49 protein-coding genes and 1 pseudogene (2 of these 50 only partly in view) are annotated in these 56,825 nt (G+C 72.6%); 36 read left to right on the top strand and 14 right to left on the bottom strand.

Annotation, left to right across the window (positions count from 1 at the left end):
• The 3 genes in view from EDD32_RS04200 to EDD32_RS04190 are tightly spaced (at most 7 nt apart) and all read left to right on the top strand, a layout consistent with a single transcriptional unit that may run on beyond the window.
• Positions 1 to 170 carry the 3' portion of an alternate-type signal peptide domain-containing protein gene (locus EDD32_RS04200; protein ID WP_123914937.1) on the top strand. Its footprint begins 391 nt before the window's first position, so the window shows 170 of its 561 coding nt (coding positions 392-561); its start codon lies beyond the left edge, outside the window; it ends in the stop codon at positions 168 to 170.
• Positions 171 to 177: 7 nt separating this feature from the next.
• Positions 178 to 1,560 (top strand): alternate-type signal peptide domain-containing protein, encoded by a 1,383-nt coding sequence (locus tag EDD32_RS04195; protein ID WP_123914934.1) that lies wholly within the window; start codon positions 178 to 180, stop codon positions 1,558 to 1,560.
• The gene (locus EDD32_RS04190; protein WP_123914931.1) at positions 1,560 to 2,663 is read left to right on the top strand and encodes a signal peptidase I; all 1,104 of its coding nucleotides are present in this window, start codon (positions 1,560 to 1,562) and stop codon (positions 2,661 to 2,663) included. Before EDD32_RS04195 ends, EDD32_RS04190 begins: the two co-directional genes overlap by 1 nt.
• Before the next feature lie 12 nt (positions 2,664 to 2,675).
• On the opposite strand, the gene EDD32_RS04185 is transcribed toward EDD32_RS04190, so the two are convergent.
• Positions 2,676 to 3,521, bottom strand: coding sequence for a response regulator transcription factor (locus EDD32_RS04185; RefSeq protein WP_123914928.1), 846 nt, complete (start codon positions 3,519 to 3,521; stop codon positions 2,676 to 2,678).
• A gap of 258 nt (positions 3,522 to 3,779) precedes the next feature.
• On the opposite strand from EDD32_RS04185, the gene EDD32_RS04180 reads away from it, so the two are divergent.
• Genes EDD32_RS04180 through EDD32_RS04160 form a run of 5 tightly spaced genes read left to right on the top strand, consistent with a single transcriptional unit; the run spans position 3,780 to position 7,792 of the window.
• A complete protein-coding gene (locus EDD32_RS04180) occupies positions 3,780 to 4,460 on the top strand; it encodes a hypothetical protein (RefSeq protein WP_123914925.1) in 681 nt (226 codons plus the stop codon).
• Between the two features lie 8 nt (positions 4,461 to 4,468).
• Complete coding sequence (locus EDD32_RS04175; RefSeq protein WP_123914922.1) at positions 4,469 to 5,650, top strand: hypothetical protein; 1,182 nt, start codon at positions 4,469 to 4,471, stop codon at positions 5,648 to 5,650.
• 5 nt (positions 5,651 to 5,655) lie between these two features.
• Positions 5,656 to 6,531 (top strand): nucleotidyltransferase family protein, encoded by an 876-nt coding sequence (locus EDD32_RS04170; RefSeq protein ID WP_123914919.1) that lies wholly within the window; start codon positions 5,656 to 5,658, stop codon positions 6,529 to 6,531.
• The gene (locus EDD32_RS04165; protein ID WP_123914917.1) at positions 6,528 to 6,845 is read left to right on the top strand and encodes a PqqD family peptide modification chaperone; all 318 of its coding nucleotides are present in this window, start codon (positions 6,528 to 6,530) and stop codon (positions 6,843 to 6,845) included. The genes EDD32_RS04170 and EDD32_RS04165 overlap by 4 nt, the downstream gene beginning before the upstream one ends.
• Positions 6,842 to 7,792 carry a beta propeller repeat protein gene (locus EDD32_RS04160; RefSeq protein ID WP_123914914.1) on the top strand — a complete coding sequence of 317 codons (951 nt, stop codon included), beginning with the start codon at positions 6,842 to 6,844 and terminating at the stop codon, positions 7,790 to 7,792. The genes EDD32_RS04165 and EDD32_RS04160 overlap by 4 nt, the downstream gene beginning before the upstream one ends.
• Positions 7,793 to 7,802: 10 nt before the next feature.
• Here EDD32_RS04160 and EDD32_RS04155 read toward each other — a convergent pair whose 3' ends face one another.
• Entirely contained in the window at positions 7,803 to 9,314 is a 1,512-nt protein-coding gene (locus EDD32_RS04155; protein ID WP_123914911.1) for a tyrosine-protein kinase domain-containing protein, read from the bottom strand.
• 188 nt (positions 9,315 to 9,502) lie between these two features.
• Here EDD32_RS04155 and EDD32_RS04150 point away from each other — a divergent pair, with 188 nt between their 5' ends.
• The 5 genes from EDD32_RS04150 to EDD32_RS04130 all read left to right on the top strand — a co-directional run bounded on the left by EDD32_RS04150 (position 9,503) and on the right by EDD32_RS04130 (position 18,249).
• The gene (locus tag EDD32_RS04150) at positions 9,503 to 11,482 is read left to right on the top strand and encodes a glycosyltransferase (RefSeq protein WP_246005967.1); all 1,980 of its coding nucleotides are present in this window, start codon (positions 9,503 to 9,505) and stop codon (positions 11,480 to 11,482) included.
• A complete protein-coding gene (locus EDD32_RS04145; RefSeq protein WP_123914908.1) occupies positions 11,482 to 12,816 on the top strand; it encodes an O-antigen ligase family protein in 1,335 nt (444 codons plus the stop codon). Before EDD32_RS04150 ends, EDD32_RS04145 begins: the two co-directional genes overlap by 1 nt.
• Positions 12,817 to 12,842: 26 nt before the next feature.
• A complete protein-coding gene (locus tag EDD32_RS04140) occupies positions 12,843 to 13,844 on the top strand; it encodes a glycosyltransferase family 4 protein (protein WP_170175208.1) in 1,002 nt (333 codons plus the stop codon).
• Entirely contained in the window at positions 13,841 to 16,129 is a 2,289-nt protein-coding gene (locus tag EDD32_RS04135) for a glycosyltransferase (RefSeq protein ID WP_123914902.1), read from the top strand. Before EDD32_RS04140 ends, EDD32_RS04135 begins: the two co-directional genes overlap by 4 nt.
• Before the next feature lie 263 nt (positions 16,130 to 16,392).
• Positions 16,393 to 18,249, top strand: a complete 1,857-nt coding sequence (locus EDD32_RS04130) for an ABC transporter ATP-binding protein (protein ID WP_123914899.1) — start codon at positions 16,393 to 16,395, stop codon at positions 18,247 to 18,249.
• Here EDD32_RS04130 and EDD32_RS04125 read toward each other — a convergent pair.
• The gene (locus tag EDD32_RS04125; protein WP_170175207.1) at positions 18,214 to 19,089 is read right to left on the bottom strand and encodes a polysaccharide pyruvyl transferase family protein; all 876 of its coding nucleotides are present in this window, start codon (positions 19,087 to 19,089) and stop codon (positions 18,214 to 18,216) included. The genes EDD32_RS04130 and EDD32_RS04125 overlap by 36 nt on opposite strands.
• A gap of 35 nt (positions 19,090 to 19,124) precedes the next feature.
• Positions 19,125 to 19,958, bottom strand: coding sequence for a hypothetical protein (locus EDD32_RS18730; protein WP_170175206.1), 834 nt, complete (start codon positions 19,956 to 19,958; stop codon positions 19,125 to 19,127).
• Between the two features lie 99 nt (positions 19,959 to 20,057).
• On the opposite strand from EDD32_RS18730, the gene EDD32_RS04115 reads away from it, so the two are divergent.
• The 3 genes from EDD32_RS04115 to EDD32_RS04105 are packed head-to-tail and all read left to right on the top strand — an operon-like array spanning position 20,058 to position 22,877.
• Positions 20,058 to 20,996, top strand: coding sequence for a glycosyltransferase (locus EDD32_RS04115; RefSeq protein WP_170175205.1), 939 nt, complete (start codon positions 20,058 to 20,060; stop codon positions 20,994 to 20,996).
• Positions 20,983 to 21,969, top strand: coding sequence for a glycosyltransferase family 2 protein (locus tag EDD32_RS04110; RefSeq protein WP_170175204.1), 987 nt, complete (start codon positions 20,983 to 20,985; stop codon positions 21,967 to 21,969). The genes EDD32_RS04115 and EDD32_RS04110 overlap by 14 nt, the downstream gene beginning before the upstream one ends.
• 35 nt (positions 21,970 to 22,004) lie before the next feature.
• On the top strand, positions 22,005 to 22,877 hold the full coding sequence (locus tag EDD32_RS04105) for an alpha-1,2-fucosyltransferase (protein WP_170175203.1): 873 nt from the start codon (positions 22,005 to 22,007) through the stop codon (positions 22,875 to 22,877).
• Here EDD32_RS04105 and EDD32_RS04100 read toward each other — a convergent pair whose 3' ends face one another.
• Entirely contained in the window at positions 22,878 to 23,627 is a 750-nt protein-coding gene (locus tag EDD32_RS04100; protein ID WP_211338719.1) for an alpha-1,2-fucosyltransferase, read from the bottom strand.
• A gap of 183 nt (positions 23,628 to 23,810) precedes the next feature.
• On the opposite strand from EDD32_RS04100, the gene EDD32_RS04095 reads away from it, so the two are divergent.
• Entirely contained in the window at positions 23,811 to 24,665 is an 855-nt protein-coding gene (locus EDD32_RS04095) for a glycosyltransferase family 2 protein (protein WP_123914878.1), read from the top strand.
• Positions 24,666 to 24,677: 12 nt separating this feature from the next.
• Here the strand turns inward: EDD32_RS04095 and EDD32_RS04090 are convergent, their stop codons facing one another.
• Both EDD32_RS04090 and EDD32_RS04085 read right to left on the bottom strand, forming a co-directional pair.
• Positions 24,678 to 25,487 (bottom strand): polysaccharide pyruvyl transferase family protein, encoded by an 810-nt coding sequence (locus EDD32_RS04090; protein ID WP_170175201.1) that lies wholly within the window; start codon positions 25,485 to 25,487, stop codon positions 24,678 to 24,680.
• Positions 25,488 to 25,624: 137 nt separating this feature from the next.
• On the bottom strand, positions 25,625 to 26,839 hold the full coding sequence (locus EDD32_RS04085; protein WP_211338718.1) for a glycosyltransferase family 4 protein: 1,215 nt from the start codon (positions 26,837 to 26,839) through the stop codon (positions 25,625 to 25,627).
• A 115-nt stretch (positions 26,840 to 26,954) separates the two neighbouring features.
• On the opposite strand from EDD32_RS04085, the gene EDD32_RS04080 reads away from it, so the two are divergent.
• The 3 genes from EDD32_RS04080 to EDD32_RS04070 are packed head-to-tail and all read left to right on the top strand — an operon-like array spanning position 26,955 to position 30,622.
• Positions 26,955 to 28,016 (top strand): acyltransferase family protein, encoded by a 1,062-nt coding sequence (locus EDD32_RS04080; protein ID WP_123914869.1) that lies wholly within the window; start codon positions 26,955 to 26,957, stop codon positions 28,014 to 28,016.
• Between the two features lie 9 nt (positions 28,017 to 28,025).
• Positions 28,026 to 29,126: a glycosyltransferase family 4 protein gene (locus EDD32_RS04075; RefSeq protein WP_123914866.1), complete on the top strand. Its 1,101-nt coding sequence runs from the start codon at positions 28,026 to 28,028 to the stop codon at positions 29,124 to 29,126.
• Positions 29,123 to 30,622, top strand: coding sequence for a hypothetical protein (locus EDD32_RS04070; RefSeq protein ID WP_123914863.1), 1,500 nt, complete (start codon positions 29,123 to 29,125; stop codon positions 30,620 to 30,622). The genes EDD32_RS04075 and EDD32_RS04070 overlap by 4 nt, the downstream gene beginning before the upstream one ends.
• Here EDD32_RS04070 and EDD32_RS04065 read toward each other — a convergent pair.
• From EDD32_RS04065 to EDD32_RS04050, 4 genes are all read right to left on the bottom strand, one after another.
• Positions 30,619 to 31,932, bottom strand: a complete 1,314-nt coding sequence (locus EDD32_RS04065; protein WP_170175199.1) for a glycosyltransferase — start codon at positions 31,930 to 31,932, stop codon at positions 30,619 to 30,621. The genes EDD32_RS04070 and EDD32_RS04065 overlap by 4 nt on opposite strands.
• A 95-nt stretch (positions 31,933 to 32,027) precedes the next feature.
• Positions 32,028 to 33,863, bottom strand: coding sequence for a sugar transferase (locus EDD32_RS04060; RefSeq protein WP_123914857.1), 1,836 nt, complete (start codon positions 33,861 to 33,863; stop codon positions 32,028 to 32,030).
• On the bottom strand, positions 33,860 to 35,041 hold the full coding sequence (locus tag EDD32_RS04055; RefSeq protein ID WP_123914854.1) for an LCP family protein: 1,182 nt from the start codon (positions 35,039 to 35,041) through the stop codon (positions 33,860 to 33,862). Before EDD32_RS04055 ends, EDD32_RS04060 begins: the two co-directional genes overlap by 4 nt.
• Complete coding sequence (locus tag EDD32_RS04050) at positions 35,041 to 36,213, bottom strand: glycosyltransferase (RefSeq protein WP_246006244.1); 1,173 nt, start codon at positions 36,211 to 36,213, stop codon at positions 35,041 to 35,043. The genes EDD32_RS04055 and EDD32_RS04050 overlap by 1 nt, the downstream gene beginning before the upstream one ends.
• A 280-nt stretch (positions 36,214 to 36,493) precedes the next feature.
• Between EDD32_RS04050 and EDD32_RS04045 the strand changes: the two genes are divergently transcribed.
• The 8 genes from EDD32_RS04045 to EDD32_RS04005 all read left to right on the top strand — a co-directional run bounded on the left by EDD32_RS04045 (position 36,494) and on the right by EDD32_RS04005 (position 44,921).
• Entirely contained in the window at positions 36,494 to 38,317 is a 1,824-nt protein-coding gene (locus EDD32_RS04045) for a DUF4012 domain-containing protein (protein ID WP_123914848.1), read from the top strand.
• A gap of 51 nt (positions 38,318 to 38,368) precedes the next feature.
• A complete protein-coding gene (locus EDD32_RS04040; protein WP_123914845.1) occupies positions 38,369 to 38,590 on the top strand; it encodes a hypothetical protein in 222 nt (73 codons plus the stop codon).
• A gap of 233 nt (positions 38,591 to 38,823) precedes the next feature.
• Positions 38,824 to 39,690, top strand: a complete 867-nt coding sequence (locus EDD32_RS04035; protein ID WP_123914843.1) for a hypothetical protein — start codon at positions 38,824 to 38,826, stop codon at positions 39,688 to 39,690.
• Positions 39,691 to 39,772: 82 nt separating this feature from the next.
• Positions 39,773 to 40,093 carry a hypothetical protein gene (locus EDD32_RS04030; RefSeq protein ID WP_211338717.1) on the top strand — a complete coding sequence of 107 codons (321 nt, stop codon included), beginning with the start codon at positions 39,773 to 39,775 and terminating at the stop codon, positions 40,091 to 40,093.
• 389 nt (positions 40,094 to 40,482) lie between these two features.
• Positions 40,483 to 41,637 (top strand): AI-2E family transporter, encoded by a 1,155-nt coding sequence (locus EDD32_RS04025; protein ID WP_123920150.1) that lies wholly within the window; start codon positions 40,483 to 40,485, stop codon positions 41,635 to 41,637.
• Positions 41,638 to 41,769: 132 nt separating this feature from the next.
• Positions 41,770 to 43,134, top strand: coding sequence for a hemolysin family protein (locus tag EDD32_RS04020; RefSeq protein WP_123914837.1), 1,365 nt, complete (start codon positions 41,770 to 41,772; stop codon positions 43,132 to 43,134).
• Positions 43,131 to 44,168: a hemolysin family protein gene (locus EDD32_RS04015; protein ID WP_123914834.1), complete on the top strand. Its 1,038-nt coding sequence runs from the start codon at positions 43,131 to 43,133 to the stop codon at positions 44,166 to 44,168. Before EDD32_RS04020 ends, EDD32_RS04015 begins: the two co-directional genes overlap by 4 nt.
• A 243-nt stretch (positions 44,169 to 44,411) precedes the next feature.
• Positions 44,412 to 44,921, top strand: a complete 510-nt coding sequence (locus EDD32_RS04005) for a DUF4190 domain-containing protein (protein ID WP_123914831.1) — start codon at positions 44,412 to 44,414, stop codon at positions 44,919 to 44,921.
• A gap of 126 nt (positions 44,922 to 45,047) precedes the next feature.
• Here the strand turns inward: EDD32_RS04005 and EDD32_RS04000 are convergent, their stop codons facing one another.
• Together EDD32_RS04000 and EDD32_RS03995 are read right to left on the bottom strand one after the other, a co-directional pair.
• The gene (locus EDD32_RS04000) at positions 45,048 to 46,541 is read right to left on the bottom strand and encodes a multicopper oxidase family protein (protein ID WP_123914828.1); all 1,494 of its coding nucleotides are present in this window, start codon (positions 46,539 to 46,541) and stop codon (positions 45,048 to 45,050) included.
• Positions 46,541 to 46,885, bottom strand: coding sequence for an SHOCT domain-containing protein (locus EDD32_RS03995; protein ID WP_123914825.1), 345 nt, complete (start codon positions 46,883 to 46,885; stop codon positions 46,541 to 46,543). Before EDD32_RS03995 ends, EDD32_RS04000 begins: the two co-directional genes overlap by 1 nt.
• Before the next feature lie 273 nt (positions 46,886 to 47,158).
• On the opposite strand from EDD32_RS03995, the gene EDD32_RS03990 reads away from it, so the two are divergent.
• The 4 genes from EDD32_RS03990 (at position 47,159) to EDD32_RS03975 (ending at position 51,386) form a co-directional block, all read left to right on the top strand.
• A complete protein-coding gene (locus EDD32_RS03990; RefSeq protein WP_123914823.1) occupies positions 47,159 to 48,172 on the top strand; it encodes a F510_1955 family glycosylhydrolase in 1,014 nt (337 codons plus the stop codon).
• A gap of 235 nt (positions 48,173 to 48,407) precedes the next feature.
• Positions 48,408 to 49,112 (top strand): response regulator transcription factor, encoded by a 705-nt coding sequence (locus EDD32_RS03985; protein WP_211338716.1) that lies wholly within the window; start codon positions 48,408 to 48,410, stop codon positions 49,110 to 49,112.
• Positions 49,109 to 50,269, top strand: coding sequence for a sensor histidine kinase (locus EDD32_RS03980; RefSeq protein ID WP_123914817.1), 1,161 nt, complete (start codon positions 49,109 to 49,111; stop codon positions 50,267 to 50,269). Before EDD32_RS03985 ends, EDD32_RS03980 begins: the two co-directional genes overlap by 4 nt.
• Positions 50,250 to 51,386 carry a YibE/F family protein gene (locus EDD32_RS03975; RefSeq protein ID WP_123914814.1) on the top strand — a complete coding sequence of 379 codons (1,137 nt, stop codon included), beginning with the start codon at positions 50,250 to 50,252 and terminating at the stop codon, positions 51,384 to 51,386. Before EDD32_RS03980 ends, EDD32_RS03975 begins: the two co-directional genes overlap by 20 nt.
• Before the next feature lie 54 nt (positions 51,387 to 51,440).
• Here EDD32_RS03975 and EDD32_RS19385 read toward each other — a convergent pair.
• Positions 51,441 to 52,100: pseudogene (locus EDD32_RS19385) on the bottom strand (DUF6270 domain-containing protein); the annotation flags it as partial.
• Between the two features lie 228 nt (positions 52,101 to 52,328).
• Here EDD32_RS19385 and EDD32_RS03970 point away from each other — a divergent pair.
• The 4 genes in view from EDD32_RS03970 to EDD32_RS03955 are tightly spaced (at most 8 nt apart) and all read left to right on the top strand, a layout consistent with a single transcriptional unit that may run on beyond the window.
• Positions 52,329 to 53,468 carry an LCP family protein gene (locus EDD32_RS03970; RefSeq protein WP_123914811.1) on the top strand — a complete coding sequence of 380 codons (1,140 nt, stop codon included), beginning with the start codon at positions 52,329 to 52,331 and terminating at the stop codon, positions 53,466 to 53,468.
• Complete coding sequence (locus EDD32_RS03965; RefSeq protein ID WP_123914808.1) at positions 53,468 to 55,348, top strand: glycosyltransferase family protein; 1,881 nt, start codon at positions 53,468 to 53,470, stop codon at positions 55,346 to 55,348. The genes EDD32_RS03970 and EDD32_RS03965 overlap by 1 nt, the downstream gene beginning before the upstream one ends.
• Positions 55,349 to 55,356: 8 nt before the next feature.
• Positions 55,357 to 56,607, top strand: coding sequence for a UDP-N-acetyl-D-mannosamine dehydrogenase (gene wecC, locus EDD32_RS03960; RefSeq protein WP_123914805.1), 1,251 nt, complete (start codon positions 55,357 to 55,359; stop codon positions 56,605 to 56,607).
• Positions 56,604 to 56,825: the start of a hypothetical protein gene (locus EDD32_RS03955; RefSeq protein WP_123914803.1), read on the top strand. It continues 279 nt past the right edge of the window; only the first 222 of its 501 coding nucleotides appear in the window; it begins with the start codon at positions 56,604 to 56,606; its stop codon lies off the right edge, out of view. The genes wecC and EDD32_RS03955 overlap by 4 nt, the downstream gene beginning before the upstream one ends.

Below are 56,825 nucleotides of genomic sequence, written 5' to 3'. Positions count from 1 at the left end.
TCAACGGTCAGGACGGTACGACGATCACCGACAGCGGCGAGTACACCGTCGTCGCGACCATCACCTTCCCCACGGTGGACGACGAGGGAGCGGCCTGGGGCCAGCGCGCCCAGGACGCGGCCGCCGAGCTCGCCGACTTCCAGATCACCCTCGAGCAGCAGATCGCCTGACGCACCGATGTCCCGCCTCCTGAGCGCCGCCGCCGCAGGCGTGCTCGCCGTCGCCCTCCTCGCGGGCAGCGGCGGCAGCTATGCGGGCTGGTCCGACGCCCAGGAGGTGGGCGGGGCGCAGCTGGTCTCCGGCCGGCTCGCCGTCACCGCCGGCGCCGCCCGGCTGCACCTCGACCGGCCCGGCAGCCCGCGGGCGGACGTCACCGCGTCCCTCGCCGACCGGCGTCTGCTGCCCGGCGACACGCTCGTCGTCGAGGCGGGCGGGGACCTGGCGATGGCCGGCGACGGCCTCAGCGCCGTCCTCACCCTCACCCCGTCGGCCGCCGGCGCGGGGACCCTGCCAGCCGAGCTCCTCGCGCACGCAGCGGTCGCCCTCACCGCCGCGAACGGCCCGGCACCCGTGCCGGTCACGGCCGGGTCCTGGCGGGTGGTCCCGGCCAACGCCGGTCCGCTGACCGCCACGCTCACCCTCCCGGTGGGACCGGGCGCGAGCGCGTGGGGCGCCTACCTCCAGGGAGAGAGCGCGACGCCGGCCCTGGCCTGGTCCCTCGCCCAGGACGCCGGCTGGTCCGCGGCGACCACCACCGCGCTGCCCGCCGTCACGACCGACCGGCTGGGCCTGTCGGTCACCCCCGTCCCGGGCGGCACGCGCCTGACGTCCACCGCCGCCGAGACCAGGCTCGCATGGCGGGCGAGCACCCCGACCGTGTCCGCCGGCCCCGGAACCACGGCGGCCGAGGCCGCCGCCCTCGCCCCGGCGCTCGGCGTCGGCCTCGCGCGCGGCACCGACGGCTCCTCCTGCGCCGCCACGACCCCGCTGACCGGCACCGAGGTCCTCGCGCCCGGCGCGGCCGTGGCCCTGTGCCTCACCGTCGCGCCCGCCGACCCCGTGCTGCTCAGCCTCGCGCTGCCCGGCCGCGCCGTCGTAGCGACGACGACGGTCACGGGCACCGGCGTCGCGGCCGGGGGCTGGACGCTCCCCGCCACCGCCGTCACCGGCGCCGCCTACACCGTGCCCACCGCGACCTCCGACGCCGGCCTCACGCTCGGCTGCACCGCCTACAACGGCAACGCCGGCGCGGCGCTGGGCTGGACGTGGTCCGGCACCTCCGTGCGGTCCTGGCACGTCCTCGCCCGCACCCGGACTGCCTCGACCGTCGGTGACGCCCTCGGCCCTTGGAGCCGGGTCACCACGCTGACCGCACCCGGGGCGCGCACCGTCGACCTCATCGTGGGCGCGATCCCCGTGGAGACCGACGACCGGTTCGACCTCGTCCTCGTCGCCGAGACTGCCGCCGGCGGCGTGGTCCGCAGCGCGCAGGCAGTCACCGCCGAGGTCCGCGGCCAGAGCGGCAACATCGGCTGCCTCGGCCCGGCGGGCGGCGTGTGATGGCGGCCCTGACCACCGGCGCCGCCGAGCCCGACCGCACCCGGCATCTCGCCGTCGCCGCCGAGCGCGATACCGGGCCCGACGCCGGGCCGCAGGCGGAGGGACGCCGAGGCGTCGTCCGGCGAGGTGCGCACGCCGTCGTCACCGTCGCCGGGTGGCTCGCCCTCGCCGTCGTCGCGGGCCTGGCGCTGGCGATGGTCGTCGTCCCGCACCTGGCCGGGTGGGTGCCGCTGACGATCCTGTCGGGCTCGATGGAGCCGACCATCCCCACCGGCAGCCAGGTGGTCGTCGAGCCCGTCCGGGGCGAGGCGGCGACGGCGGCCCTCGCGCTCGGCGACGTCGTCACCGTCATGCCCTACCCGGACGACCCGACCCTCGTCACCCACCGGGTCGTGGCGCGCGCCGTCGCCGGTGACGGCACCGTCGTCCTGACGACCCGGGGCGACGCGAACGACGCCACCGACCCGTGGACGGTGACGGCGACGCAGGTCAGGGGTGTGGTCCGGTACCACATCCCCTACGCCGGCTACCTGGCGACGGCGCTGGACGGGGACCAGAAGCGCACCGGCACGGCCGCGCTCGCCGTGGCACTCTTGGGCTATGCGGGGATCCAGCTCGTACGCGCGGCCATCGACCGGTCAGCCGGCCGGCGTGCCCACGACGCCCCCGTCGGCCCGCAGGACGTCGACGCCGGCCACGGCGTGCCGACGGACGCCGATCGGACCGGAGAAGACGACATGATCCTCGACCCCGCGGCCCTGGGCACCCTTGCCCACGACGTCGGCGACGACGCCGCGTCCGGCTTCGGCCTGGCCTACCTCAAGCGGCTGGGCGACTCGTGCAACCGGGTGGCGCGCGCCGTCGTCGCCGGCGACGCCGAGGAGGTCCACGTCGCGGCCCTGAGCCTGCACACGTCCGCCTCGATGGTGGGCGCCGCGGCGCTCGCCCGGCACGCCCAGCTCGTCGCCGAGGCGGGCCGGCGTGGCGACCTCGCGGTCGCGGACCGCGAGCTGCGCCGGCTCATGGACCTCACCAACGAGACCCAGCGGGCGCTCGCGGAGCACCTGCGTGTGGGGACCGCCGGGGCGATGTTCGCCCCCTGATCGGGACAGTCGTCAGACGGCCGGGGCCAGGCGGTAGCCCACCCCGCGCACGGTGACGACGAACCGCGGGGAGGCGGCGTCGTCACCGAGCTTGCGGCGCAGGTTGGCCATGTGGACCTCCACCGTGCGCAGGTCGGAGTCGAGGACCGGCGTGCCGGTGTCGTAGTCCTGGCCCCACAGGCGCCGGACCAGCTCGGCCTTGCGCAGCACCCGGTTGGGCTCGGCGACGAGGGCGGCGAGGAGGTCGAACTCGCTCCGGGTGAGGTGGACCGGGGTGCCGTCGATGTCGACCATGCGGGCGGCGGTGTCCACGCGCAGCCCGCGGTGGACGAGCTGGCCCGGTCGTCCGATCAAAGCGGCGCCCGCCGCTGGAGACGCGCCATCGGCCAAGCTGCCGGACGCGGGCGCAGCCTGGTCGGCCGGCGCGGGCGGGACCGGCGCGCCGGCAGACGGAGCGCCCAGGTCCCCGTCGCCCAGGCGCCGCGGACGGCGCAGCATCGCCTCGACCCGCGCGCGCAGCTCGCGCGGGCGGAACGGCTTCGTGAGGTAGTCGTCGGCGCCGGACTCCAGGCCGAGGAGGGTGTCGATCTCCTCCGAGCGGCCGGTGAGCATGACGACGTAGGCGTCGGAGAAGGCCCGGATGCGCCGGCAGACCTCGAAGCCGTCGATGTCGGGCAGGGAGAGGTCGAGGGTGACCACGGCCGGGGCGTACTCGCGCACCGCCGCGACGCCGTCGGCGCCGGACCCGGCGGTGTGCACGGTGAAACCCGCCTGGCTCAGCGTCGCGGCGAGGAGCAGACGGACGTCCGCGTCGTCCTCGACGACGACGGCGGTGCGCTCCCGTCCGGTTTCCTCCACGGGGTGAAACTAGCAACGGGTACCCACATCGGCCCGCCAGTCGGGAGCGGGCAAGGGTGAGGCGTGTCACGGTTGGTTGGGCGGTCCGTATCACCCTGTGTCATCCGGAGGGTGAGGCGCCGAATTCACCCCCATATTCACCCGGTGGTCCAGTGACCCGGATGACGGCCGGTGGTGTGCTGTGCAGACGACCACGAAAGTGCGGTCCGGTTGGCCGACCGGCCGGTACGTTGGGGAGTGCGTCGACCGTTGGGGGTTGTGAGCGAGATGGCTGAGAACATGGACGCTACGGGTTCGGGTGAGCAGCAGGAGAAGCGCGGCCTGAGCCGCAGGACGGTGCTCGCCGGCGCCGCCTGGTCGGTGCCGGTTATCGCGGTCGCCTCAGCGGCGCCCGCCATGGCGGCGTCGCCGCCGGTGGTGATCGACTTCGGACAGAGCACGGCCTGCAAGATCCCCGGCAACTCGATGGGGTTCTGCTACAACAAGGGCTACGTGCTCTGGGCCCGTTTCGTCAACGAGACGAACACCGACTACTACGTCACGGTGACGGGACTCGTGCTCGGCCTCCCCAGCGACCCCCAGGGCGAGGTTCCGCAGTGCGTCGTCGGCATGACGAACCCCGGCGTGACCACCCCCTGCCCGCCCTCGGCGACCAGCTGCATGTACGTCCCGGCCAACCAGACGACAATCCTCGGCGTCTTCACCAACGCCAACACCGACAGCGGCAGCGACTGGGTGACGGTGTCGCTGGCGCTCTACACCGACGCCGCGTGCGGCGGCACCGCTGAGAACTACACCCTCGACCCGTACAACCTCACCGGTGGGTCCTGGACCGGCGTCAACCCCAACGGATCCCCGACCGGTAGCTGCGTGTTCCCGTACGCGAACATGTGCTTCACCCCACCGACGGCGTGCGGCACCAGCTGCGCCTCCGTATGACGTCGGGTGTGAGCGCGGCGGCGGAGCCGAACGCCGCCGCTACCGAGGCGCTCCGAGCGCGACTTCGCCTCCTCGGTACGACCTTCGCCGTAGAGTGCCCGGACGAGGAGTTCCGTCGCGAGCTCGAGCGCGCGTGGTCCCGGTGCATCGTCGACGAACCGTCGTCGAGCGACGACGGCGACGTCGACTTCCCGCTGTCCGAGGTCGGCGAGGCCGGAGTCGCCGGCCTGCTCATGCGGCTGACACCGCGCGCCATCCACCACGCGGTCGGTCAGCGGCTCATGGTGCACGCGGCCGGCCTCGTGGACGACCGCGGCCGCGTCGTCGCCCTCGTCGGACGGTCGGGGGCCGGGAAGACGACCGCGGCGGTCACCCTGGCCAAGCACAACTTCGGCTATGTCACGGACGAGACGGTCGGTGTCGGTGAGTCGCGCCAGATCGCACCCTTCCCGCGGCCGCTCGCCCAGGTGGACCGCGCGACGGGTCGCAAGGTCCAGACGTCACCGGACGAGCTGGGCCTCCGACGCGCGCCCGCCGACCTCACGCTCGACCGCATCGTCCTGCTGGACCGGGACACCGAACCCCGTCCGGCGTCGGTGGAGAGCGTCCCCCTGCTCGACGGCCTCATGGAGATCATCCCGCAGACCTCGGGCCTCGTCGGGCTCGACCGTCCGCTCCAACGACTGTGCGCCGTCAGCCAGGAGTGCGGCGGCCTCCGCCGTCTGAGCTTCCACCAGATCGACGACGGCGTCGCGGACCTGCTCCGCGCAGTCCTGACGGAGCCCGTCGCCGATACCGAGGACTGGCAGCCGGTCGCGGACCCGGTCTCCGACGAGCCGGACATCTCGACCGGCTTCCTCGACGGACGGGTCCGCCGCCGACACCACCGCGACGCGGTCCGCATCGACGGCGAGATCCTCCTCCTCGTGGGCAGTGCCCCCGTGCGCATCAGCGGCATCGGGCTCACGGTCTGGCTGGAGTCGCACGAGGCGCCCACGATCGAGCAGCTCGTGGAGGCGGCGGTGGCGACGCACGGGCCGCACCCCCACGCCGCGGACCTCGTGCGTGAGGCGGTCGCGACGATGGCCGAGGCCGAGGTCGTCGCCTACGGCCTGCCCCGCGCCGCCCGCGACCTCCTCGGTCCGCTGAGCGACACCGAGGCGCGTCCTGGGGCACGCGCGGCAAGATAGCCGTCATGAGCTCCTCCGTCGTGGTCGGTGCTCCGCTCGCGGTGCGGGTCCGGTTCGCGCACGCGACGATCCAGCACCTGGCCGAGAAGTGCGGGGCCGACGTCCTGCACATCAAGGGGGTGGCGATCGACCGCGCCATCGCCTCCGCCACCCGGGTGGGCGCCGACGCCGACGTGCTCGTACGACCTGCCCACGTGGACGCACTTCTGGACGAGATGGGGAAGCACGGGTGGGACGTGCGGAGCACGTTCGAGTCGGGGTCCCCGTTCGGGCACGCGGTCACGCTGACCCACGAGGTCTGGGGGTTCGCCGACCTGCACCGGCACTTCCCCGGGATCGGCACCGCGCCCGAGCGTGCCTTCGACCGGCTCTGGCGGGACCGGTCCCTCACGACGATCGCCGGTGTGCCGTGCCCGGTCCCGAGCGTCGCGGCGCAGTCCCTCATCCTGGTGCTCAACGCCGCACGGGCGGGTGGGCACGCCTCGGTTGACGTCCGGGCCGCCTGGACCGGGGCGAGCGAGGCGCGCAAGGACGAGATCCGCGTGCTGCGCGACGAGCTCGAGGCTCAGGTGGGGTTCGCCGCGGCCACCGGCGGCCTCGAGGACTTCCGCGACGCGAGGGAGTACGACCTCTGGCGACTGACGGTCGGCGGCGGCACCCGGATGGAGGAGTGGGCGGCGCGGATCCGGGCGACTTCGAGCAGACGGGAGGCCCTGCGCCTCGCGTGGCGCGCACCGCAGGTCAACGTCGACCACCTCGCCCACCGGTTGGGTCGGCGGCCGTCAAGGACCGACATCGCCCGAGAGTTCTTCGCGCGCCCTGCCCGTGGCTTGCGTGAGGAGCTCGCCGCGCTCGTCCGGCGGCGTCAGGGGCGACGGTGACCACCTACCGGCGCGCGGACGCCGTCGCCGAGGTCGAGACCGACGAGAGCGGCGGACAGGCCGTGTACCTGGGCCTGATGCCACAGGGACCCCTCATCGTGCTGGAGGGCTCCGCCCTGGCGATCTGGCGCGCCGCCACGGGGCGGCCGAGCCCGTCCGGTCCCCGGGGCGGCGTCGTCGCCCAGGTCGCGGCTGTCGCAGGGGTGCCGGAGGAGACCGTCCGCGACGACGTCGTCACGTTCGTCGCCCGGCTCGTCGAGGAGGGATTCCTCGAGGAGGAGACTGACGGCTCGGCCCCTCGGGCGCCGGCATGACACGGCGGGCCGTGGCCTACGTCGCGCTGGTCCTCCTCGTCGCCGCCAACGCCTTCCTCATCGCCCGGCTCCTCACCCGCCCGGCGCCGGAGGTGTGGGACCAGCCCGCCGCCGTCGGGTCCGCGAGCGCGGACCAGCCCGCGGGGAGCGGCACACCCGAGTCGAGCACGCCCGAGTCGAGCACGCCCGAGGAGCCGAGCGCACCTGAGGTGCCCGAACCACCCGTGCGGCTCCTCGCCGTCGCGTCGCCCACCGAGGCGTGGCGGGCCACCAGCACCGGCTGCGGCGCGCCGGCGGTGCTCGAGCACACCCTCGACGCCGGTGCGACGTGGCAGGAGGTGCCGTCGGAGGTCTCTCCGATCACACGCCTACGACTCCTCGACGACGGGACTCTCGTCGCCATCGGCGGCGGACCGGACTGCGTGCCGACCTACCGGAGCACCGTCACCGACGGAGCCTCCTGGGTCACCGAGGACCAGTTCCTACCCGGTTCCTGGTACGTCACCCCGGGGGACCGCACGACCCTTGTCACCCCGCTCGGCGAGGTCGCGGCGCCGTGCACCGGTGCGGCGGCCGACCTCGCGGCGGTCGACGCCGAGCGAGCCGCCGTGCTGTGCGCCGACGGTACGGTCGACGTCTCCGACGACGCCGGGGTGACCTGGACGCCCGCCACCCTCTCCGGGTCCGCGGCGGCCGTCGGCGCCGAGGCCGAGCGCTTCATCCTGGCCGGGACGACCCCGGCGTGCGACGGCGTCGGGATCACCTTCCTCGACCCGGCCGGTGCCGCCGTCGGTGGCGTGAGCGGCTGTGCGGCGACGTCGCTCGACGCGCAGCCGGTGGCGGTGGGCTCGACCGCGGGGGCCGCCTGGCTCTGGGTCGGCGACGAGGTCCTCACGTCGGTCGACGGCGGGGTGACGTGGCTGGCGCCGCAGACGGGCACCGCCTGAGCGGCCGTGCTCAGCGCCGACGCGCGCCGGCGGCCGAGCTCGAGCGTCGGGTCCTGCTGGTGCCCTGCGTGCCCTCGCCGGCTGCGCCGTCGTCGTCGCGCCCTGCCACGACAGGCGGCACCGTCGCAGATCCAGGCCGGGGCACCTCGGTGTCGGGGTCGGGACCTGTCTCGGGAGGCGTGCCGTATGCGCGACGGCCGTACCCGTAGTACGAGCTCTCGCCCCGCGTCGGCACCATGTTCAGCGCGAAGCCGGCCACCTTGACGTCCACCGTCGCGAGGGACTTCAGGGCGCTCGCCAGGTGCTTCTTCGTGGTCCGCTCCATGGCCACGACCATGAGCGTGCCGCCGGTGAGCCGGTTGAGCAGGACGGCGTCGATGACCGGGACCACCGGTGGGGAGTCGATGAGGATGAAGTCGTGCCGTTGCGCGAGCTCGGCGAAGAGCGACTCCATCGCGGCGGACGCGATGAGCTCGCTCGGGTTCGGGGGGACCTGACCGGCGGGCAGCACCGAGAGCGTGGTGCCGCGCCACTGCTGCACGACGTCGTCGACGGTCGCCCGGCCGAGCAGGATGGTCGTGAGTCCCGCGGCCCCCTCGAGACCCATCGTCCGGGCCACCGAGGGGTTGCGCAGGTCGGCGTCGACGAGGAGGACCCGGGCACCGGCGTCGGCCATGGCCATGGCCAGGTTGATCGTCGTCGTCGTCTTGCCCTCGCCCGGGAGCGCCGAGGTGACCACGAACGAGTGCTTCCGCGTCGTGACGTCGACGAAGAGCAGGTTGGTCCGTAGTCGGCGCACGGACTCCGCGTGGAGGCCGTGGGGGTCGTTCTCCATGACCAGGGGCTGCTCGCGCGAGGCCTTGTCGTAGGGGACGTGGGCGAGCACCGGACGGTCGGAGAGCGCCCTGACGTCGCTCTCCCGCCGGACCTTGGTGTCCAGGCCGTGACGGACGAGGGCGAGGCCCACGCCGATGACAAGGCCGGTGAGCAGGCCGAGGGCGAGGTTGCGGGTGATGTCGGGCGAGCTCGGCGAGGACGGCGGCGACGCCGGGGTGATGGCCGTGGTCTCGACGTCCTGCCCCGAGCTGGCGAGCAGCACCGAGAACCTCCCCGCCACCGACGCCAGCTGGGGGCCCACGGCGTTCGCGACCGCGGCGGCCTGGTCCGGGTTGGGGGCGACGGCGGTGATCCGCAGGATCGGGGTGCCGCCGGGGATCTCCGCGGAGACCCGGAAGGGCACCCCCTGGAGGCCCAGGTCCTCGCGGATCGGGTCCATGACCATGGGCGAGTTGAGGACCTCGAGGTAGGTGGAGAGGTCCGACGTGGTGATCACGTAGGTCCCGCCGGTCCGTCCATCGTCATCGGAGGGCGCCTCGGCCGAGAAGAAGACCCGCGCGCTGGCCGTGTACATCGGGGTGATCGAGAGCGTCGCCGCGGTCGCGGCACCGAGGACGACCAGGGTGGCGAGCACGATGGTGATCCACCTCGATCGCAGGATCGCGAGGAAGTCACGGAACTGCACGGCGGCCCCCGGAGGTGTGGGCGGATCAGGTCTGAATCATCGCACAGGAGGCCATGGACGCGGCCGTTTCGGGCGGTCTTGGTGGATACGCTGAAGCACTGTCCCCGACGTCCGGAGGCCACCCCGTGCGGGTCCTGCGCATCTCCCACAGCGCCGCCGTGAGTGCGTGGCGCGAGCGGGAGCGGGTGATGACCCGACGGGGTCACGAGGTCCGCACCGTCGCCGCGCGCCGGTGGGACGTGGGCGGCACCGCCGTCACGCTGGAGCCAGAGCCGGGGGAGGACGCCGTCGGAGTGGCGACCGTGGGCACGCACCCGGCGCTGTTCCTCTACGACCCACGGCCCCTGTGGCGGGCGCTCGGGGAGGACTGGGACGTCATCGACCTCCACGAGGAGCCGTTCGCCCTCGCGACGGCAGAGGTGCTCCTCCTCCGGGCACTGCGTCGCCACAGAGCGCCGTACGTCCTCTACTCCGCGCAGAACCTCGACAAGCGGTACCCGCCTCCGTTCCGGTGGCTCGAGCGCCGGGCGCTCGCGCACGCCTCGGGGGTGAGCGTCTGCAACGAGGAGGCCGGGCGCATCGTCGAGCGCAAGGGGTTCCCCGGGCGGGCCGAGGTCATCCCGCTCGGGCTGGACACCACCCTGTTCCGCCCGGCCGGGGCCGCCGCCTCCGTCGTCGGCCGCGGCGGGGTGCCCGTACCGGAGGCTCGGCCCGTCGACGTCGACCGCGTGCACGTGGGGTACGTCGGCCGCCTCGCGTCGCACAAGGGGGTCGACGTGGTCCTCACGGCCGTCGCCCAGGACCCGCGCCTCACCCTGCGGGTGTGCGGCACGGGCCCGGAGGAGGCGTCGCTGCGCAGCCGTGCGGCCGAGCTGGGTGTGACTGACCGGGTGGACTTCGCGGGCCACGTCGCGCAGGCCGAGCTCCCCGCCCTCTACCGCAGCGTCGACGTCGTCGCGGTTCCGTCCCGGACCACACCCTCCTGGGTGGAGCAGTTCGGCCGTGTAGCCGTCGAGGCCATGGCGTGCGGGGTGCCCGTGGTGGCCAGCAGCAGCGGGGCGCTGCCCGACGTCGTCGGCGGAGCGGGCCTCCTGGTCCCGCCCGGGGACGCGGCCGAGCTGAGCCGGGCGCTGCTGGCGGCGGGGCTCGACGCGGACCTGCGCCGGACGCTCGTGCGCTCCGGGCTCGAGCGGGCCCGACGCTGTGACTGGGAGGTGGTCGCGGACCGCTACGAAGCGCTCTACCGCCGGGCCATCGGGGACCAGGTGTCGGCCGAGGGTGGTGCTGCCGGGCAGGAGCTTGCGGACGAGACGGCCCCCCCGGTCGAGGTGGTGGTGGTGGCCTACGGGACACCGGAGCTGCTCCGTCGCGCGCTGGCGCCGCTGATCAGCCTGAGCGTCACGGTCGTGGACAACTCATCCCTGCCCGAGATCCGGGCGCTGTGCGAGAAGCTGGGGGCGAGGTACCTCGATCCTGGTCGCAACGGCGGCTTCGCCGCGGGGGTGAACCACGCGCTCGGGCACCGGTCTGTGCCCGGTGGTGACCTCCTGCTTCTCAACCCCGATGCCGTCGTCACCCGGGAGGACGTAACGGCCCTGAGGCGGGCCCTGCACGCCGACCCCCGACTGGCCAGCGTCGGTCCGGCCCAGGTGGACGGGCAGGGCCGGCCCGCCCGGGTGGGCTGGCCGTTCCCGCACCCGGCAAGGTCCTGGCTGGAAGCCGTCGGTCTGGGGCGGCTGGGGCGGCAGACTGGCTTCGTGATCGGGTCGGTGCTGCTGCTCCGTGCCGAGGCGCTCGCACAGGTCGGCGGGTTCGACGAGCGGTTCTTCCTCTACGCCGAGGAGACCGACTGGGCCTACCGGGCGGCGCGCCTCGGCTGGCGTCACGCGGTCGTGCCCGGCGTGCGGGCCACCCATCTCGGCGCCGCGACAAGTGCGGACGCCGGCGAGCGCGAGGTGCGTTTCCACGCCTCACAGGAGCGGTACTACCGCAAGCACTTCGGCGCGGCAGGCTGGCAGGCGAACCGCGCGGCGCGGGTCCTCGGGGCGGCTGCACGCTCGCTCGTCACTCGGGCCCCGAACCGGGATGTCGCGCGGCGGAGGCTGGGGCTGTACCTGCGCGGACCCGTCGCGGCCGAGAGGTCGTCGTCGGCGGGCGGGGGACCGTGATGGACCGACTGGTCGAAGCGCTGCGGCCAACCCTCGCGGTGGGTGCGATCGTCGGCGTGGCCGCCGCGCTGTACCTGCTGGGTGACCAGGTCCCGAACCGACCGGAGATGGCGCTCGCCGCCGCCGTGGTGGTTCTCGTGCTCGGACTGACGCTCGTTGAGCCGGTGGCGCTGCCGTTGCTCGCCATGCCCCTCCTCCTGGTCGGCGCTCGCTTGGGGCTCGGCGGAGTCGACCTGTCGGTCTCGGACGCTGCGCTGGCTCTCGCCTTCTGGCCTGCGGTATTCCTGTCCAGACGGCCCTTCTCGCCGGCGCTGAGGAACCTCCTGTGGCTCTCCGGGATCTACCAGATGTCCACGCTCTTCACCGTCCTGGCGAACCCGTACCGGCTCAACGCGGTCGAGTGGGTGCACCAGTGGCTCCTGATCGGAGGTGCGCTCGTCGTCGGCTGGGCCGTGGGGCGTGGAGGCTACGCCCGTCAGGGGCTGGCCCTCGTTGTCATCTCCGGAGTTGTCCTGGCGCTGCTCACCGTTGTTCAGGGCATGATCCAGGTCGCCAGCGGCGACCTGGCGCCGGTCTATCCGCGATGGCCGTTCCTCATGCACAAGAACTTCGTCGGGACGCTGCTCGCGTTCGTGGCGGTCGTCGCCTATGTTCGGCCGACCTGGACGGGCTGGACGAAACGTTGGTCTCTCGCTGCCTTCTGGCTCATGGTGGTCGCCATCCTCCTCACGCAGTCGCGGCAGGCTCTGATCGGTCTCGGCGTCACGCTCGTCGTCGTCGCCCTCCGGCGGGACCCCCACCAGAAGCGCTCGAAGACCATCATCCTGGCCGTGGCCCCTGCCATGGCACTGGTCGGTTCCCTCGTGCAGGAACAGGTCGAGTCCGGGAACGTCCACAACTCCGTGTTCCAGCGAATCAGCTGGATCGGCGACACGATCGAGTTGTGGCAGTCGGTGCCCTGGTTCGGGGTGGGGATGCGGTACTGGGTGGCGGGTCGGGGACTCCCGTTCCAGCCGCCCAACGCCGAGCTCGAGGTGCTGGCCTCGGCAGGCGTGGTGGGTCTCGTGGGGTTCGTCGTCATGGTCATCGGTGCGCTGGTGGTGCTGTGGAGGGTGGACCCGACGTTCGGGACCCTGGCGTTCGCGGTGGTGCTCTCGCGCGTCGTCCAGTCGCAGTTCGACATCTTCTGGGTAGCGGCGCAGGTCTCCGTGCCGTTCGTCGTCGCCGGGGTGTGCCTCGGGGCGCAGGCGTTCGCGCAGGAGGCCGAGGTCACGCGACGCCTCGTCGACGCCGCGCGCGAGCCAGTCGGTCATGCCCCGGGTTACGCCACGTGAACCAGGCCCTGCGGATCGTGCACGCCGTGACCTCGGCACGCTTCGCCGGCGTCGAGCGGTACGTCGCCGACCTCGCCGGTGCCCAGCACGCGGCCGGTCACCGGGTGTCGGTGATCGGCGGTGACCCTGCGGCGATGCTCTCCGTCCTCGGGACCGACCGGATCCCCCTGCGCGCTGCGAGCTCGGTACGTGCGACCATCCGGGCCCTCAACCGGTGGGCCGACTGCGACGTCGTCCACGTCCACATGACCGCGACTGAGCTCGCGGCGACCCTGGCCACAGCGGCACGCTCGGTGCCGGTCGTCACCACCCGGCACTTCGCGCGGCGGCGCGGATCCTCCGTCGGGGGACGGTGCGTCGCACCCCTCATCGAGCGTCGCGTCGACGCCCAGGTGGCCATCAGCCAGTACGTCGCCGACCGGATCGAGGGTGTGGCGGCGGTGGTGCGCACGGGCGTGCCCGTCCGCGAGGACCTGCCCGGACCGCGGGGTCGGGAGCGGACGGTGCTCGTCGCCCAGCGCCTCGAGCCCGAGAAGCGCACCGACATGGCACTGCGCGCATTCGCCCGCGCATCCCTCGCTGACGAGGGGTGGCGTCTGGCGGTGGCGGGCGACGGGTCCCAGGAGGAGTCGCTGCGAAGCCTCGCGCGCGAGCTCCGGATCGGGGCGTCCGTAGACTTCCTGGGGCGCCGGTCGGACGTCGGCGATCTCATGGCTCGGGCCTCCGTCCTGCTCGCGCCCTGCCCGATCGAGGGTCTGGGGCTGAGCGTCCTGGAGGCGATGGCCGCCGGGCTCCCCGTGGTCGCTGCTGCCTCGGGTGGCCACCTCGAGACCGTCGGGGCCGTCGAGGGAGCCACCCTCTACCGTCCCGATGATCCGGAGGAGGGTGGGCTGCTTCTCGCTGACCTGGCGGGTGACCCCGACCGGCGGGCCGAGTACGGCGAACGGCTCCGCAACCGGCAGCGGTCGGCGTTCACGTCCGAGGCCCAGGTCACGGCGCTGGACCGGGTGTACCGGAGCCTGCGGTGACCGACCTCGTCGTGGTGTCCCTCGAGGCCTGGGACGCGGTCTGGCGGCGGAACCAGTACCTGGTGGCCGGCCTACTCCGGGCGGACCCCGCGCTCCGCGTGCTCTTCGTCGAACCCCCCGCGGATCCGGTTCACGACGTGCGGCGCCGGTCCCAGCCTCGCCCGGGCGCAGGACTTCGCCCGGTCCGCGACCTCCCCGGGGCGGAGGGGCGGCTGTGGCGACTTCAGGCGACGAAGCTGTTCCCGCGCAGACTCGACCCCGGCGCGGACGCCCGCCTCGCCGTCGCTGTCGAACGGGCCGCAACCCGCCTCGGCTTCGTCGAGCCGGTGCTGTGGATCAACGACCCGGGGGGTGCGACGATCCTCCGCCGGACCCGGTGGCCCGCGCTCTACGACATCACGGACGACTGGGTGGCAGCTGACCGCTCCGCTGGCGAGCACGCCCGCCTCCTCGCCGACGAGCACGTTCTCCTGCGACGCTGCCGCGAAGTGGTCGTGTGCTCTCCGGCCCTCGTCGAGGCCAAGGGGCGGACGAGGCCCGTGACGCTCATCCCGAACGCCGTGGACGTCGACGCCTACCGCCGACCGGGTGACCGGCCGGCGGACCTGCCGATGGGGCGGGTGGCGCTCTACCTCGGCACGATCCACCCCGATCGGATGGACCTGGACCTGTGCGTAGACACGGCGACCGCTCTCGCGGGGGTCGGCTCGCTCGTCCTGGTGGGCCCCGCGCTCGTGGACCGTGCGACGCACCGGCGCCTCACAGGCGCCGGTGTCATCCTTCTCGGCCCCAAGGACCGGCGCTCGGTGGCGTCCTACCTCGTCCACGCCGACGTGCTCGTCGTGCCGCACGTCGTCGACGCGTTCACCGACAGCCTCGACCCGATCAAGGCGTACGAGTACCGCGCTGCCGGTCGACCCGTCGTCAGCACGCCCGTGGCCGGGTTCCGTGAGCACGCCGGCCACGGCGTCGAGATCGCTGACCGCGGCGAGTTCGCCGCCGTCACCCGGTCGGCTCTGCTCGACCCCGAGCCACGGACCGTGCTCGACGCGGAGGTTCCGACTTGGGACGACCGGGCGGCCCAGATGGCTGCGGTCATCGAGAGGCTGGATCCGCCGGCGACTGGCATCGCCCATGGCCCGTCCGGACCGCGCGTCCTCTTCCTCAACCACTCGACCGAACCGGGGGGAGCCGAGCTCGCACTCGTCAGACTCCTGAGCGTGACGGGTCGGACGTGGCGAGCTGGAGTCCTCGTAGCCGGTCCTGAGCTGGGGGTGTTCAGGGCTCTCGACCGTGCCCCCGGGGCGCTGGTAATGGGAACACGAGGGTCGATGAGGGCCGGCATCTCGGGGGGCGCCGTGGGCCGGGTCCTCGGGGCGGCGCTGGAGGTGATCGTCGAGGCGGTCTCCGTTGCGCTCCACCCAGCCGCGCGCACCGCGGACATCCTCTGGGCCAACTCCACACGATCGGCCGTTTACGGCATCCTCGCGAGCGCGATTCTGCGAAAGCCATTGGTGGTCCACCTGCGCGACGTCGTCTCGGTCGAGTCCCTGGGCTGGGCGGGTGATCTCGTGATGCGCAGACTGGTGCTGCCGCGGGCGACCGGCGTGGTGGCGAACTCGGCGTTCACGCTCGCCTCAGCGGCGGGCGTCCGCCTGCCGGCTGTGACCGCCGTGATCCGGAGCCCGGTCGGGAACGTCTTGCCCGCACCGGCGGCACCCGTCCGGGCGGAAGTGGAGCGCGTCGGCATGGTGGCGAGGATCGCCCGCTGGAAGGGGCAACACCTCCTTATCGAGGCCTTCGCTCGTACGTTCGGTGGAACCCCCGTCAGTCTGCACCTGGCCGGTGGTGTGCTCTTCGACGAGCGCGCTTATCGCCGTGAGCTCGAGCGACTTGTGTCGGACCTGGACGTCGCGGACCAGGTCGTGTTCGAGGGACACGTGGAGGATGTGGGTCTGTTCATCGACTCCTTGGACGTCTGCGTCCAGGCCTCGACGAGACCGGAGCCGATGGGTCAGAACGTGCTCCAGTACCTTGCCCGCGGGCGCCCTACCGTCGTCGCCGACGAAGGAGGACCTAGCGAGGTGGTCGAGGACGGTGTGAACGGGCGGGTCTTCCACGCCAGGCAGGTGGCCTCCCTTGCCGGCGTGCTGGGTGAGCTCGCCGCCGATCTGCCGCAACGTCGACGGCTCGGCGAGCACGCCCGCCAGGGGGCAGTCTCCTTCCGTGACGGCGTGGTCCTCGGGCAGGTCGACGCGATGCTGCGTCGCGTCGCGTTCTCGTGATCACCCGCTGCTCGCTTGGCGCCTCGCAGGCTGCTGCGATTGCGGCCGACCGCTCCGAGGGCTGCGCGGTGGTGGGTGAGATCAGGGGAGGGGAACAGACTCTGCCGGCGAGTCGCTTGCGTCGACGAGGCGTTGGACCGCTCGAACCGGTCACGGCGTGCTCTCGAACGCTTACTGTTGTCGAAGGTCGACCGTGGACGTGAGCGGGCACAAACGGTCCCAAAGGGCGGCTGGGCTGAGGAGACCGAAGGTGAGGACAGGCGTTGCGTGACCTTCTCCGCAAGCTCAATGACGTGTTCGACCGCCGGACCAAACTGAAGCTCGTGCTCGCGACGGCGGTCTCGATGTTGATCGCGACGCTGGACACGGCGGCCATTGCCATGGTGCTCCCGCTCGTCGACCTCGCCACCGGTGCCGGCACGGATTCCGGCGCAGTGGCCGCCGTGGCGGACTTCCTCGGGACTGACGATCAGCGCACCCTCATGGTCACCCTGACCGCTGCGGTCGTCGGACTGTTCGTCCTGAAGGACTTGGGCTCGATGGCATTTACGTGGTGGTTGTCTGGATTCCTAGCGCTCGAGCGTGTCAAGACCTCGGCGCGGCTGCTCCGGCACTTCACGACGTCGCCCTACACACATGTCTCCCGCAGGAGTTCGGCGGAGCTCCTGCGCACGATGAACGAGTCTGTGTCCTGGCTCTTCGCCAATACTGTCAACGGTTTGATGCACTCCGTCTCCAGCTCTGTGGCGATCGTGGCCATCGTGGTCGCCCTGACCGTCATCGCACCGTTGCCCACCCTCGCCGTGGTGGCATATTTCGGCGTGGCGGGTGCGATCTACTCGCGCGTGATCAAGCCGCGCGCCATCGCCGCGGGCGTGGCCATGACGGAGGCCTCACTTGTCAGCTGGCGGACGGCCCTGGCGGCGCTGGGCGGGATCAAGGAGCTCAACATCCGGGGAACCCAGGAGCACTTCGTCGACAACTACCGTCGTGCAGCCACCCGCTCGGCGCAGGCCGGACGTGTCGCCGGCTTCCTCAACGGCCTCCCGCGCTACATCCTCGAGATCCTTTTCATCCTCGCCGTCGGACTCATGCTCATGGTGAGCATGGCGGTGCCGACAAGCGGTCCCGGAGGAAGCGTCGTGGGCCTGCTGGCGCTTTTCGTCGCCGCGGGCTTCCGGATCCTTCCGTCGGTGTCCGGACTGCTCGGGAGTCTGAGTGGCATCAAGGTCGGCGGCCGGGCTCTTGAGCTGGTGCACACAGAGGTGCTCGCTGCCCGAGCGCTCGCGGACAGCCGGGTGGAGGAGGAAGGACCGCGGCTTCCCTTCCGTGACGTCCTCAGGGTCTCGGATGTGTCGTTCCGCTACCCGGAGAGCGACGTCGATGTACTCGACCGGGTCAGTATCGAGGTTCCCCGCGGGACGTCGATGGCCCTCGTGGGCGGCAGTGGAGCCGGGAAGACGACCCTTGTCGACGTGGTCCTCGGACTGCATGATCCGCGCGAGGGAGAGGTCACGGTGGACGGCACTCCGATCCTGGGAAGGAAAGAGCGCTGGCAGATGAACCTCGGGTACGTGCCCCAGGACGTCTATATCCTGGACGCCACCCTGGCCGAGAACATCGCGTTCGACCAGGAGCGCGAGGACATCGACGAGGTGTTGCTCTGGGAGGCGGTCCAGAAGGCGCAGCTCGAGGACGTGGTCCGAGGACTGTCGGCCGGCCTCGACACACCAGTTGGCGAGAAAGGCACACGGCTCTCGGGCGGGCAGCGCCAGCGGGTCGGCATCGCTCGTGCGCTCTATCGTCGACCAGCACTCCTCGTGCTCGACGAGGCGACGTCAGCGTTGGACAACGAGACAGAGAGCAGGATCAGCGGAACCATTCGCGCCCTGCACGGTGAGGTCACCGTCGTCATCGTCGCCCACCGCCTCTCGACCGTCCGTCTTTCGGACCAGATCGTCTTCCTCAAGGACGGGCGGGTCCAGACCACAGGATCCTTCGATGACGTCCGCGCTGCCAATGCCGAGTTCGCCCATCTCGTCGAGCTGGGATCCCTTGCCCCGCTCGAGCGCTCCGGTGAACCGTCAGGTCTGACTTCCGGGTCGCACCAGGCCCGGTAAGTGAAGGGCGAGCGACCACGGGCTGGCGACCCGGTGCGGGGTCGCCGCGACCAGTGAAGGAACAGATCTGTGCAGCTGGTCGATGGCGTGGTCGACCGCGCGCCGGTTCGCTCGCTGTGTCCATCCTGCCGCGGTTCTTGCGGACGTGGTCGGGCTGAGATCGACCCTTCGTGACGTGCTCGGCATGGCCACGGACTCATGATCGAGGAACTTGTGATCCGCCCCGTCCCAAGTTGGCTCGAGGAGGGTCCAGGCCGCGGGGACACCGTACGCATCGGCGACGATCAGGCCGTGCAGCGAGGAGGTGACAACCGCGCGGCACGACGCGATCTCCCGGACGACCTTCGCTGGGTGCTGCTGCGGGTCGATGACCTTCACGCGTACGCCTGCGTCGTTCGCCGCGAGAGCGGTGATCGCCCGGTCCGCCTTGTGGGCGAAGTTGGGCACGATGCCCAGGTCGTAACGGGGGTAGGGGCGTTGCAGCACTCGCGCCACGAGCAGCGCCGGATCGCCGAGGGCAATGACCTCAGGACCCCCGAGCGCCGAGCGGGTCAGCTCGCCGCGGAGGCCGATGATCGTGGCGCGCGGAAGGGAGGGCACCTCGGCTGTGAGGCTCCCCGACCCCCAGATCGTGCCGGAGAAACCTGTCGGCATGGTTTGCAGGAGTGAGCCGATGCCGACGAGGTCGCAGTCGGACGGGCCCGCTGGTAGGGCAGCCACGCCGTAGCGAGCAAGCAGGTATGGCGTGAGCTGGTCGCCGAAGTTCGGCACCTCGTCCCACCAGTACGTCCGGACGGTCGGACTGCGCGGATAAAGAGCTGCGGTGGAGAGGTAACCCATCGCGCGCCGCGCCGTCCGTGCCGCGCCTCGGCGCATCAGCCGGGCACCGGCAGGAAGGTCAGACGGAAGCGAGATCGCCTGGCCTGGAGTGGAGTTGTCACGACCGTGAGCAGCGGGTGCCGGCGCCGCCACTCCCAACGACGGAGCTCGACCGGCCAGTCGATCTGCGAGGCGTACCCGGACGTCGTTGCCTTCTCCCTCATCTGCTCGGCCGATCGGACCCAGCTCAGGTGTGCGATGCCCTTGTCCTTCTCCACGACGGCGTCCACCCGAGCGCGGGCAGGGTGCCACGGATCCGTGTTGTGCGCCGCGAAGTCCACCCGGAACAAGGGGACCTCGGCCTGGCGGCAGTGCGACAGCCGGGTGCCGGCACGGACCGCGACCGGACCGGGGAACGACGCCTGTGACGTCCAGAGTCTGCCGCACCGCTCGAGGAACTGACCCCCGCTGACCTGCTGATAAAGGTCGCGAAGCGGGTAGTCAAGACCGTCTGCGCCCGTCCGGTGCGCACTGTCGATCGCACCGAGCAACGACGTCATGTTGAGGGGGACCTCGTCCGTGTCGAGCTGAAGCACCCAGTCTGCGCCCTCGCCGGCAGCGTCGAGCGCACGTTGGCGCTGCTCGGTCTCGACCTGGAGGACCGGGCGGTCGGGATCGGAGTGGTCGCCCGGGAGGAGCACCACCTTGGCGTCGCGGTCGAGCCAGCGCACGCGTTCGAGCGCTTGGGACACCGACATCGGGTGGCCGGACCAGGACAGGCCGCGGCGGTCGTACGAGACGATGATCCGGTCGACGAAGGGGTAGTAGGAACCGACGCTGTGGCCGAGCCAGGCGGGGTCGCCTGCCAAGACGTACGCGTGCCGCTTCACGAGCCGACCATATCCCCGGTCATCGCTGCCCGAGGGCGGGACCGTACCGATAGCCTCGACGCGTCCGGTTCGAGTGAGGTAGATGTGCCCGATACCCAGGTGGACGTCGTCGTCGCGACCAACCGCAACCACGCGTATCTCCGAGAGTCACTTGCATCCGTCAAGGCGCAGACGTGGCCGCACTGGCGCGTGGTCGTTGTCGACGACGGTAGCCCCGACCCTAGCGCCTTGGACCTTGTGGTCGCGGGCGTCCCCGGCGCCCGGGTGGTGCACCAGCGGTCCGGCGGTGTCTCGGCGGCGCGAAACCGCGGGCTTGCGGAGGGCGTCGCTCCGCTCGTGGCCTTCCTCGACGACGACGACATCTGGCGTCCTGACCGGTTGGAGCGTCAGGTTCGTGCGTGGGAGGCGGCCCCGCACCACGTCGCGGTCCACAGCGCCGGGTGGTACATCGACGCGGAAGGTCAGCCGTTCGGCGAAGGATGGCGCGCCCGGCAGGCCCTGTCACGGCGCTACCTGAGCGGCGAGGAGCCGCTGCCCCGGATCGTGACACTGCTTGTCCGACGTGACATCTGCGAGAGGGTCGGAGGGTTCGACGAGACCCTGTCACTGGCAGAGGACAACGACTTCACCCTGCGTCTCGCGCAAGTCGGCGAGTTCCTCTCCCTCGACGACGCCCTGGTCGGGTACCGCCGTCATGCAGGCAACGTCTCCGCTCCGGGAGCTCTCGCCGGACGGCAGTCCACGGAGCGGATGCTCCGGGCGCAGATCGGGCGCGCGCTCGACCGCGAGGACGTCGCAGCCGCACTGCTTCTCAGGGAGAACCTGAGGCGGTTCCTCAAGGCGTCGGCGGTCGAGGCGCTGCACGGGACGGCTGGCGCGCTGCGAGCGCGGGATGCGAGGACGTTCGCGGCCGAGCTCCGGTGGGCGGGTCGGCCCGCGCCCGCGGCCGCGGCCGTCCGGGCCTCCGCGGTCACGGCGTCCCAAGCACTCCACCGCACTGGCTGGACTTCTCTACGGTGGGGTGATGCGCATCGGTGACCAGCAGGTACCCACGCTCGGCGTCTGCGTCGTGACGTACGAACGTCCTGACTTCCTGGTGCGCTGTCTGCGCAGCCTCGCCGACGAACGGCCGGACCTCGAGGACGTGGTCGTCGTGGACGCCTCCGTGGCCTCCAGCCACGAACTCGTCGAGTCGAGCTTTCCGGGCGCGACCTACGTCCACGACCCGGGGCTGGCGGGGTGGATGACTCGCTCACGCAACGAGGCGCTCATCCATGTCCGTGGTGACGTCGTGGCGTTCCTCGACGACGACGTGGTGGTCCGGCCGGGCTGGGCCGCCGCCCTGCGAGCAGCCTTCCTCGACCCCACGGTGCAGGCTGTCTCCGGACGCACGTGCAACGGACTGCCCGGGGAGGAGAGCTACCACCAGCCGGTCGGCCGGCTCCTGCCGAACGGCCGACTGACGGCAGGGTTCGCGGCGGCTCTGCCCGGCCCCGTGGAGGTCGACCACGGGATCGGCGCCAACATGTCGTTCCGACGGACGGCGCTGGCCGAGCTGGGGGGCTTTCGGGACGACTACCCGGGGACCGCACTGCGTGAGGACACCGACATGTTCCTCAGGGTCGGCGCGCTGGGCGGACGCGTGGTCTTCGTCCCAGGTGCGGTGGTCGACCACCGTCCGGCGCCGCACGTGAAGGGGGCCCGGTTCGACACGCGCTACAAGCTCTACGGGCGCCGCAACCACGTGGTGCTGCTCGCCCGCCACGCAGGGGGCGCATCCCCGCTGCTCTGGAGATGGATCGCAGGACAGTTCCGCGACGTCCTGTCCGCGGGCGGCCCCGGGCGTATCGCGCAGCGTCTCGGCGTCACCCTCGTCGGAGTCGTCTGGGGCCTGGCGGTACTCCCGTCCGCTGCGGGCCTGAGACCTCTTCCGCCGAGGCGTGCGGACGACGCATCCCGACGGATCCGCGCAGTGCTCTCCGACGGACCGCCTCGAGCCGCCGCGCAGTAGTCGGGGCATGCTCGGTAACTGACTACGCTCGCGTCATGACCCCTGTCCAGAACAGGTTCGGGGCGCTCAAGCCGCTGGTCACGCGAACCGTCCGACGGGGCCGGCGCTTGGTACTGCTGACACCGGACCCCGGCCCCAGGTTCGGCAACTTCCTATACTACTGGCTGCACGCGGACATGCGGCGGCGACGGGGAGAGACCTACCTCGTCCTCACGCGGGACCACATCCAGCCTTGGCTGGAGGTCTTGCCGGCCGTGCGCGATGAGCTGACGACACAACGGGAAGCGGTGCGTCCGTGGGATCGGCGGGAGTGGCCTCCCACCTCCCAGTTCCAGCGGTTCGGAGAGGATTTCGGGCCGTCCGACCTCAAGGTGTTCATCGAAGACATGATTCTCGGGTCGCCGCTGATGCCGGACGCGCGTGAGGTTGATGACGGCGGAACGGACGATCCCGTCGTCCTTAACGTCCGTCGCGGTGACTACTACGCCATCCCCGAGTTCCGCCGGTCCTACGGCTTCAACCTCGAAACCTACATGGACGAGGCACTGCGAAGGATCAATGCCCGAGAGCCGGTTCGCACCATCCTTGTCGTCTCGGATGACGTGGCGTGGTGCCGAGAGAATCTCGGCGACCGGCTTCGCGCAATGGTGCCCGAGGTCCGTTTCATCTCTCCGGCCGCGACACCGCTGGACCACTTCCGCGCCGTCGCGAGCGCTCGCCGGCTCATCGGGGCGAACTCGACGTTCTCGTACTGGGCGGGGTACGTAGCGACGGTCCTCCACGGTGCGCGCGCCCATGTCGTCATGCCGGGCTTCCACTCCAGGGCCGTCAACGGTGGTCGCGCCTTCCAGCTCGACGTGCGGTGGGACGTGGTGCGAGACCTGCCCGGTGGCTGGTCGGCGGCCTAATCAGGAGTTCCACCCGCCGGGGATGTCCTCGATGATCGTCCAGCGGGGGTCGAGCTGGTAAGCCCGATGGTCGTTGCCCACGCGGGCGTGGAACCGAGGCATGATCACCTGAGCGGTCGGACCGTGGAGGACATCGTTCACGTAGGCCCCCCAGTAGGAGAAGGTTGAGTTCGTCCCGATGAGGCGGCGAGCCGTCGCGACGGTGCGGAAGTTCTCTAAGGGAGATCCTTCGGCATAGAGCACCGACGGGGCGAAGGAGTGCAGTAGGCCGTCGAGCCGCGAACGGCACCAGTCCAGCCCGTCGGACACGACGACGAGCGACGTCGCACGTCCTCCCGTGCGGATGGCCTCATCGAGGGCAACCTCGATGTAGGCGGGAGTGTCCATGGAGTGCGTTCCACGAAAGTAGGGCACTGCGTAGTAGTCGCCCCGGCGAATGTTGAGGGTCACAGTGTTTTCCTCGCCGTCGCCGACGCGCCCGGAGAGTCCTGCGATCAAGGTGCTTCTCACAAAGGCTTGCAGCTGCTCGCGGTTGAAGTCCAGGCCGAAGCGGTTGTGCAGCTCGAATCCCCACCCCAGCTGCCGGTCGCATCGGCCCATCTCGGTTCGGTCAATGGAAAGGGGACGCAGAGCCGGGAATGCCGTGAGCCAGGGCTCCATCGCTCTGGGGCGCAGGACGCGGTAACCGTCCCCGAGGGATCGGCGGCGGTGGGCGTCGAAGAGCAGGTAGAGAAAGTTGCCGAAGCCCACACCTCGCTCTGGTACGAGTTGCACCGTGCGAGTGCCCCGGCGAAGGGGGCGCATAGCCTTCCAGGTCCATTCCCCGAGCCTGGCCGTGACAGCACGACGCACGTCGACCATCGGGTCAAGATATCGCGTCCTAGACCGGTCGATGGGCGCACCGAGTTGCATTGTCGGCAGTAGTTTTCAACCATGATCGGGTTCATCACGTCGCTGCGGCACCCGCTCAACGCCTCGGACTACTCGCGCGTCGAGGCGCTGGCGTTGGCGAGCCTGCGCTCGGTGTGTGCACAGAGTTCGACGGAGTTCCACGTCGTCGTGGTCGGCAACCAGCCACCCGGGTTCCCGGTCCCCGCGCAGGTCACGTTCGTCCGCGTGGACTTTCCCCCACCCTCGGCCGTGGCCGGACCGCAAACCGGGCGTGAGGCCGTTCTCCTCGACAAGGGCACGAAGCTCGCCGTCGGTCTGCTCGAGGTCATCCGCCACAACCCCTCTCACGTCATGGCGTTCGACGCGGACGACTACGTGAGCAGGCGGATAGCGGCGTACGTGAATCGTCACCACACAGCCCCGGGGTGGTACGTCCAGAACGGGTGGCGCTACTGCCCCCCTCGCCGGTCCGTCCGACCCCAGCCCGACTTCTATCGACACTGCGGCACGTCCCACATCATTCGAGCAGACCTGTTCGAGGCGCCGATGCTCGATCCGTGCTCCGTGTCCCAGGACGAGCTCACGGCAGCCTTCGGGGACCGCCTGCGCGACCTGCTGGGCTCCCACGTGTACGCCGCCGACCGACTCGCGGCGGCCGGGACGCCCCTGGCGCCTCTGCCGTTCCCGGGCGCCCTGTACACGGTGGGCACAGGGGAGAACCACTCCGGGATCAGCATGGGTGGGTTCGGTCGACCGGTCAGCACGGCGATCGCTGTTGAGTTCGGCGTGCCCCCCACGCCGCGGAACCCGGTGGCACGCCTCCGCGCGGTGCTCCCCGGTGGCCAAGCGGTGGTGCGCCGAGCCCGGTCCCTCCTGCGCGCTGGGGGTGCGGTCTGAATGTGGGGCGGACTATGACGGCCCCCGTCGCGACGCGGAGGCGCTCAAGAGGTCGACTGCCGCGCTGAACGGACGCCGCACCTCGCCCGCGAAAATGTCGTGCAGGGTGCCGACGGAGGCGTCCAGCCCCTGCATGGCGACGGCGACGGCGGCGGCGTCGGCGCGGCGGGTGCGCGCCGCGAGCTGAGTAAGGGTTTCGCCGGGCCGAAAGTCGTACCGGCGGGTGGCGCTCGGTGTCACCACTGTCTCGTAGTCGCGGAACTTGAAGTCCCCGCCGGAGAGAGCCGGCTGCAGCACGGTCCACGCAGCTGGTATGCCGTACGCATCGGCGACGACCAGGCCGTGGAGCGAGGTGGTGAGGATCGCGTCGCAGGCTGCGATCCTCCGCACCGTCCGGGCGGGCCGGTCGTGGACGTTGATCACGCGGACCTCGGCAGGGAAGTTCTTCGCCGGGGCGAGAAAGTTGGGGTGGTCTCGGTGGTGACCATGCGGCACGAGACCGAGCCGCCAGCGGACCCTCGGGCGTGGGATCAGTCGAGAGACGAGCAGCGCTGGGTCGCCGAGCACGGTGGTCGAAGGCACGCCGAGGTGTTCGCGAGTGAGCGCGCCACGCACGGCCACGACGGTGGCGTTCGGCAGGGGCCTCGGGCGGTCGTCGATGAGGCCGCTGCCCCACACGACGCCCGCGAAGTCCGTCGGGAGGTGCTCAAGGATGCTGCCCACACCGACGAGCCGAGCCCGGGACGGGGCTCGGTGGACCGGAGCGATCCCGAAGTGCGGGAGGAGCCACGGCGTCATCTCGTCGCCGAAGTTGGGATGCATGTCCCACCAGTACGTGGGAACGACCGGGCCCCTCGGGTACATCGCCGGTGTCAGAGCAACGCCGGCCGCCCGCCTCAGCGCGCGCGCTCGTCGCCGACCCGTGCCGGAGTAGTCGACGAACGAACGCAGGGCAGGACTCAGGACCATCGGCGCCCCCAGTGGATCGATCGCCGAGGGCGGGGGCGCGGCGATCGGGAGGGTGCGAGGACACGGTCGTAGATCGCTTCGTACAGCTCGCGCGTGCGGGTCCAGGTGTAGGCGTGAACACGTTCGGAGCCCCGCCCGGACAGACGTCGTCCGAGTGCCGGGTCCCGCAGGACCGAGTCGATCGCATTTGCGAGGGCGGCCGGGTCGGTCGGGTCGACGACGAGGCCGTCGACCCCGTCCTCGACGAGGTCGCCCGGCCCGCCGAGGCTCGTGGCGACGAGAGGGGTGCCGGCGCGCCAGGCCTCGAGCACGACGATGCCGAACGCCTCCTGGCGGCTCGGCACGACGACGACGGCGGCGGACGTCATCTGCCGGGCGACCTCGTCGGAGTTGAGTCGCCCCGGCAGCTCCACCAGGCTCCTCAGGCCGCGGGCGTCCACCCCAACCTGGAGGGCGCGGAGCTCACTGCCGTCCCCGCCGATGACGAGCCGAGCCGGGGTCTGGAGCCGGGCAAAGGCGTCAAGCAGCAGGTCGAAACCCTTGGCACGCTCGACCCGCCCGACGGCGAACACGGTCGGGAGCTGGTCAACAGCGGGACGCGGCGCATCGCCCGGCCGCGGCCCTGGCCCGGGGCCGTCGAGGTCGACGCCGTTGGGGACGACGACGCCGCCCCAGGCGCCGAATCGTTCCGCGAGGTCGTCGACGACGAGTCGGGAGCAGCCGGTGACCGCCGAGGCGGACCGGAGCGACCGGATGAGGCCTGTCCGGAGCAACCGGGACCGCGAGAACACATCGTGGTCGTCGGCGAACGTCTCGCCGTGGGAGCTCACCACGAGGGGCACCCGGGCGACCAGGTGCAGCGCAAGCGCGTACAGGCCGTTCGGTCCGAAGCACTGGACGTGGAGGACCTCTGGCCGTAGGTCCCGCCACGCACGCAGCCACCGGAGGGCGGCGCCAGGTGCGGTGCCGAGAAACCGGAGAACGGCGCCGATGGAGCCCGCCGGTTGGGGACAGGGCAGGTAGCGCACCTCCAGCCCGTCGACGAACCTGGTGCCCAGCGACTCCCCGCGGTCGACCGTCCAGACGGCCACCTGATGCCCGGCCGATCTCAGCTCCTGCGCGACGTGGAGAGTGTGCTCCTCCACCCCGCCGACGTACGGGGCGAACGAGCTCGAGACGAGCGCAACGCGGCGAGGGCGGCGCATCATCTCCCCCTGTCCCATCTGCCCGTGCGGGTGCTGCCAGCATAGGGAGAACCCCGTCCGCACATGACGGATTGATGCACCCACGAGCGCAGCTTCACATTGGGATACTGACCCGATGACCACGGGGCGCGACCGCACGATCGACGTCGCGCGCGGCCTCGCCATGGTGGCGGTCGTGGCAGGGCACGCGCTACGTGGGCTGCAGTCGGCCGGCATCGCTCCTGGCGCCGGGGCGTGGTCGGACCTGGGGCTCTTGCTCTATCTCGTGCACCTTCCGATGTTCGCGCTGCTCACCGGCCTCCTGCTGCCGGCGGGCGTCGACCGCGATGGGGCGGCGAGATATCTCCGGAGACGGGTGCCGGAGCTTCTCTACCTCTTCGTGCTCTGGACCCTGATCCAGGGGGCGTTCGAGATCGCTGCCAGCTCCTTGCGCAACGGCCGGACCACCTGGCTCGAGGTGCTCACGTTGTGGGTCCCCATCGCGCACCTGTGGTTCCTGCCGCTCCTGGTGGTCGCGGTCACCACCGCGGCTCTCGTCTCGCCGTGGCGAGGTGGTCCGGCTCGGGTGGTGGCCACCCTCGCCGTGATGGCGGTCAGCCTCGCGGGGTGGGGCGTCGACGGCGCCTACGTCTGGGAGCGGGGTGCCGCGCTCCTGATGTTCTTCGCCGCGGGCGCATGGATCACCCGCGCACGCTTCAGCGGGGTCGTCGCCGCGCTGCCCCCCTTACGTCCGGCTCTCGTGGCGCTCTGTGGCGGTGCAGTGCTCGTGGCGATCGCCGGGGTGGGCGACCCGACGGCGCCGACCATGAACGATCCGGCCAGGACGGCCCGCACCGTGGCTCAGGGTCTGGTCGCTACCACCGCGGGAGTGGGAGGTCTCCTCGCGCTGTCGGCGATTGTCGCGCGGTTCTCAACTGTCTCGGGATGGCTTAGCCACATCGGTGCCCGGTCCCTGCCCATCTTCCTCATGCATATCCTCTTCACAGCAGGGACCCGAGCGGTGCTCGTCGCTCTCGGGCTCGCGGATCCCCGCGTCCAGCTCGTGCTCGGGACCGCGGCGGGCGTGGTGGGCCCGCTGCTGGCCCTGCGGGCCCTGCGCCGCGCTCCGTGGCTGTTCCACGCGCCCTGGGTCGTGCGGAGCACGCGATCCCCCACCCTGCGTCCCGCTGAGCCCTAGGCTCTCGACATGCCGCAGCTCGTCCTGGCCACGACCGCCGTCGGCGCGCCGATGGGGGCGCAGGTCTACCAGGAGGAGATAGCGGCCCGGGCCGTGTCCGCGCTGGCGGGCGTGACAGCCGCAGCGGACGCCGGGACGGCCGATGGGGCGGCGCCCGGCCGACCGCCGGACGCCTGGCGGGTCTCGCGGCTCGTGGCCAGGTCCATGCGCTCGACCCTGCCGGGCAACCGGCGCCTGCCCATGGGCCCACTCAGCCGCGCCGGAGTCCGGACACGTCGGCTCGCGGGGGCCGCGCTGTACCCGCGCGGGGCCGTCGTGCACCGCATGACTCTCGAGCTGCCCCCAGCGCCCGTCGACGTCGTCACCCTCCACGACGTCGTCGCGTGGCGGTTCCCGGACGAGTCTGCACCCGTCGCGGCTGCGCCCGAGGAGATCCGGCGGGCGGCCGCGGTCATCTGCGTGTCCCGCTTCTCCGCGGCCGAGGCGGTCGAGCTCCTCGGAGTCGTCGACCCCACCGTCGTCCACAACGGCGTCGACGACCGCTACCTCGACGCCACCCCCGCGCCATCCGAGCAGCTCGCCCGGCTCGGCATCACCGGGCCCTACGTGCTCCACGCCGGCGGGGCGTCCCGGCGGAAGAACCTCGAGGGGCTCGCTGCCGCGTGGCCGTCGGTCCGCAGCAGCCGGCCGGACCTCACGCTCGTCCTCACCGGCCCGCCGCACCCGCGCCGGGACGACCTCTTCCGGGACCTCGCGGGTGTCCGGCAGGTCGGCCGGGTTCCTGACGACGTCATCGCCGGGCTGCTCGCCGGCGCAGCCGCCGTGGTGGTGCCGTCCCTCTACGAGGGCTTCGGCCTGCCGGCGCTCGAGGCGATGGCGGCGCGGGTGCCGGTCGTCGCGGCGCGGACCTCCTCGCTGCCGGAGGTGGTCGGCGACGGCGGCATCCTCGTCGAGCCGACGCCGGCGGAGATCGCCGAGGGCATCCTCTGGGCGGTGTCGGGCGACACGGCCGTGGACGGGCTCGTCGCCCGCGGTCGGGAGCGTGCAGCGGAGTTCACGTGGGAACGCAGCGCCGCGGGTCACGCCGCCGTCTGGGCAGGCCTGTCGTGATCGGTCAGCTGGGAACGGCGGTCCTGCTCGTCGGAGCCGTGGTTGCGCTCGGACTCGCCGTCGTCGCCGGACTGCGCGAGCGACTTCACGTCCCGACGGTCACCCGGGCCGCGCTCGTCCCTCTCGCCGGTCTGGCCGTGGTGGGGATCGCGACGTTGCTGGTCGGCCATGTCGGACTTCTCGGCGCCTGGCTCCCGTTCGGTCTGGCCGCTGCCGGGACGGTCACGGCGGTGGCCGCGCGTCGGCCGGTCGGCGTCCTCCTCGCGGAGCTCGTCGTGGGCGCGAGGGCCCAGGTCCGGCTCACGCCGGTCCCGGTGCTCGCGGTCGCCGCCGGGCTGGGTGTGGCGGCCATCGCGGCCCTGGCGCCCCCACTGCGGATCGACGAGCTGGAGTACCACTGGGCTGCGCCGGTGGAGTGGGCCGCGGCAGGGAGCTGGAACGACAGTCCCTACAAGCACGTGGACGGCTTCCCGTTCATGGAGATCGTCTATACCGCGGCCGCGACGCAGGGCTCGTACGTGGCCGCGCACCTGCTGCACCTGCTGACCCTGCCGGCCCTCGGGCTCGCCGCCGCCGGGGCCGCCCGCGTCATGGGCGTGCGCGCCACCGGGGCGGTCGCCGCCGCGGCCATGGCGATGCCGGTGGTGTGGGACCAGGCCTACACGGCCTACAACGACACCGCCGCGAGCGCCTTCGCCGCCGCGGCGGTCGCCCTGGCCCTGGCGACCGCAGCGCCGGCCGGCACCCTGGCAGCGACCGTCCGGGCAGGCCCGACCGGCGTCCGGACCGCTGGACGCACCCTGACGACCGGCCTCGTGGCGACGTCGGTCCTGCTTGCCGTGGCCATCAGCATCAAGCCGACGTCCGCCGCCGCGGCGGGCGCCGTCGGGCTCGCACTGCTGCTCCGCTGGTGGGCCGAGGCCCACCGTCCGGCCGGGGCCTACCGCACCGTGGTACGGCAGTGGCTGGTGCTCGGGGCGACGGCGGTTCTCACCCTGGGGTTCTGGTCGGTGCGGCAGTGGCTGATCACCGGGTACCTCGTGGACCCTGCGCTCGGAGCGACGCCCAGCGTGGACGTCCTCTCGCGGCTGCCGTCGCGTACCGACCAGCTGCTCGTGCCGGTCATGCCCCTCGTCACCGGTCTCGTCGGGAGCCAGGAGCCGTGGGGCGGGCGCACCTCCCTCGTGGTCCAGCTGCTCCTCGTCCCGGCCCTGGCGTACGTGCTGTGGCGGCGCGGGACGGTGCTACGGCGGTTCACCCTCCTCGGTGCCACTGCCTGGGTGCACTGGCTGGTGCTGGGCACGCAGGTCGTCCGGACGCGCTTCCACGGCCTGTCTTGGGTGTTGCTGGTCGGTGCCGTGCGGGTCGCCCTGGAGGATGCCGCCGAGCGACACCCGCGGTGGCGGCCCTGGCTCGAGATCGCCTGGGCAGGCGGTGTGCTCCTCGGTCTTGCGGACGTCTCGTTCGAGATGGTGCGCGCCATCGCCCAGATCTAGACCGTCGTCGTCGTCGCCGCCGTCGCCGCCGCCGTCGTCGCTGCCCGCTCTGGGAAGAGCCACGCCAGGTACCGCCCGGCGACCTCCGGCCACGCGAACGCCGCCGCGGTGGCGACGGCCTCCGCGCTCATCGCTGCCCGCTCGGCGTCCGGCATCGTCGCCGCACGCACGAGCGCCCGGCCGAGCGCGCCGGCGTCGCGGTGCGGCACGAGGAAGCCGTTGACGCCGTCGACGAGGATGTCGTCCGCGCCGCTCTCGGCGGTCGCGACGCACGTCCGCCCGTGCGCGAGCCCCTCGAGCAGGGAGACGGGCAGTCCCTCGGCGTCCCCGGTGTCCGTGATGATCGACGGCACGACGTGGACGCTCGCCGCGGCGAGGAGCTGGGTCTTGCGAGCGCCGGTGACGTAGCCGGTGAACTCGACCGCGTCGTCCAGCCCGAGGCTCCTGGCCAGCTCCTGCAGGTCCGGCAGCAACGACCCGTCGCCGGCGACGACGAGGCGCCACCCGGTCAGCGACCCGCGCGCCTCCGCGAAAGCCTCGAGGAGGTAGGCGACCCCCTTCTTCTCGGCGAGCCGGCCGAGGAAGAGGATCGTCGGCGGGACGTCGTCGGTCGACGGGAAGGAGGCAGAGGCGGCCGGCGCCTCCACTGCCGTCGTTCCGCCGGCGAGCACCGGCACCGTGTCCACCCCCATCGGCAGGATCGGCACGTCGGCCGACCGCCGGTCCCACTCATCCGCGGGGAAGAACCCGCCGAGCCGTTCGAGCGAACGCCGGCTCACCGCGGTGACCGCCCGCGCCCGCCGCGCGTGCCAGCGCACCACTCGCGGGCCGAGCACCGGCACCTTGTGCCACACGGCGACGTCGGCGGCGTGGGTGGTGAAGACGAACGGCGCACCCGTGAGCACGCACGCCCAGCAGGCGGTCAACCCCTGCGGGGTGAACCAGTGGGCGTAGACGAGCTCGGGGCGGACGCGGCGGATCAACCGGACCAACGCCACGAGCTCCCCGACGAAGAAGAACGGCACGAGCACGTACAGCAGCCGGTTCTCCTGCAGCGCCGGCAGGATGCCCCGGCCCGCGAGCCGCTCCGCCTGCCACGGCCAGAAGTAGTGGAAGCGGTGCTCGAAGAAGTGCTCGTGCCGGGTGAACCGGTGGGTGCGCGAGCGCGGGTCGTGCGGGGCGAGGACGTGGATCTCCAGGCTCGGGTCGAGACGATGCATGGCTTCGACCTGGTCCCGCACGAAGGCGGGTACGGGGTCCTCCGCGTTCGCGGGGAACGTCGATGCCACCACCACGAGCCGCTGACCCACGCGGGACATCCTCGCACGCCGGTGGCCTTCGGCGGCGCCGATCGGTCCGGACGATCCGGTGTGGCCACGTGACCCCGACCGCGGCCACCACCGCCTCAGTAGGCGCCGCGGGCGCTGATGACGGCCTTGGCGGTCTTGAGGATGATGATGAGGTCACCGGCGACCGACCAGTTCTCCACGTACGCCAGGTCCAGCCGGACGCCGTCCTCCCAGGACAGGTCCGAGCGGCCACTGACCTGCCACAGGCCGGTGATGCCCGGCTTGGTGAGCAGGCGCCGGCGCACGTGCCCGGCGTAGCCCTCGACCTCGCTGGGCAGCGGCGGCCGAGGTCCGACCACGGACATGCGCCCGAGGAGGACGTCGAAGAACTGGGGGAACTCGTCGAGGGAGAACCGCCGGATGAACCGGCCCACCCGGGTGACCCGCGGGTCGTGCCGCATCTTGAACAGCACGCCGTTGCCGTCGTCGTGGCCGCGAAGCTCCGCGAGGCGCTCCTCGGCGTCGAGGGCCATCGAGCGGAGCTTGTGCATGGTGAACATCTCGCCGTTCTGCCCCACCCGCAGCTGCCGGAAAATCACCGGGCCGCCGTCCTCGAGCTTGATGGCAAGGGCCACGAGGGCGAGCACGGGGGCCATGACCGTGAGGATCAGCGAGGCGACGACGACGTCGAGCGCCCGCTTGGCCAGGTGGTTGAACCCGGAGTACTGGGGGAGGTCCACGTGGACCATCGGGAGGTTGTGCGCGGGGCTGGCGTGGACCCGCGGCCCGGCGACGTCGGTGAGCTGGGAGACGAGCATGAGCTCGACGTGGGTGTTCTCCAGCTCCCAGGCGAGCAGCCGGATGTCCATGCGGGGCAGACCGCCGGCGACGACGACGGCGCCCACCGCCGGGGTGTCGACGAAGGCGCGCAGGTTCCGCCTCGGGACGTGCGGCAGACCGTCGTGGCGGTCCGCGTCGTCCTTGGCGTCGACGATCGAGACGGCGACGGCGCGGTAGCCGGCCTCGGGGTTGCGGCGCAGCTCGTCCAGCGCCCGGCGGATCTCGGGACGGCTGCCCACGACGACCACGCCGGTCATGTGCCGGCCCTGCCGCCGTCGCGCACCGAGGTGGATCCGCAGGGCGAGCCGGCCGAGGAGGACGAAGACGAGCCCCAGCGGGAACGCGACGGCGAAGTAGACGCGGGAGAGCTCGATCTGGAGGAGGTAGGAGCCGATCGCGACGATCCCGAAGGCGGTGAAGGTGCCGGTCACGACCTTGCGGTACTCCTCCAGCCCGGCCCCGACCACCCGGCGGTTGCGGGACTCGTTCGCGGACAGAGCCAGCATCCACACCGCGGCGAAGGCGGCGCCGACGACGGCGTACGAGAACAGCTCACCCGCCACGAACACGCGGCCCTGCGCACCGCGCACTCCGAACCGGGCGAACTGGGCGGCGAGGAGGGTGAGGGTGACCATCGCGGCGTCGACGACGAGGAGGACGGCGCGGTACCTGCCGTACCAAGGCGGAGTGGCGCCGTCGTCCCTGGGGGAAGGAAACGACGGCGCCACGCCTTTCCCGGCCTGGGGACCGGGAGTCAGGGGGGCCAGCGAGACGTGGGCGTCAGGCGCTGGGGCTACGACCGCGGGCTGCGGCTCGTCGACCGGTGCCGTCACGGACGGGCCCTCGAGCACGGGACCGGCGGGCGGGCCGGCGAGCCGGCCGGCTGCGGTGGGGCTGGCGACCGGGCCGGCGACGGCCGGGCTCGCCGGGGCGCGGCCCGCCGCCACGTCCTCCTCGACCGTGGCGCGGTGCCGGCCGGTACCCGCCGCGGGCTCGGGGGACGGCGCCAAGAGGCTGCCCTGGACCAGGCGCAGCCCGCTCGGGTGACGGCGGCGCCGGGCGGGAGACTCTCCGGCGAGGAGGTCGACGATCTCGCGCGCGCGCACGGTCACCGCACCTCCTCGCCGAGCACGGTGGCCAGGTCGGGCCGGGTCCGGAGGAGCTCGGCCACCCGGTCCTCCGCGAAGGCGCGGGAGACCTCGGCGAGCCGGGCGTCGTCGAGCCGGACGATGGACTGGGTGCCGTCCGGGCTCCACCCGGTCCCCAGGTGCGGTGCGGTGACGAACAGGACGTCATCGCGCTCCATGCCGCCCAGGTCCAGGGCGATGGCGCGCATCTGGTCCACGCCCAGCCCCCCGTCGACGGCGAGGGACTCCGCCACGACGGTGACCAGCCCTGCCGTGCGCACCGGGTTGGCGAGGACGTTCTCGTCCACCGCCGACTCCACGATCGCCCGCAGCCAGTTCTGCTGGCGCTGGACCCGGTCGAAGTCGCCGCCGGGCAGGCCGTACCGCTCACGCGTGTAGGCCAGGGCCGCTTCGCCGTCGAGCACGTGCGTCCCGGGCGGGTACACCTGCCCGCGGGTGTCCAGGCCCTCGGGCAGGGTGAGCTCGACACCGCCGAGGGCGTCGGTCAGGCGGGAGAACGACTCGAAGTCGGCGACGGCGAAGTGGTCCACCCGCACGCCGGTGAGCTGCTCGACGGTCTGGATCATCAGGGTCGGTCCGCCCCAGGAGAACGCGGCGTTGAGCTTCGCCTGCCCGTACCCCGGGACGTCGACCCAGGAGTCGCGCGGGAGCGACATCACGGTGAGGTTCTCCCGGTCGCCGGAGAGCTGGGCGAGCATGATCGCGTCGGTGCGCTGGGCGCCGTAGGCCCACTGGTCCGGGTCGCCCGCCGAGATCCGGCTGTCCGAGCCGAGGATCAGCGCGGTCAGCGGTGCACCGGTCGCGACAACGGCGGTGGAGCCCTTGGCCGGGTCCGGGGCCTGCTGGCCGGCCGCCGGCGGCCGGGAGGGCAGGGCGAGGAACGGGTCGTCGAGCCACTCCACCGCCTCACCCACCCGCTGCTGGACGGTCACGACCGCACCGACGAGCACCACGCCGAGGACCGCGACGAGCGCGGCGACGGCGACCAGTACCCGGCGCGTGCGGCGGACGTCAGGTGCGCCGTCGGCAGGTGCGTGGTGGTCGCCGGGCGCGCCCTGGTCCCGCCCGTCCAGGAGCGGTCCGTCCGGCTGCGCGAGGAGCAGGCCGCCCGGTGGGTCGGCCGTGGCGGGTCGCCGGGTCATCAGGCCGCCGCTCGGTGCCGCGCGCGCGAGACGCGCTTCTCCGCGATCCGCGCGGCCATGGGCTCGTCGGCGCCGAGCGACGTCGCGAGGTGGTTCCCGCCGGCCTGGGACGCGGTGAGCGACTGCGGCAGGAACGTCCCGACGGCCAGGCGCAGCCGGTGGTTGAAGCTCTCGATGCCGAAGTGCGCCACGTGCATCTCGATGAGGCGGCGGTCCCAGGGGCGCTCGAGGGCCTCGACGAGGGCGTCGGCGATGGCGTCGGCCCGGGGGGCGTCGAAGAACACGCCGTTGCGGCCCTCGACGACCGTGTCGAGGTAGCCGCCGTCGCGGAGCACGACCGAGGGCTTGCCGAAGGCACCGGCCTCGAGCGGGGAGAGGCCGTAGTCCTCGTACGACGCGGCCGCGAGCGCGGCGCTGTTGCGGTAGAGCCAGCGCAGCTCGTCGTCGTCGACCCGGCCCAGGAGGTGGACGCGCTCGCCGGCCATGGCCTCCAGCCGTGGCCGGTCGGGCCCGGCGCCGACCACGACGAGGTGGACGTCGGGCAGGGAGTTGACAGCGGCGATGACGGCGTCGACGTTCTTGTACGGCATGAGCCGTGCCACGCAGAGCACGAAACCGGGCTCGATGCCCGGCACGGCGCGCTCGCCGCCGGCGGGCATGAGGGCCGGCGGCGGGGAGAGGACCTGCGCCTCGATGCCGTACGTCTCGGCGATCGCCCGCTGGGTGACCGTGGAGTTGGCGAGGTAGAGGTCGGCGTGCGCGGCCGCGCGGGCGTCCCACCGGCGCAGGCGCCCCGAGAGCCCCCCCAGCGCCGCGGCGGAGACCATGTGGGTGGCGCGCCCGGCCAGGCCGGGGTTACTGTGCGAGCCGAGGTAGCGCTCGCGCTGGTAGAGCCAGCGGGCAGGCGCGTGGCAGTACACCACCGTGTGCGTGGCGCCGCGGTACCCGTGTGCCCAGCCGGTGGAGCTGGCCACGAGGACGTCGCCCACCACCTTCTGCGAGCTGACCGCCGGCGCGAGCAGGGGCAGGGCCAGCCGGTGGCTGCGGCGCAGGAGGGAGAGGCGGTCGAGACCGCTCGTGCGCAGGTCGATCTCGCCGAAGTCGGGGAAGGTTCCCTTCGGGTCGTACAACGTCGTGTACATGGGCGAGCCCGGGAACGCCCGGGCCAGCATGAGGGCCACACGCTCCGCGCCGCCACGCTGCGTCGCATAGTCGTGTGCGAGGACAACTCCACGAGTCATTCTGATGCGCCCCCAGTCGCCGAACTGACACCCCCATTGACCCCCAACGGCGTGCGGACATCGATAGCCCCGAGGATGAAAACGGGGGTGATATCCCGCTTTCACCCCCTCCCGTGCAGAGGGTGAGGCGGGGTGAGGCGGGTCGCAGGGGAGGGGGTCCGGTGCCACGAAAGCGCGCCCCTGAGTCAGGGGCCGCTCCTACGATGACGCCATGACGGACCCCCGGCACACCGCGGCGGTCGACGACGCGCCCGCCGCCCCGCTGCCCGAGGGTCACCCCGACCGCCCCCGTCACCGGGGACGGTGGGTCGCCCTCCTCGTCACGCTCGCGGTCCTCGTCCTGGTCGTCTCCGCCGTCCTCGTCGGACTGGACGCGCTGCGTGCGCAGGCGAGCCTGCGCACGGCGGGCTCCGCCGTCGGGACCCTGCGCACCCAGGTCCTCGACGGGGATCGTGAGGCCGCGGCGACCACGCTCGAGCGGCTCCGGTCCGATGCCGCGGAGGCCCGCGCCGACACCCGCGGTCCGCACTGGTGGCTCGCCGCCCGGATGCCCGTGGTCGGAGCGACGGTCAAGGCGGTCCAGACCGTCACCGAGGTGGTCGACGACCTCGCCACCGGCGCCCTGCCGGAGCTCGCGGAGGCCACCGCCGTCCTCGACCCCGCCGTCCTCAGCCCGGAGGAGGGCCGGATCGAGCTCGACCCGTTCATCCAGATCGCCCCCCGGGTCACCGCTGCCGACGACGAGGTGCAGGAGGCGGTGATCCGCCTCGGCGCCGTCGACTCCGACCGGGTCCTGCAGGAGGTCCGCGGCCCGCTCACCGAGCTGCGCGGGATGGTCGACGACCTCGCGATGACGACGGCGACGGCGTCCCGCGCGGTCCAGCTCCTGCCCTCCATGCTCGGCGCCTACGGCGAGCGCCGCTACGTCCTCGTCGCCCAGAACCCGGCGGAGGCCCGGGCCACCGGCGGCATCCTCGGCGCGTGGATCTCGCTGACGGCCAGCGACGGTGAGATCACCCTGGGCGAGCAGTTCGGGGCCGGGCCCTTCAGCACGGAGGAGCCGGTCGTCGAGCTGACCGCCGAGGAGGAGGACCTCTTCACCGAGCGGCTGGCCGTCTTCGGCGCGAACCCCTCGATGACGCCGGACTTCCCGCGTACCGCGGAGATCGTCAGCGCCATGTGGACCGGGGCGCGCGGTGAGCACGTGGACGGCGTCGTCTCCGTCGACCCGGTGGTCCTGCAGCGGGTGCTGGGGGTGACCGGTCCGGTCGAGCTCGCCGGCGGCCGGCGCCTGGACGGGGACAACGCCGCGCGGGTGCTCCTCAACGAGGTCTACGTCGAGCTCTTCCGCGCGGAGGAGCAGGACGCCGTCTTCGCCGACGCCGCCAGGGCCGCCTTCGCCAGGCTCCTCACCGGCGGCGGGAACCCGGCCGCGCTCCTGCCCGCCCTCGCGTCGTCCGCCGACGAGGGTCGGCTCATGCTGTGGTCGTCGGACCCGCGCGAGCAGAGCCTGCTGTCCGGGACCGTGCTGAGCGGGGAGCTGCTCGGCGAGGTCGACGGCGCGCCCGAGCTCGGCGTCTACCTCAACGACGCCAGCGCCACCAAGATGAGCTACTACCTGGACACCGCGGTCACGGTCGAGCGGACCGCGTGCCTGTCCGACGGCGCCCGGGCGCTCACCCTGACCCTGGACATCGCCTCCACCGCGCCCGAGGAGGTCAGCTCCTACCCCGACCAGCTCACCGGGCGCGGGTGGCTGACGCCCGGTGAGGTCTGGACCAACGTCATGGTCTACAGCCCCGCCGGCGGGCGGATCGAGGCGGTGCGGCTCGACGGCTCGGCGGAGTCGGTCACCGGCTTCTACGCCCACGAGGGCATGGTCGTCTCGGTCACCCGGGTCACCCTCACCCCCGGGGCGGCCCACGTCCTCGAGGTCGACGTCGAGACCGCCGCCGGTCAGGACGCCCCGGCCCGGGTTCGGACGACGCCGCTCGCGAGCCCGACAGAAGTCGTTGTGAACGACTCCCCATGCTGAGAGGCTTGCGCTACGGTTGTCGAGATAGCCCCTGACTGAATGAGGCACCTCATGAAGCTCTCCCGCACTGTCGTGTCCATCGCCGCCGTCGCCGCGCTCGTCGCGATCCCCGGTGCGGCCTTCGCCGACAGCCACGTCGCCGACGACCAGTCCTGCGAGGCGGAGGCTCCCGAGTACGGCGGCGTCTGCCCGGACGACGACGACAAGAAGCCCACGCCCAAGCCGACCCCTGCTCCCACGCAGAAGGTCATCCGGACGCTGCAGACCCGCTGACGCCCGGGATCCGGGGCTCTGGGGCGCCCCGTTCCTGGACTCGCGGAGGTCGAGATCGGCCGTCCGCGGGAGGGATCGCACCACAGGTGCGGTCCCTCCTCCACCTGGCGGGGCATCGCGGTGGTCGTGAGCGTCCGGCTCGTTCCCGCGTCGGGAGCGCCGACCGGCCACGCGGCCGCACGGTGCTGTGATCCACTGGTGACGAGACGCACACCCCCTGTGAGGACGTGACGATGAACCGACGCCGGAGCACCGCAACGGCAGCGCTGAGCCTTGCGCTCGCGGCCGCCGTCGGTCTGGCGGCGTGCAGCAACGACCCTGGACGGACCGTCAGCTCGGCCTCCACCCGCACCGCCGCGGAGGGCGTCCAGGAGGCCGGCGAGGCCGCCGGTGAGGACCCGGCCGAGACCACGGGCGTGTCCCAGCAGGCCGAGGCCGACCCGGGGGAGGCACCACCGCCCCTGGACCCGGGCGTCTTCGGCCACGAGGACTTCGTCGGCGCGATCCAGATGGAGTTCCGGGGCGACCGGACCTCGGAGTCCGCCATCATGGCCGACTCCGCCTACGACGCCTTCTTCGGCGGCGACTACGACCGTCCGTCGGCGGGCGAGACCGCGGTCCTTCGGCTCACGGCGATGGTCGACCCGCGGGACGGCAACCGGCTGCTCATGATGGGCGCGGTCATCGACACGATCACCGACCCCAACGAGCTCGTCATCGGTCTGCACAACGTGCTGGGCATCGACGGCTCCGTGGCGCTCAACGGCGAGGAGTACGAGGGCCGGGTCGCCGGCGCGAGCGGCGTCATGGAGATAGGGGACCGGGTGACCATCTGGACACCGCACCCCAGCGAGGCGGACCTGGTCTACCGGTACGTCTACGAGGTGGTCCAGCCGGAGGACGCCGAGGGCAGCTTCGCCCTGTACGAGTCGGACCTCGACATCGACGAGAAGGTCTACCGGGAGAGCCCGAGCGACGACGTCTACCAGCTCTCCACGTACATCTGCTGGCCCCCGAACCAGCTGGCCCAGCGACTCGTCACCCGCCTGCACCTCGTGGAGAGCTCGGTCGAGCAGGGCTCGGTCGCACCGCTGGACTGACCGTGCGGACCGCCGGCAGCGCGATGACGATCACCGACGCCCAGCGCGACGTGCGCACGGTCTACCACGGGGGCTGAGGCCGGTGCCGTCCTACCGTGTCCGCGTCCCCGTGGGGCTGCTCCACGCCGGGGTGACGCCCGAGAGTGTGCTGCCTGCAGCGTCGGAGGCCGTCGCGCGGCTCGTCAACGTCGAGGCGCGCGACCTCGCCGTCGTCTCCGGCCGCGCCGTCGTGACGGTCCGGTTCACGGCCGCGGACGACGGAGAGGCACTGCCTGCCGCGGACGCCGCCGTCGCCGAGGTCGCCGCTCTGGCCTCGACCGGTCCGCCCACCGTGGAGCGGCGCGACCGTGGCCGGTGGGCGCCGCTGGGCGACCGGCACAGCTGGAGGCTCGGCGGCGACTGATCCCTCCGTCGCCGAGCGATCCCCGCACACCGCTCTCGTTGGGTGACGGGGGGATCGTTGGGTGACGGGGGGATCGTTGGGCGACGGACGGATCGTGGTGACGGCGCCGGGATCGTGGGGTGACGCGGCGATCGTTCGGCGACGCAGTGTGCGGTCCGCGCTCCTCGGGCCGCCGCCCCTGACGTGCCGCGCGGCGGCGGGAGTGCCAGCCTGGGGCGGTGAAGATCCGCAGACCGCGCTCCCGCGGCGGCGCCACGAAGAGCCCGGCCACCTCGACATCGTCCGCGCCCGGTGTCGCCCCCCGGGCGCCCGGCGCTCCGGCCCCCCGGGCGCCCGGCGGTCCCGCCGGTGCGGCAACCCCGACTGCCGCCTCCGGCGCGGCCGCCGCCATCACCCAGGGATCGCGGCGCCGCCGGCGCGGCATCTGGGAGGACAGCCTGGGCCGGGCCGCGATCCGGGCCGCGCAGGTCCTGCTCGTCCTCGGCCTCGCCACCGTCCTCGTCATCGGGCTGCGCGAGCTCAAGCTCCTCGTCATCCCGATCCTCATCGTCACGATCCTCGCCGCGGCCATGAGCCCGGCTGTGGCCTTCCTGCGCCGCCACGGCTGGCCCAACGCCCTGGCCACGTGGGCCACCCTCATCATCGGCCTCGGTGGCCTCGGGACCATCCTGTGGCTCGTGGGCCGGGAGATCCGAGACGAGTCCGACCAGCTCGTCGAGGGCGCCGAGAGCGGCCTCGACCAGCTCCAGGACTACCTGGCCACCGGCCCGCTCGGGATCAGCGAGGAGCAGATCACCGCCGCCCGGGAGCAGCTCACCGAGTTCCTCACCTCCGACACCGTCCAGGGCGGGGCGATCGCCGGGGCCTCCGCCGCCATCGAGGTCGTGGCCGGGACGCTGCTCGGCATCGTCATCCTCTTCTTCCTCCTCAAGGACGGCCGCGGCATCTTCGGGTTCTTCCTGCGCCCGCTCGACGAGGACGTCCGCCCGCGCGTCTGGCGGATCGGCGAGCGTTCCGTGACGGTCCTCGGCGGGTACGTGCGTGGCACCGCCGTCGTCGCGCTCGTCGACGCCGTCGTCATCGGCGTCGCCCTGGTCATCCTCGGGGTCCCGCTGGCCCTGCCGCTGGCGACCATCGTGTTCCTCGGCGCCTTCATCCCGCTCATCGGCGCCACCCTGGCCGGCACCCTCGCCGCACTCATCGCCCTGGTCGCCAACGGCCCGGTGACGGCGCTCATCGTCGTCGCCGTCGTCATCGGCGTGAACCAGCTCGAGGGTGACCTCCTCGCCCCCGTCGTCATCGGCAAGGCCCTCGCGCTGCACCCGCTGGCGATCCTGCTCGCCCTGACCGCCGGGACGATCGTCTCCGGCATCATCGGTGCGCTGCTCGCGGTGCCGATCGCCGCCGTCGCCTGGGCGGCCCTCAAGGAGTGGCGGGCGACCGACCCGGACCGCGGTCCGGACCAGATGGGCGACGGCGGGCCCGGCGACGACGCCGTCGCGGCCCCCGCGCGGAGGCCGCTGCGCCGGCGTTCCGTACAGTAGAGGGGTGAACCAGAATCCTGACGCCCGTCCGGGCGCCGGTGGGATCCCCGTGGCCGAGGCCGCGGACAGCTCGGAGCCTGACAGTCCGGGCCACCATCGACGCCCCGCCCCTTCGACCAGGCGGGTGAGGGCATGACCGAGTGGTTCCTCCTCGCGATCGCACTCGTCCTCATCCTCGCCAACGCGATCTTCGTCGCCGTCGAGTTCGCCTACATCACCGTCGACCGTGCCACGGTCGAACGCGAGGCCGAGGGCGGGGACAAGCGCTCGCGCTCCCTCCTCGGCGGCCTCAAGACCCTCTCCACCCAGCTCTCCGGCGCCCAGCTCGGCATCACCGTGACCTCGCTGCTCGTCGGCGCGCTCGCCGAGCCGTCCCTGGCCACGCTGCTGCGCGGCCCGCTGGGCCTGACCGGCCTGCCCGATGCCGCGATCACCGGCCTGTCGCTCACCCTCGCGCTCGTCGTCGTCACGTACGTGCAGATGATCTTCGGCGAGCTCGTGCCCAAGAACTGGGCCATCGCCGAGCCGCTGCGCGTGGGCCGCGCCGTCGCCCTGCCCCAGAAGATCTTCGCGACCGTCGCCGGGCCGGTCATCCGGTTCCTCAACGGTGCCGCGAACATGGTCCTGCGGGCCATGGGGATCGAGCCACGGGAGGAGCTCGCCTCCGCCCGCACGGCCCAGGAGCTCTCCTCCCTCGTGGACCGCTCGCACCGCCAGGGCACCCTCGACCGGCCGACGGCGGAGCTGGTCATGCGCTCCATCGAGTTCGGCCACCACAGCGCCGGGGACGTCATGACCCCGCGCACCCGGGTGCACTTCCTCCGCGCCGAGGACCCGGTCGCGGAGGTCATCGCCCAGGCCAGCGCCACCGGCCACGGCCGCTTCCCCGTGATCATCGACACCGTCGACCACGTCGTCGGGTTCGTCCACTTCAAGCACGCCCTCTCGGTGCCCGTCGCCGAGCGGGGCGAGCGGCCCATCGGCGAGGTCATGGTCGAGCCGCAGGCCGTCTCGGAGACCATGGAGCTCGACCCGCTCCTCGCGACCCTGCGCGAGGCCGGCCTCCAGATGGCCGTCGTCGTCGACGAGTACGGCGGCACCGCCGGCATCGTCACGCTCGAGGACCTCCTGGAGGAGATCGTGGGGGAGATCGAGGACGAGCAGGACGACGGCGAGCGGCGCCACCACCGCGGCGCTGACGGCAGCCTCACCGTCTCCGGCCTGCTGCGACCCGACGAGGTCAGCGACCTCATCGAGCTCGAGCTGCCCGAGGGCGAGGACTCCGACACCGTCGGTGGGCTCGTCACCGAGCTCCTCGGGCGCCTGCCCGAGGTCGGCGACGAGGTGGTCCTGGAGTGCTCGGACCACTCCGACGTCGAGCACGTCGGCCGCCGCACCGTCGAGGTGCGCGCCACCGTGGTGCGCATGGACCACCACCGGGTGGCCGGGGTCCGCCTCCTGCCGCTCGACCACGACGCCGAGGAGGCCCGCCGATGAGCACCGGAACCGCGCTTCTGGTGGCCCTGGGGCTGCTGATCTCCAACGCGTTCTTCGTCGGGGCCGAGTTCGCGCTCATCTCCGCCCGGCGCACCCAGATCGAGCCGCGGGCCGCGGAGGGCTCGCGCGTGGCCCGCGTGACCCTGCGCGCCATGGAGCGGGTCTCGCTCATGATGGCGGGAGCCCAGCTGGGCATCACCGTCAGCTCGCTGGGGCTCGGTGCCATCGCCGAACCCGCGCTGGCCCACCTGCTCGAGCCGGTCTTCGCCTCTCTCGGGGTGCCCGAGGGGCTCGTAGACCCCGTGGCGTTCACGATCGCCCTGGCGATCGTGGTCTTCTTCCACATGGTGCTCGGCGAGATGGTCCCGAAGAACATCGCCCTGGCCGGTCCCGACCGGTCCGCGCTCGTCCTCGGGCCCATCCTCTACGGCATCGTCTGGGTCATCCGGCCGGTCGTGTGGATCCTCAACGAGTCCGCGAACATCGTCCTGCGGATCCTGCGGGTCGCCCCGCAGGACGAGGTGACCACCGCCTTCACCCGCGACGAGGTGGCCGGCCTGGTGGCGGAGTCCGGCCGCGAGGGCTTCCTGGACGAGGAGGAGCTCCAGCTCCTCGTCGGCGCGCTCGGCTTCGAGGAGCGCACCGTCGCCCAGGTCCTCCTCCCCTCGGCCGAGCTGGTCACCACCACCCGAAGGTCGACGGTGGCCGAGCTGGAGGAGCTGAGCGCCACGACCGGCTTCTCGCGCTTCCCGATCCGCTCCGACGACGGCGCGATGCGTGAGTACGTCCACGTGAAGGACCTGCTCACCACCGACCCCGCGGACCGGGACCTCCCCGTCGCGGCGGCCCGGCTGCGCGCGCTGTCCCAGGTGCGCTCGGACGACTCGCTGCGCACCGTCATGCGGGTCATGCAGCGCGAGGGCGCACACCTCGCGGCGGTGGAGGAGGGCGGTGCGCTGCTCGGCGTCGTCGCCCTGGAGGACGTGCTCGAGGAGCTCGTGGGGGAGGTCCGCGACGCCACCCGTCGCGACTGAGCCGGCTTCTTCCGACCGACGTCGTGGGGGCCGGGTGGACCACAGGGTCGCCCGGCCCCCGCCGTCGTCCGACGTCGTCCTCGTCGTCCTCGTCGTCCTCGTCGTCCTCAGCCGACGGTGAGCCGGGCGAGCCGCAGGCCGCGACGTCCGGCGCGTGCGGCGCGTTCGCGGGGCATCTCGGGCATCGCGTGTGGTTCGCTTGAGGCCAGGCACACGCCCGACCCCTTCCCCTGAGGAGACCACATGTCCGACTGGACCCGCGACAGCAGCCAGGGCTCGAACAGCCCCGACGCCTACGGCGCGCCCTCCGCCGACTCCGCCGGCACCCACCAGACCGGCAGCCAGCAGTACGGCAGCCAGCAGTACGGCAGCCAGTACGGCCAGACCCCCACCTACGACCAGGACGGGTACGGTGGGCAGCGCTACGGCCAGACCGGCGCCTACGAGCAGGGCTACGGCTCGCAGCACGGCGCGCCGATGGCCCCGGCCGCGCCCATGCAGTACTCGCAGCAGAGCGTCGACGCCGACAAGGCGGTCACCCTGTCCCTGGTGTTCGGGATCCTCGGGGTCGTCCTCATGCCGATCATCTTCGGTCCGCTCGCCCTGTGGCAGGCAGGCAAGGCCGAGCGCCTCGGCAAGCCCGCCACGGCGGGCAAGGTCCTAGGTTGGGTCGGCACCATCCTCGGCATCCTCGGGGTCATCGCGCTCATCCTCTTCGTCGTCCTCGGGGTGGCGTCGATGAGCACGGTCTGACGTCCTCGGCAAGGGCCGGTCACCACGGGTGGCCGGCCCTTCGGCCCCCCCCGGGCGCGCGCGGCCACCACGTGCGGTCCCGCACGGCGCGAAGGCGCCGGCGTCACAGCGTGCCGAGCGACGCCGTCAGGCTCGCACGTCGACGACGCCCATCATCCCGGCGTCCTCGTGGTCGAGGATGTGGCAGTGGTAGACGGTCCGGCCGGTGAGGTCCTCGAACGGCACCCGCACCACCACGCGTGAGCCCGCCGGGACGGTGACGACGTCGCGCCACGTGGGGGGCCCGACGGTGGCACCGGCCGCCTCCACCACCTGCATCGGCCACACGTGCAGGTGGAAGGGGTGGTCCATCGGGGTGGGGTTGTCGATGACCCACTCCTCGACGGTGCCGGCCGCGACGTCCTGGTCGGTGCGCTCGGCGTCGAACCCGCGACCGTCGAAGCCGAAGGTCATCCCGCCCGGTCCGCGGCCGCCACCCATGCCCATGGTGAACGTCAGGGTGCGGCGGGCGGCCGGCTCGACGTCGCGCAGGTCGCGGACCGCACCGGCCGGCGGGAGCTCCTCCGGTGGCTCGGCCGGCGTCCCGGCCACCTCGAGGGTCGCGAGCGTGACCGGCTCCGAGGAGGCGGTCGCCCCGCCCATCATCCCCATCATCCCGCCCCGTTCGTGGGGGAGGGCCCGCAGGGTCGCCGCTCCCTCGGCGGCGGTGACGAGCAGGTCCGCCCGGTTGCCGGGGGCGAGGAGCAGGTCGCCGAACGGCGTCGGCTCGGCCTCGCGGCCGAGGTCGACCCCGAGGACCGTCACCTCCTGCCCCTCGAGCTCGAGCCGGAGGTGGCGGGAGGTGCAGGCGTTGACCACCCGCCATCGCTGCCGCTCGCCCGGCGCGGCGGTGATCCTCGGCCGGACCTGGCCGTTGACGAGGACGGTCTCGCCCTCGCGGCCCATCATCCGCTCGGGCTGCGACACCTGCCGCACCCCGCCGTCCTCGGTGAGGGAGATGTCCGAGACGACGAGGACCCGGCCGGCCGGCAGGTCGTCCTCGACGACGATGGCGCCGTAGAGGCCGGTGAACATCTGGTCCGCCACCATCCCGTGGTGGTGGGGGTGGTACCAGAGCGTGCCCGCGGGGTGGTCGTCGGGCAGGACGATCTCGTAGTCGAAGCTCTCCCCGGGCCCGATCGCGAGGAAGGGGTTGTCGCTGTTGCCCTCCGGGGAGACGTGCAGGCCGTGGACGTGGAGGTTGGTGACGTCGTCGAGCCGGTTGACGAGGCGGACCCGCAGGGTGTCGCCGGGACGCAGGAGGAGCGTCGGGCCCGGCACCGTGCCGTTGTACGTGAGGAGCCGGGCGGTGACGTCGCCGACCCTCACCTCGCGCTCGGCCATCTCCAGCTCGACCTCGAGGACGCCGCCCTCGCTCGTGAGCACGGTCGGCTCGACGAGCGTCGCACCGTCGGCGTCGGGGGTGACGCCGCCTCCCGCGCGACCGCCGGGACCGTGGGCGTCCGGCGGCGCGGCGGACCAGGGCAGCGGGGTCTGCGCGGCGCCGATGCCGCCGACGACCACGCTGCCCACGCCCGCGGCGCCGAGCACGAGGGCCTGCCGCCTGGTGAGGGGGCGCATCAGTCCTGCAGCCGCTGGAGCCGTTCCTCGTACTCGGCCGTGTCGATCTCGCCCCGCGCGTAGCGCTCGGCGAGGATCTCCCGCGCCCGGGAGCCACCGGGACCCGACGGCCCCGAGGGGCCCGGCTCGCCCGGCCGCCAGGGCTGACCCGGCCGACCCGACGGCGCTGTGGTGCCCAGCGGTGGCGCGGCCCGGTCGACGCCACGGTCGACGCCACGGTCGACGCCGCCTCCGAGCAGCCTGACCACGAGGACCACGAGCAGGACGATCCCGACCACGAGCAGCAGCCAGAAGAGCCAGCCCCACCCCATCGAGCCGCCCATGCCCCAGCCGTCCCACATCATCGGTGTCCCCTCCCCGCTCCGTGGCGCTCGACCGAGCGCGGTCCGTACGTCGAGCGTATGCCCGCGTGGGACGGGCTCGTCGGCTCGTGGGGCAGGCTTCACGAACTCTTCACGACACCCGTGCCCACGGTCACGGCTGTCGACGACAAGGCCCCCAGCACGCGCTGACCGTCTTGACCCGACCCGGTCCGCGCGGCCATCGTAAGGGCCGGCCCCGGAACAGGGCGGGGCCGGGGCGGTGCCCGCCCCCGTGGACCCCCACCTGAGGACGTCATGCCTGACCACCGCACGCCGGGCCGGCTCGGCCGCGTGCTCGTCCCTGCGCTCGCGACCGCCCTGCTCGCGTCCTGTGCGACGGGCGGGGACCCGAGGGAGACGTCCGTCGCGAGCGTCGAGCTGGCGGTGACGTCCGACGCCTCCGGTGCCGGGGTGGAGGAGGCGCCGCGCGAGGCGGGTGCCGACGACGCGGGGGCTGCCGAGGGGCGGGCTGATGCCTCGGCCGCGGACGCCACCGCGGCACGGCTGCTCGCCACCTCGACACCGGCCACCGCGGCGGACCTCGGCCACGTGCACGACCTCGCCCTCAACGAGGCGGACGGCCGGGTCTACGCCGGGACCCACGACGGGCTGTTCGTGCTCCTCGACGGCGCCGCGTACGCCGTCGGCGAGGGACGCCAGGACGTCATGGCGCTCACGGCGGCCGGCACCGGCACGTTCCTCATCAGCGGCCACCCGGGTCCCGGCGAACCCGGCAACGCGAACCTCGGCCTGCTCGCCAGCACCGACGGCGGGCTCGGCTGGACCGAGCTCGCCCTCGGCGGGCAGGTGGACTTCCACTCGCTCACCGCCGCCGGCGAGGACGTCTACGGCTTCGACGCCACCACCGGCACGGTCCTGCGCAGCGACGACGGCGGCGCCACCTGGAGCGGCGGGGCCGTCCTGGGGCTGCGTGACCTCGACGCCGACCCCACCGCCGAGGGCCGGCTCGTGGCGACCACCGACGACGGCCTCATCGTCTCGGACGACGGCGGCGCCAGCTTCGGGCCGCACGACCGCCAGCCGCCCGAGCCGCTGCTGCTCGTCGACCACGCGGGGTCGGCCCTGTTCGGCCTGGGTCTTGACGGGACGGTCTGGTCACTCCAGGGCGGCACGTGGCACGTCGCGGGCAGTCCCGGCGGCGCGCCCGAGGCGTTCCTGGCCCTCGACGCGGACACCCTCCTCGCTGCCGTCGACGCGGTGGTGCTCCGCAGCGACGACAGCGGGCAGACCTGGGACGTCATCTCCTGAGCCCCAAGGAGCGCGACGACGCTCCACGGCGGCGCCCCGTCACCGCGCCAGGACGCGGCGGGCCGGGAAGGTGTGACCAAGTCCGCCGGTGGACGAGGCTGGGGCCGCCGCTCACGCTGTCGGCGGGCGCGCACGGCCTTTCAGGCCATGCACCCGATCCTGAAGGTCCGGTCAACGTTCCGCCGGGTACGCACCCGTGGCGGGCCTCGTGCCGCGGACCACGCACAATGTCAGGGTGAGAGCCACGGACACCCCGCAGCGCGTCCTCGTCGTCGACGACGAGGACGCGCTCGCCCGCCTCGTCGCCGGGTACTTCGAGCGCGACGGGTTCGACGTCGCCGTCGTCGGGGACGGCGCGAGCGCCGTCGAGCACGTCCGGACCTGGCAGCCGGCGGTCGTCGTCCTCGACCTCGGCCTGCCCGGGATGGACGGGATCGAGGTGTGCCGGGCGGTCCGCGCGTTCTCCGACTGCTACATCGTCATGCTCACCGCGCGGGCGGAGGAGGTCGACAAGCTCGTCGGACTCTCCGTCGGTGCCGACGACTACGTCACCAAGCCGTTCAGCCCCCGTGAGCTCCTCGCGCGGGTGCGGGCCATGCTGCGCCGGCCGCGTGCCACGCAGCCCGAGTCCGCCGCGTCTGTGCGGATCGGACGGCTGAGACTCGACGTCCCCGGCCGCGAGGTCAACGTCGACGACGCACCCGTGGAGCTGACCCGCACCGAGTTCGACGTCCTCGCCGCCCTCGCCGCGCGACCGGCGATGGTCTTCTCACGCCGTCGCCTCATCGAGGAGGTGTGGGGGCACGGCTGGGTGGGCGACGAGCACCTCGTCGACGTCCACATCGGGCACCTGCGCCGCAAGCTCGGCGACGACCCCGCCGCCCCGGTGTTCGTGCGCACCGTCCGCGGGGTGGGCTACCGGATGGGGCCGGGGACATGAGGAGGACCGCGTCCTGGGGCCTCGCGCCGCGGCTGCTGGCGGCCACGGTCGCCGCCCTGCTCGTCGCGGCGGCGACGGCGTGGGCCGTCACGGCCCTCGTCGGCCCCTCGGTCTTCCGCGACCACCTGGCGGTCAGCGGCGTCGTCGACCCGGCCGCCGTCCTCCACGCCGAGCGCGCCTACGCCGACGCCGCCGGCCTCTCCCTCGCGCTCGGCCTGATGGCCGGGGTCCTCGCCGCTGCCGTGGTCAGCGCCTTCCTCGCCCGCCGCGCGGCGAGGTCCCTCGCCCTCGCGACGGCGGCCGCGCGCCAGGTCGCGGCCGGCGACCACTCGGCGCGCGTGCCGGCGGTGGGCATGGGCCAGGAGTTCGACGACCTCCGCCTCGCGTTCAACACCATGGCGGCGGACCTCGGCTCGGTGGAGTCCGGTCGCCGCCGCATGCTCGGTGACCTCGCGCACGAGATGCGTACGCCGGTCGCCACCCTCGAGGCCTACCTCGAGGCGATCGCCGACGGCGTCCAGCCCGCGGACGCCGCGACGGTCGCGATGCTGCGGGGTCAGGTGGTCCGGCTGGCCCGCCTCGCCGAGGACGTCGCCCTGGTGACGACCGCGGAGGAGGGGCGCCTGGCCATGCGCCGCGCGCCGGTGGGCGTGGGCGCGGTCGTGGACGCCGCGCACGCGCAGGCCGCGGCCCGGTTCGCTGAGCTCGGCGTCGACCTCGCCGTCCGGGTGGCCCCCGACGTGCGCTCCGTGGTGCTCGACGCCGACGCCGACCGGCTCGGGCAGGTCCTGACCAACCTCCTCGACAACGCCCTGCGGCACACCCCGGCCGGCGGTCACGTCACCCTCGAGGCCCGTCGGAGCGGCACGGGCGTGGCCCTGACCGTCGCCGACGACGGTCAGGGCGTGAGCGCCGAGCACCTCCCGCACCTGTTCGAGCGGTTCTACCGGGTCGACTCGGCGCGTGATCGCACCCGCGGCGGTTCGGGGGTGGGGCTGGCGATCGTCCGGGCGATCGTCGAGGCCCACGGCGGTACGGTCGGGGCCGCGAGCGACGGGTCGGGCGCGGGTGCACGGTTCACCGTCACCCTGCCCGTGGTGGTCGCCCCGTCGTACCTCGGCCAGGAGGAGGGGAACCATGGCGCACGGTCACGGTGAGGTCCGGCTCGAGACGGGGGAGGCCCGTCGGGTGCGCACGGTGCTGGCCGCGTTCGTGCTCCCGCTGCTTCTCGCCACGATCGTGGGCCTGGTGGTGCTGTGGCCCCGCGGGGAGACCCCGGTCGGGTCGATGCAGCTGACGGTGGAGGGCGTCACGATCGAGACCGGCGTCGTCGAGCGGGCGGCGACGCCGTCGGGGCAGACCGTCGTCGTGGAGCTGACGAGCGGCGCCGACGAGGGTGACCAGGTGCCGGTCCAGCTGCCGCCCGCGCTGGCGGCCGAGGCGGACGTGGGGGACCGGGTCAAGGTGGCCTCGCCCGGTCCCGAGGGCGGGGAGTACTCCTTCTGGGACTTCGACCGCCGTTCGCCGGTGCTCTGGCTGGCCCTGGCCTACCTGCTCTCCGTGGCCGTGGTGGCCCGGGGGCGGGGCCTGGCCGCCGTCGTGGGCCTGGTGGGTTCCCTGGCGGTCACCGTGTACTTCGTGCTGCCCGCGATCATGGTGGGGCAGTCGCCCTTCCTCGTCGCGCTCGTGGGCTCCTCGGCGATGATGTTCCTCGCGGTCTACCTCGCCCACGGCATCTCCATCCGCACGACGACGGCGCTGCTCGGGACCTTCGCCGGTCTCGCCATCACGATCGCGCTGGCCGCCTGGGGCACCCGGGCGGCCGAGCTCACCGGTTCGGGTGACGGGATCCCGATCATCCAGGAGTCCTTCCCCGGCGTGCGGCTGAGCGACCTGGTGCTCGCCGGCATCGTCATCGCCGGTCTGGGCGCGCTCAACGACGTCACCATCACGCAGGCCTCGGCCGTGTGGGAGCTGCACGCCGCCGACCCCCGGGCGTCACGCCGACGGCTCTTCGGGCGCGGAATGCGGATCGGGCGCGACCACATCGCCTCGACGGTCTACACCCTGGCCTTCGCCTACGTCGGCACCGCCCTGCCCCTGCTCATCGTCGCCAGCCTGTGGGACCGGGCGCCGCTCGACACGGTGATGTCGGGGGACATCGCCGAGGAGGTCGTCCGCACGCTCGTGTCCTCGATCGGTCTCGTCCTGGCGATCCCCATCACGACCGGCATCGCCGCCTTTCTCGTCCGCCGCCAGCCGCGGCGCCACTGAGCCGCGGACCGTCCGGGCCATGGCCACGTAGGCGCCGTCGGCATAGTGGTAGGCCGCGGGCCCCCACCGGTGCGCGGTCGAGGAGACGGCGTCGGCGCCCACCGTGTGGGTGCGCAGGCCCGCAGCGCGCAGAACGGCGTGGTAGCGCTCGTACCGGGCGTTCCACGACTCCGCCGGCTCGTTGCGCCACCGGTTGGCCGAGCCGCCGTCGTCCGTACGGGCGGCGAACGTGCCCTCGACGACGACGGTGCGCGCCGCGAGCGACGTCTCCTCGAGGAGGCCGACGAACGGGCCCGCAGCGTCGCGCCATAGCGCGAAGTGCTCGTCCGTGCCGAACGCGACCTCGCGGCCGCCGACGTGCTCGAGCAGCCCGGAGCCGAGCAGCTCCTGGGACCGGGTGACGTAGCCGCCGCCGGGCAGTGCCACCACCCCGAGCCGCTCGTCGACGAGGTCGAGGACGAGGACGTCGATCTCCTCGGCGTGGGCGCGCAGCAGCCTGGGTGCGGCGGAGGTCAGGTCCTCGGTCACCATCCTGCGCTGGAACGCCGAGTCCAGCACAGGCTCGGCGGGCGGGGTGATGGGGGCGGACATGGCGCTGATGAGCGACTGCCGGGCGACGTAGCGCAGCAGGGTCCAGCCCGGTCCGAGGAAGGGCACCATGTCCCGCGAGACGCAGCTGCCGTAGACCAGCAGTCGGGTCGTGCTCGGGCTCATGGACACCTCGGGGGCCGGGTCGCCGGGCGGGCGCCCGGGACGGCCGCCCAGTCTGCCACGACGGCTCGGAGATTCCTTGAGGAGCTCGGCCGAAATGTCCCCGGTCCCGGGGGAGCGCCGATAGGATGCGAGAGCCTCCGATATCTCGGCCGGGGTGTCGTCCCAGGTCGCACGGTCGGTGGCGGTCCGAGTGCACGTGTGCGATATCGAGGTCAGGAGCTCGTCCAGGTGTTACCGAACCAGCCCGCCGGGCACGATGACGCGCCCGGGCCGGCGGGTGGTCGCCGGCGGCACGGCCGTGGTGGCCACGGGCCGACCGGGGGACGCAAGGCGCGCGCCGCGCTCGTCGTCGCGATGGGCCTGCTCCTCATCCTCTCGGCCGGCGCGTTCGTCGTCGTGCGGTCGGCGCAGGAACGGATCGACGCCGGGATCGAGCGGTTCGCGGACCCGTTCGCCGGCCTGAACTCGCGGCCCGCCGTGCCCGAGGACCTCCAGGGCGACGGCGACCCGGTGAACATCCTCCTGCTCGGCTCCGACTCAAGGAGCAGCGCCGGCGACCCCTCGCAGTGGGAGAACGGCGCCGGCCTCACCGACGCGATCATGGTCGCCCAGGTCTCCGGTGACCGGCAGCACGCCTACCTCATGTCCATCCCGCGCGACTCCTGGGTGGAGGTGCCCGGGCACGGGATGCGCAAGATCAACGCGGCCTTCGGGCTGGGCGGGCCGTCGCTCGCCGTCGCCACGGTCGAGCAGCTCACCGGGATCCGGCTGGACCACGTCGCCGTCGCCGACTTCGAGTCCTTCGCGACGATGACCGACGAGCTCGGCGGGGTCGACATCACTCTGCCCGAGGGCATGGACACCTTGCTGTACGAGAAGGACGAGGACGGGCAGTTCAAGGAGATCACCCTGCCGCCGGGCGAGCACCTCCTCACCGGCGAGGAGGCCCTGGCCTACGCCCGCCAGCGCCAAGGCGTGCCGGGCGGGGACCTCGGGCGGGTGCAGCGCCAGCAGAACTGGATCCGCGCGATCATGCAGGCCGCATACCGGGAGAACCTCCTCACCGACCCCGTCGGCCTGACGCGGTTCCTCGAGACGGTCGGTCGCACGATCGCCGTCGACGAGGGCTTCTCGATCGAGGAGATGCGCGGGCTCGCGCTGTCGATGGGGGACATCCGCCCGCCGGACGTCGCCTACCTCACCGTCCCGCACGACGGCACCGGGGTCAGCCCCGACGGGCAGTCGATCGTCGTCCTGGCCGAGGACCGGCTGGCGGAGCTGTCGCGCGCGTTCGTCGAGGACTCCGTGGACGGCTACCTCACCCTCTACCCCGGCAGCGTCACCGTGCTCGACGAGGACCCCGCCTGATGCCGGTCCGCGACGTCCGGCGGGCGCTGTGGCACCTGCGCACCGGCGGGGTCGGGCAGCTGCGCACGCACCTCCGCCGCACCCGGACGACGGTGCGGACCCCTGCCCTCGACGGCGAGCTGCGCGACGACGCCGGCCGGCTCACGTTCGAGCCCTGGCCGCTGCCGCAGCGGGCCCCGCGACGCCCGCTGCGGGTCGCGGTCATCCTCGACGACTTCTCTCTCCTGGCGCTGGGCCACGAGTGGGAGCAGGTGGTGGTCACCCCGATGGACTGGCGGCGTCGCCTCGAGCCGGGCGCCGTCGACCTGCTGTTCGTGGAGTCGGCCTGGCACGGCAACCACGACGCCTGGCAGTACCACCTCACCGGTTCCTCGGCGCCGCGCCCGCCGCTGGTCGAGCTCGTGGCCTGGTGCCGGGAGCGGGGGGTGCCGACGGTCTTCTGGAACAAGGAGGACCCCGTCCACTACGCGGACTTCCTCGACACCGCGCGCCTGTTCGACCATGTCCTCACCACCGACGTCGACCGGGTGCCGGCCTACCGCCGCGACCTCGGCCACGACCGGGTCGGGGTGCTGCCCTTCGCGGCTCAGCAGTCCGTGCACAACCCCGTCCGGCCGGCGCGGGGGCACCAGGCGCGCGACATCGCCTTCGCGGGCATGTACTTCGCGCACAGGTACCCCGAACGGCGCGCGCAGATGGACCTGCTGCTGGGCGCGGCGGACACGGTGCCGACCTCGGGGACCGGGTTGGAGATCTTCTCCCGCTACCTCGGCGGCGACGAGCGCTACCAGTTCCCCGCCCCGCTCGACCGGCGCGTGGTCGGCTCACTGCCGTACGACCGGATGCTGTCGGCCTACCGGGCGTACAAGGTGTTCCTCAACGTCAACTCCGTCGTCACCTCGCCGAGCATGTGCGCCCGCCGGATCTTTGAGATCACCGCGAGCGGCACGCCGGTCGTCTCGGCCCCGAGTCCCGCGATCGAGCACTTCTTCACCCCCGAGATGGTGGCTCAGGTGGCGACACCCGAGCAGGCACGGCTCACCCTCCGGGCGCTGGTGCGCAGCCCCGAGCTGCGGGACCGGACGGTGCACCTCGCCCAGCGTCGGATCTGGCAGGAGCACACCTACACGCATCGGGTCGGCCAGGTCCTTGCCCAGGCGGGCCTCGACTCACCCCTGCGTGCCCCGAGCGTCTCGGCGCTGGTGGCCACCAACCGGCCCGGTCAGCTCGCCCACGTCCTGGCGTCCGTAGCGGGGCAGGTCGGGGTGGACGTCGAGCTGGTGCTCCTCGCGCACGGCTTCGAGCCGGACGTCGCGGACCTCCGCGCCCGGGCGGCCGAGTCGGGGCTCGCAGGGGTGGAGGTCCTCACGGCCCCCACGGCGGTGCCGCTGGGGGAGTGCCTGAACACCCTTGCCCGCGCCGCGGGCGGTGATGTGGTCGCGAAGATGGACGACGACGACCGGTACGGCGCGCACTACCTCGCCGACCAGGTCCACGCCCTCGACTACTCGGGCGGCGACGTCGTGGGCAAGCAGGCGCACTTCATGTACCTGGGGAGCCGCGACGTCACCGTGCTGCGCTCCCCGGAGCGCGAGCACCGCTTCACCGACTTCGTGGCCGGTCCCACCATCGTGGCGCGCCGGGAGCTCGTCCTCGACCATCCCTTCCCGGCGGTCGGGCGCGGTGAGGACACCGGCTTCCTGCGCTCGGTGGTGGCCTCCGGCGCTTCCGTCTACTCGGCGGACAGGTTCAACTTCATCCAGGTCCGCAATGGCGATGGCACCGGCCACCAGCACACGTGGCAGGCGAACGAGCTCGAGATCCTCGCCAATGCGGACGTCAAGTACTACGGCGAGAACCTCTCGCACGTCATGGTCTAGGGGTAGCAGTGGATCAGTCGGAATCTGTCGTCGCGGTGATCGGGTTGGGGTACATCGGTCTCCCGACCGCCGCCCTACTGGCCACGCACGGGGTTCGCGTCGTCGGTGTCGACACCGACGACGGGCGAGTTGCCGCGGTCAACCGCGGAGACCTTCCGTTCGTGGAGCCCGAGCTCGCCGAGTACCTGACGCGCGCAGTCGACGCAGGGAATCTGATCGCCCAGACCCAGGTGCCCCAGGCGTCGGTTCACATCATCGCCGTGCCGACCCCGTTCACCGCGGACCGGAAGGCGGACCTTTCCTTCGTCGACGCGGCGGTCGACGCGGTCGCCCAGCGGCTGACGGGAGGAGAGCTGGTCATCCTCGAGTCGACCTCACCGCCGGGCACCACCGAGCGGATCGCGGAGCGGGTCGCCCGCGCGCGGCCGGACCTGCCCTCCGACGGCCTTGGTGTGGTCGACTTCGTACATGCCCCGGAGCGGGTGCTGCCCGGCAGGATCATGGTCGAGCTCGTTGAGAACGACCGGGTGATCGGCGGGCTCAGCGAGGACGCCGCTGAGCGTGCGAAGTGGCTGTACGAGCACTTCTCGCGCGGCGAGTTCCACCTGACCACAGCCCGCACCGCCGAGATGGTGAAGTTGACGGAGAACGCGTACCGGGACGTCAATATCGCCTTTGCCAACGAGATGTCGGTGGTTGCGGAGCAGCTCGGGGTGAATGTGTGGGAACTAATCCGTCTCGCGAATCGCCACCCCCGCGTATCCATCCTGTCACCAGGTGCCGGCGTCGGTGGTCACTGCATAGCGGTCGACCCCTGGTTCATCGCCGAGGCGGCGCCAGAACTCACACCGCTCATTCGGGCGGCGAGAGGCGTGAATGACCGCAAACCGAAATGGGTGGCAGAGAGGATCGTTGGACTTCTCGGACCGCGGCCGGGGAAGATCCAGGTCCTAGGGCTTACCTACAAGAAGGACGTCGACGACCTGCGGCAGTCTCCGGCTGTCGAGGTGGTTGAACGTCTGGCCGCGAACGACCTTGTCTCGAGCGTTGTCGTTACCGACCCCCACGTAACCAAGATGCCGGAGAGTCTCGCCGGACACAGTCGGGTCGAACTCAGTACAACGCTTGCGGTCGCCGACGACGCCGACGTGCTTGCTGTGCTGGTGCCCCACACTGCGTTCGAGCCCATGCTGGAAGCGTTCGGCAGCAGTTCGGTGCTCCAGCGATCCGTTTTCTACGCAGAGCGGACACGCGGGTGAAGGCCCTGGCCCGGGCGCTCAGGAGAGCTCCTGGAGCCGCGAGGTTTAGAGCAGTGATCCGCCGGTCACGCGCGCAATCGTACGAGGTGGTTACCCCGCTTCCGCTCTTCGTATCCGAGGTGTTCGTGCGTCTGCGACGCGACGTGCAGTTCGAGAAGGACTTCGTGATCACGGTGCATGGTTGGGACGCAAACGGTGAGCGGCTAGTGCCGACTGGC

The organism is Georgenia muralis (assembly GCF_003814705.1).
Lineage (GTDB): Bacteria > Actinomycetota > Actinomycetes > Actinomycetales > Actinomycetaceae > Georgenia > Georgenia muralis.
This window is presented reverse-complemented; position numbering and strand designations above follow the sequence as displayed.

What these genes read in the sequence shown, in the direction of transcription:
- EDD32_RS04195 (WP_123914934.1), top strand. Translation starts at nt 178, where the DNA reads ATGTCCCGCCTCCTGAGCGCCGCCGCCGCAGGCGTGCTCGCCGTCGCC.
- EDD32_RS04190 (WP_123914931.1), top strand. Translation starts at nt 1,560, where the DNA reads ATGGCGGCCCTGACCACCGGCGCCGCCGAGCCCGACCGCACCCGGCAT.
- EDD32_RS04170 (WP_123914919.1), top strand. Translation starts at nt 5,656, where the DNA reads ATGAGCTCCTCCGTCGTGGTCGGTGCTCCGCTCGCGGTGCGGGTCCGG.
- EDD32_RS04160 (WP_123914914.1), top strand. Translation starts at nt 6,842, where the DNA reads ATGACACGGCGGGCCGTGGCCTACGTCGCGCTGGTCCTCCTCGTCGCC.
- EDD32_RS04150 (WP_246005967.1), top strand. Translation starts at nt 9,503, where the DNA reads ATGACCCGACGGGGTCACGAGGTCCGCACCGTCGCCGCGCGCCGGTGG.
- EDD32_RS04145 (WP_123914908.1), top strand. Translation starts at nt 11,482, where the DNA reads ATGGACCGACTGGTCGAAGCGCTGCGGCCAACCCTCGCGGTGGGTGCG.
- EDD32_RS04125 (WP_170175207.1), bottom strand. Translation starts at nt 19,089, where the DNA reads ATGGGTTACCTCTCCACCGCAGCTCTTTATCCGCGCAGTCCGACCGTC.
- EDD32_RS04110 (WP_170175204.1), top strand. Translation starts at nt 20,983, where the DNA reads ATGCGCATCGGTGACCAGCAGGTACCCACGCTCGGCGTCTGCGTCGTG.
- EDD32_RS04105 (WP_170175203.1), top strand. Translation starts at nt 22,005, where the DNA reads ATGACCCCTGTCCAGAACAGGTTCGGGGCGCTCAAGCCGCTGGTCACG.
- EDD32_RS04095 (WP_123914878.1), top strand. Translation starts at nt 23,811, where the DNA reads ATGATCGGGTTCATCACGTCGCTGCGGCACCCGCTCAACGCCTCGGAC.
- EDD32_RS04090 (WP_170175201.1), bottom strand. Translation starts at nt 25,487, where the DNA reads ATGCATCCCAACTTCGGCGACGAGATGACGCCGTGGCTCCTCCCGCAC.
- EDD32_RS04085 (WP_211338718.1), bottom strand. Translation starts at nt 26,839, where the DNA reads ATGCGCCGCCCTCGCCGCGTTGCGCTCGTCTCGAGCTCGTTCGCCCCG.
- EDD32_RS04080 (WP_123914869.1), top strand. Translation starts at nt 26,955, where the DNA reads ATGACCACGGGGCGCGACCGCACGATCGACGTCGCGCGCGGCCTCGCC.
- EDD32_RS04075 (WP_123914866.1), top strand. Translation starts at nt 28,026, where the DNA reads ATGCCGCAGCTCGTCCTGGCCACGACCGCCGTCGGCGCGCCGATGGGG.
- EDD32_RS04055 (WP_123914854.1), bottom strand. Translation starts at nt 35,041, where the DNA reads ATGACCCGGCGACCCGCCACGGCCGACCCACCGGGCGGCCTGCTCCTC.
- EDD32_RS04050 (WP_246006244.1), bottom strand. Translation starts at nt 36,213, where the DNA reads ATGCTGGCCCGGGCGTTCCCGGGCTCGCCCATGTACACGACGTTGTAC.
- EDD32_RS04045 (WP_123914848.1), top strand. Translation starts at nt 36,494, where the DNA reads ATGACGGACCCCCGGCACACCGCGGCGGTCGACGACGCGCCCGCCGCC.
- EDD32_RS04040 (WP_123914845.1), top strand. Translation starts at nt 38,369, where the DNA reads ATGAAGCTCTCCCGCACTGTCGTGTCCATCGCCGCCGTCGCCGCGCTC.
- EDD32_RS04035 (WP_123914843.1), top strand. Translation starts at nt 38,824, where the DNA reads ATGAACCGACGCCGGAGCACCGCAACGGCAGCGCTGAGCCTTGCGCTC.
- EDD32_RS04020 (WP_123914837.1), top strand. Translation starts at nt 41,770, where the DNA reads ATGACCGAGTGGTTCCTCCTCGCGATCGCACTCGTCCTCATCCTCGCC.
- EDD32_RS04015 (WP_123914834.1), top strand. Translation starts at nt 43,131, where the DNA reads ATGAGCACCGGAACCGCGCTTCTGGTGGCCCTGGGGCTGCTGATCTCC.
- EDD32_RS04005 (WP_123914831.1), top strand. Translation starts at nt 44,412, where the DNA reads ATGTCCGACTGGACCCGCGACAGCAGCCAGGGCTCGAACAGCCCCGAC.
- EDD32_RS04000 (WP_123914828.1), bottom strand. Translation starts at nt 46,541, where the DNA reads ATGCGCCCCCTCACCAGGCGGCAGGCCCTCGTGCTCGGCGCCGCGGGC.
- EDD32_RS03995 (WP_123914825.1), bottom strand. Translation starts at nt 46,885, where the DNA reads ATGATGTGGGACGGCTGGGGCATGGGCGGCTCGATGGGGTGGGGCTGG.
- EDD32_RS03990 (WP_123914823.1), top strand. Translation starts at nt 47,159, where the DNA reads ATGCCTGACCACCGCACGCCGGGCCGGCTCGGCCGCGTGCTCGTCCCT.
- EDD32_RS03980 (WP_123914817.1), top strand. Translation starts at nt 49,109, where the DNA reads ATGAGGAGGACCGCGTCCTGGGGCCTCGCGCCGCGGCTGCTGGCGGCC.
- EDD32_RS03975 (WP_123914814.1), top strand. Translation starts at nt 50,250, where the DNA reads ATGGCGCACGGTCACGGTGAGGTCCGGCTCGAGACGGGGGAGGCCCGT.
- EDD32_RS03965 (WP_123914808.1), top strand. Translation starts at nt 53,468, where the DNA reads ATGCCGGTCCGCGACGTCCGGCGGGCGCTGTGGCACCTGCGCACCGGC.